Source organism: Allobosea sp. 05L423, from assembly GCF_056397745.1.
This window is the reverse complement of the sequence record NZ_JBFTOA010000026.1, coordinates 1-54,108: the sequence shown is the minus strand read 5'-3', so window position 1 is coordinate 54,108 and position 54,108 is coordinate 1. Positions and strand designations below refer to the sequence as shown.

The window sequence follows — 54,108 nt, the reverse complement described above, 5'->3', positions numbered from 1 at the left end:
GTCTCGTTGATCGCGCCCTTCAGATCGGCGAAGCGCCCGCGATAGGCCGTCTCGACCCGGTTGGTCAGGTCGCCACCCGCGATCGCCGACAGCGTCTGCGCAAACTCCGTCGTCGCAGAATCAACCACCACGTTGATCTCGTTGATGCCCTCGACGAGCTCCTTCAACGGACCCTCCATGCCGCCGACCTTGGCCTGGCCGGAGAAGTTGCCGTTCCGGGCGTCGGCGACGATGGTTGCGACCTCGCCGAGCAGCTTCTGGACATGGGCGGCCTGCTCGGCATCGGCCAGCATAGCGAATTCACGGTCACGCCGGTTCTGTTCGAGCGCCAGCGCGTTCTCTCGGTAGGTTTCGAGCGCGCCGCTGAGCGCGCCGATTTCATCCGGCGAGGGAGCCGGAGGAATAGCCTGCGTGAAATCGCCCTGCTGCATGCCGTCCAGGGCGGATTTCAGCGAGATGAGCGGACGCACGACGCGTCGCTGCACACCGCGCCAGCTCAGGACACAGATGACGAGAAGCGCTGCGAGCAGGGAACCAACAATGCCGAGTTTCACCCAGGCCTGATTGAGCTTCTCGCTCGTCCGCGTGCTCATATCGTCGAGCGACTGGGTTACGGCCGCCACGATCGGCTCGAAGGGGGCGTTGCACTGCTTCGTCCACTCGTCGGCCGCGATGACGGGGGCGGAGCCTTGGCCGAGCTTGCCGATCAGCTCATCCATCTTGCGGTTCGAGGCGTTGACGTCTGCCGTCATGACACCGATCTTCCGGGTGAGTTCGCTGCCCACGCCCGGCCGTGAAGCGAGCTGCTTCAAGGTATCCAGGGAAGCGTTCGAGACGCCGCGCAATTCCCCGAGGCGGCGCAGCTGCGCGGCATCGAGCGCCTTGCCCGAGCCGAAGGCGGGGCGCAGCAGCGAGCATTGCGTGCCGTAATTGGCGCGAACGTCCCATCCTGTGGATTTGAAACCCTGAAGATCGGCCAGGATGGGGTCGGCGAGGCGGGTGGCATTGGAGGTTTCGTCCGATGCCTTGACGATGGCCGTCTCGATGGCGCCGACGCTGTTGTACCAGGGCATGGTAGCAGCGAGGCTGCGCTGGGCCTTCGGCTTGCCGGCCTCGGCATAGAGGTCGGCCATCTTGGCGTCGGAGAGCTTCTGCTCCTGCTGGATGCCGGCGATCAGCCCCTTGCGGTTCGGCAGATCCGTGTCCTGCAGCTGCCTGATCGCCTCGGCGATGCGGACGCGGCTGGCCTCCTCGATCTGCTTCAGGCCAGGGGTCGGGTCATCAGCGACCTGAATGCTGGTCTGCGCCTGGCCGCGGGCGGAGCGGATCATGTTGCCGGCGAGGAGCAAGGCCTTGTCGGCCTCGACCAGCTCCGCCAGCTGCATATTGGTGCGCACCTCCGCGATGGACTGCTCCGCCATGTAGGTCAGCGCGCCGATGCCGGGCACGCACAGGCAGGCCATGGTGGCCACAAGGTAGTTCTGGATCGACGAGGGGAAGAATTTCACGGCGGGACTCGGGAAGCGACGTGCGGCTGGGAAGGCGGTTTACGCAGGCCGAAGAGACGCCTCGGCGCGAGCCGGCGCCTCTTCGCGCCCAGCTACCGCCAATTTGATTAAGATTGCGCTTAGCTTCCGCCGCTGTCTTGCCTTCCTCTTCGTCCGGCGTCACCTAAAGGCGATGCATCGCCGTCTCGTCTTCGAGGAACCGGTTTCGCACGCCGCCATCTGGAGCCGGCGGCTGGCGTGGTTTTCGCTCGCGGTGCTGCTCTTGTCGCTTCTGCTCGTGCGGCTCCGTGAGCCAAGCATCGAAGGGCTCGCGCCTGTCGCCGGTGCCTACATCTTCGTCTTTGCCGCGCTGGGGCTGGCGATCCTGGCCTTCATCCGCATCTGGCAGTCCGGTCATCGCGGGGTCGGCATGGCCGCCTGGGCGATGCTGCTGTCGCTGGTCCTGCTCGTTCCGCTCGGCTTTGTCGCAGTGAAGCTCGTGACGAAGCCTGCTCTGTCCGATGTCTCGACCGATATCGACGATCCGCCTGCCTTCAGCCGCTCGCAGGCTGCGATGACCGCGCGCGGGGGGCGCGTGCCGCCCGACGTGCCGTCCGTGCGCCGGCGCGTGCAGCGTCAGGCTTATCCCAAGGCGGTGCCGATCCTTCTGGAGGTTCCCGCCGAGAGCGCCTTCGATGTCGCGCGCCGTGCTGCGACCGGGCTCGGCTGGCAGGTGCTGGAAACCGTGCGACCGGGCGGGCGCAGCGGGGCGGGGCGGATCGAGGCGGTGGCGCGCGGGCGCATCCTGCATTTCTCGGAGGACATCACCATCCGGGTCAGGCCGCGTGTCGACGGCAGCCGCATCGACATCCGCTCGGCCTCGCGGCTGGGCAGCCACGATCTCGGCGCCAACGCGGCGCGCATCGCCGCCTTCGTCGACGAGGTCGAGCTGCTGATGGACAACCGCTAGCTCGCCGCGCGTCCCATCGCACGCGAAGTGGCGATCTAGCCTTTTAGCATCGGATTTCTCCGAAAAGTGGAAACCACTATTCTGTCCGATGCAGGCGGGACGCTCAGGCCAGGCGGTAGCGGCTGGTCAGGGCGGGAACGGCGTCGCTGGCCTGGACCGCGCCACGCAGCACCAGATCCTCGAGCTGCGCCAGCACCGAGAGCGCAGCCGCGCCATGCAGGGCCGGCGCCAGGCCCTGATAGATTACGGGCACCATCGCGGCGATCGTCTCGTCGCCTTGGCTCAGACGGTTGAGAACCGCCGCCTCGCGCTGCCGGCGATGATGGACGAGCCCGCGCAGGAATCGCTGCGGTTCGGTGACGGGGCCGCCATGGCCCGGCCAGTAGCGTGCATGCTCCAGGCCGCGCAGCTTTTCGATCGAGGCCATATAGGCGGCCATCGAGCCGTCCGGCGGGGCCACGATCGAGGTCGACCAGGCCATGACGTGGTCGCCCGAGAACAGCGTCGCTTCCTCAGCCAGCGTGAAGGCCAGATGATTGGCGGTGTGGCCGGGCGTTTCGACGGCGGCCAGGCTCCAGCCCGGCCCCGAAACCGTGTCGCCGTCCTGCATCAGCCATTCCGGCTCGTAACCCGTGTCGGCGGCGGCATCGAGGACGCGGCCTTCGCCGGGGCCGAGTTCTCGGGAGGGGCGATGCGGCCCGCAGCCGACCACGCGCGCGCCGGTCGCCGCCTTGAGGGCCGGCACGGCCGGTGAGTGGTCGCGATGGGTGTGCGTCACCACGATATGGCTCACCGTCTCGCCGCGAAGCGCGGTCAGCAGGCGTTCGACATGGACGGGATCATCGGGACCGGGATCGATGACCGCGACCGTGCCACGGCCGACGATGTAGGTGCAGGTGCCGGTGAAGGTCATCGGCCCGCCGTTGCCGGCAATGACGCGGCGCACCAGCGGTGACAGTGTCGCGACCTCACCGGCCGGCGTCGTCGCGCTCCTGTCGAATTCGATGTCGTCCGCCATCTTGCCGTGCCTCGTCCGGGCCTGAGCCGATTTCGCCAGACCGGTTGCCCATTCCTGCAAAGCCTGCTCGCTTGTGAGGCCTAGCCGCATTTTCTATAGACGCAATAGCGGCCGCGGCGCGCGGTCTTTTCGGGAAAGGACGACAAGCCCATGGCCGATATGATCCCCATGCAAGCTCCGACGCTCGCCGGCACGCTCTTTCCCGCGGCGGGCAGCCGCACCGCCATGCTGCGCAATGTCGCGCTCGCCTTTGCCGGCAGCCTGCTCCTCGTTGCGGCGGCCAAGATCAAGGTGCCGTTCTGGCCGGTGCCGATGACACTGCAGACGCTGGCCGTGCTTGGCCTCGGCGCCGCCTATGGCGCGCGCCTCGGCGCCGCAACCATGGCGCTCTACATTGCGTACGGGCTGGCCGGGCTGCCTGTGTTCACCAATACGCCGCCGGTCGCCGCTGGCCCGCTCTATCTCGTCGGACCGACGGGCGGCTTCCTGATCGGCTTCGTCGTTGCGGCCGCGATCGCCGGCTGGGCTGCCCAGCGCGGCGCCTCGCTGCTGCGCCTCCTCGGCGGGCTGGTCCTGGCGGATGTTGCGCTCCTGGCCATCGGCTGCCTGTGGCTCGCCTTCGGTGCCCAGATGGCGGGCGGCGCGACGGGCGTCGGTTTCGCCAAGGCCTTTGCCTATGGCGTGCAGCCCTTCCTGCTCGGCGAAGCGCTGAAGGTCGCGCTCACGGCTTGCGTCGCCGGGGCGGGCTGGTCGCTGATCGGCCGGCGCGGCTGAGCCGGTCCTCCCCCGCTCGATAGGAACTCTCAAGACAAAGGCCGGGTCTGCACCCGGCCTTTTTGTTCGTCGGTGATTTGCGGCGCGGCCTAGCTCGTCGACTGGCCGCCACCACAGCTCTTGCCGTCATAGGGGCCGAAGAGCGGGGGGAAGTTCCCGCATTTGTCGCAGCCCGAGAGCGAGAGAGCGAGCCCAAGCAGGCCGGCGAGGAGGATGATGCGCTTCATGGCCCAACCGTTCGTTTCGATCCGGGTGGTAATCTAGAACGGGCCGGCGGTGTGCAACAATGGCCTCGACAGCCGAAGGTCGAGGTTCAGAGGCCGATATCCGCAAGCCAGCCCAGAATGCAGAACGCCGAGACGGCGATCAGGGTGATCATGGCTTTCGCGTCGTTGGGCCAGCGGTGCTGCATGCTTCGACTCCGTTACGGGAGCCGAAGCAATAGTCATACCATTTAACAGGGGGGTGACGGTTTCCCCGGTGCCTGGGAGCCCGGGGAAACCGCCGTCTCGACCGGCGAAGGCGATCTCGCCGGTCGACGTTCCGAAGTCAGGTCTCGCGGAAAGCCCGCGCCATGCTGTCCTTGAGCGGTTGCAGCAAGTACTCGAAGAAGGTCCGCTCGGCCGTCTGAATGTAGACATCAGCCGGCATGCCGGCCGTCGGCTGGAAGCCGGGAACGCTGGCGAGACTCCTGGCGTCGAGCCGGGCACGCACCACGTAGAGATCCGGCACGCCGGGGTAGGCGCGCTGCTTCTCGTCCGGCAGCGCGTCGGCGGAAATATAGATGACGCGGCCGCTGACCATCGGCGTCGTGCGCTGGTTCAGGGCGGTCAGCCGCACCGTGGCGAGCTGGCTGTGCTTGATCTTGTCGATGTCCTGGGGCCGGACACGCGCCTCGATGATGAGTTCGTCCTGCAGCGAGACGATCTCCATGATGTTCTTGCCGGCCTCGATGACGCCGCCGGGCGTGTGATAGCGCAGCTTGACGACCGTCCCCCTGACGGGAGCGGCGATTGTCGAGCGGTCGAGGATGCCCTTCACCGTATGGATGCGCTCGCGGACGTCGTTGAGGTCGGCGCTGATGTCCTGCAACTGGTCGGAGGCGAGCTTCTGGGCGTTCTTGCGCACGCCGTCGATCTGTTCGAGGGAGCGGGCGATCCGCTCGCGGGAATCGCCGATATCGCCGGTGATGCGCCCGGCTTCACCTGTCAGGCTGGCGGCCAGCCGCTGGAGCGAGAGCACTTCCGGCTTGCGGATGTAGCCGCGCTGCAGGAGCGCCTGCTTGCCTTCGAGCTCCTCCTTCAGCAATCGCGACTGCTGTTGGACGCCGGCAAGCTGCACCTTGCTGCCGGTGATCTTCTCCTCCAGCGCGTCGATGCTCTTCTGATGAGCGGCGATCTCGCTGGCCGTGTTGTTCTGCCGGGCTCTGAAAGCGATGAGCTGCGCCGCCATCAACGCGGCGATGTCGGGATCCTCGCGCTTTTCGGTCAGATGCTGGGGAAAGGAGAAGTCGCTGCGGCCGGCGACTTCCGCCCGGAGCCGCGTCTCGATCGCCTCCAGGCGAAAGAGCTTGAGCTCGTGGCGGCGCAACTCGGCGCGCGAGGAGGTGTCGTCGAGCTTGACCAGGGGCTGGCCGCTTTCGACCACATCGCCCTCATGGACGAGGATTTCCCGGATCACCCCGCCTTCGAGATGCTGGATCGTCTTGTTCTGGCCGGTGGTGACGAACACGCCGGTCGCGATGACCGCGCCTGCGATCGGGGCGGTGTTGCCCCAGACACCGAAGCCCATGACCGTCGCGGCGACGATGACGACGCCGCTCAAGGTGGCCATGCGCGTGCTGCGCGGCACGTCCGCATACCAGGGCTGCGAGATCAATTGACTAGCCATTTGCCCCTCCGTCTCCCCGACCCGTGCAGCGACAGCGGTCGCCCGTTCCCGTCAGTGCGGCTTCGGCGTACCGCCGTCGATGCTGCGCCGCCCGACGATCATCGGCAGGATGTCGTCGCGTGCTCCGATCGCCTGCACGGCGCCGTCCTTGATCATCATGATCTTGTCGACGCTGCGCAGCAGGGCAGGGCGCTGCGTGATCGCCACCACCGTCATGCCGCGCGCCTTTGCCCGCTCGAAGGCGCGCGCGAGCGCCACCTCGCCCAGCACGTCGAGATTGGAGTTCGGCTCGTCGAGCACGACGAGGCGCGGATTGCCGAAGAAGGCACGCGCCAGACCGAGCCGCTGCTTCTGCCCGCCGGAGAGCGGCGCGCCATCGATGCCGATCTGCGTCTCGTAGCCATGGGCGAATTGCGCGACCATCTCGTGGATATCGGCGATTTCGGCGGCCTCGAAGACATCGGTGTCGGAAGCGTCCTCGCGCATGCGGGCGATGTTGGCCTTGATGGAGGCCGGGAAGAGCTGAACATCCTGCGGCAGGTAGCCGACATTCTCGCCGAACTGGCGGGGATCCCAGTTGCGCTGTTCCATCCTGTCGAGCCGGACCGTACCGGCGGTCGGCGCGATCGAGCCGACGAGCATGCGCGCCAGGGTCGACTTGCCGCAGCCGGAGGCCCCGACGATGGCCAGCGAATCCCCGGGTTCGAGGCTGAAGCTGATGCCGTTGAGGATGACCTTCTTGGTCGGCGGCGGCACGTAGAGGATGCGCTCGACATCGAGGCGGCCCTTGGGATTGGGCAGCTTCAGGCGGTCGAGATTGAGCGGGGAGGCCTGCAGCAGCGCTTTGACGCGCTGGAAGGCGGCGCGTGCATGGATGAAGCTGCGCCAGCCTTCGATCGTGCCTTCGAGCGGCGCCAGCGCACGGCCGGCGACCACGGAGGAGGCGACCACCATGCCGCCCGTCAGCTGGCCTTCGAGCGAGAGCATCGCCCCCCAACCCAGCATCGCCACCTGCGTCCCGAGGCGAAAGAACTTGGAAGCGCCGGTCATCACGATGTTACGGTCCTGGGCGCTGACCTGAGCCTTCAGGGATTCCGCCGTTTCGCGGCCCCACATCACGACGCCCTCGGGGATCATGCCCATGGCGTTGATGACCTGCGCGTTGCGGGACATCGCCTCCGATTGCAGGTTCGCCCTGGTCGAAAAGGCGCTCGACCGCGCGAAGGGGGCTGCCGTGAACTGCTGGTTGAGATAGGCGATCACGAACAGGACGAACGCCGCAACGGTGACGATGTATCCGAGATGCGGGTGGATCAGAAAGACCGCCAGCAGATAGATCGGCGCCGTCGGCGCATCGAGCATGGTCAGGATGACCGGACCGGTCACGAAGCTGCGGATCTGCTGGAGATCGGCGAGCGTCTGAAATTCGCGGTTCGAGCCTGTCTGGGCCGCCTTGGCGGCTGCGGCGAGCACCGGGCCGCCGAGCCGGCTTTCGACATCGACCGCCACGCGCATCAGGATGAAGCGTCGGACCATGTCGAGCAGCACATGCGCCCCGATCGCCAGCATGACGATGATCGAGAGCATCATGAGCGTGTCGAGGCTGCGACTCGTCAGCACGCGGTCCGACATCTGGAAGAGATAGATCGGCACGGCGAGCACCAGCGTGTTCACCACGATCGAGAACACTGCCACGATCATCATGTTGCGCCGTGCGCCGGCGAGGCCCGCGCCGAGAACCTGCTTGAAGTCGCGATCGCCGAGGCGCTGCTCGATCGGCGTTCCGCCACCCGGGCCTCCTCCTCCGCGGCCCCCTCCACCGCCGCCCCGGCCCCTGCCGCCGTCAGAGGCCTTCCTCGGGGCCTCCGAGTCGGTCCTGGAGCGCAGCGGGACCGGCTCGGGCGCCGGCTGGCCGTCGCCGCGCGCATCCGCGCGGACATCCGCTTCCCTGCGAGGCGGCGGCGCCTCGATCCTCGGTGAAGCGGCCGGGCTGTTGGTGTTGGCGGTGTGGTCGACCGCGATAGCCGACAGCCCGATCGTCGGCGGCAGACCGACCACTCGCATCGGCTTGGCGGCGGCCGAAGGCAGTGCCGCGGACGTTGCTTCGCACTTCTCGGTCATGCCCCTTCCCCGTCTCGTCTTCTTGCTTTCAGACCATGATGTTCGACGTCAGATGATCGTGCTGGGCCGGGTCCGGTGGAGGCGCATGTCGGCAATGCGGCTCAGGCTGCTGCGTGGCGTGCTCGGCGAAGGCCACGAGTTCCGGAACGAGCGTGCTGGTGTCGTGGACCTTCACCGTGTCACTGTCGGTGACGATGTTGACCTGGATCAGCACGGACTCCTCATAGGCGTGGCCGCCGAGATAGTTCGAGGTCGACATCAGCCCGGGATCGACGATGAAGGCTTCGTTGAGAGCGCTGTTGCCGCCCGCGGCGACACCTTGCTCCGTGCCTTCCCTGGCGCTGGCTTGAATGCTCTGGTCGCCATCCACCATGAAATTGACCTGGGTGATGACGTTCGCATCGTAGTAGTCGCCGGCCACGTAGAGGATCTTCAACGTCCCGGAGGCACTGCCGTAAAGATGCCAATCGGCATTGGGCGTGAAAATCGTCTCTCGGGCGGCGAGCTGGTCTATCAGTTCGTGATGGGCGCCGAGCATCGGCCTGAAGGCCGATGCGTCGTAGGTCTCGATCGATGCGTTGTTGGTGAGGCTGTTGAAGCCAGTGGTGACCGTGGCGTCGTCGTCCGCATTGCCGGTGCTGTAGAGCTTGGCATAGTCGGGATCGAGCACGATGTTGTACTGATAGATCCAGTCGGCGCGATGGTAATTTCCGCCGATGACGATGACGTCATAGTCGGCGGCGCCGTGGATCTTCGCCAGGTTGAGCTGCTCGTTCCCGCCGGTGCGGAGATCGAAGTAGGTGCCGGCTTCCGCCTGGACGGTTCTATCATTGTCGTCCAGGCTGTTGAACTGAATGACCGACTTGATGTCGTAGAAGTCGCCCGAGACGACATCGACGCTCCAATGGGGCGTCGCCGCCGCGCCTTTGACGTCGATGGTCGAGTGATGAGTCACGAACTCCGCGATGTTGTGGACTTCGTTGCCGTGAGTTCCAATGACAGGGGAGAGTGAGCCAGCGATGGCGACGTCGACGTGATCGTTGTCGACCAGGATGTTCGTCTGAACGATCCCACGGCTGTAGAAATAGTCGCCGCCGACCATCATCGACCCGACAGCTTCGTTGGCGTCCACGATGGCGGCTGCATTGATCTGGACGTTGAGACCGGTCTCGGCCAGCGTCGCGACGCCGCCTGTCGGGGCCGCCACCTCCAGCTTCGCCTCCGTGACAGGCTGGGCGGGCGAATCCTCGGGCCGCCAGGGGGCGCTGTCGAGGACGGTCGGCACGATGGGATCGGGCGCGCCGACGACGCCGTCGACGATGCGCCCTTCCGGCGCTGCAGGAACGGTGCTGCCCTCCGGATAGGGGCTCCCGGTTTGTGCCCACAAGGCATCGCGCGCCGAAACCATCGCGATGATCTCCTGCGGCCCCGCATGGAGCGCTTCGTTCATATCGGGAATGCCATCCGGCGCGATGTCGTTGGCCTGATGGACGAGGGTCGCGAACTGGCTTTCGAGATGCAGTTCCGGCGGGACCACCGGGGTGCCGTCGGCATTGGTGACGGCATTCGACGTCACGAGATCGCGGTCATCCGCGATGTTGATCTGCTTGAGCTGCAGCAGGGTTTCATCCCCGCCTGCCTGATACTCGGCGACGATCACCCGCGGACCCGCATGCTGCGCAACGCTCACCTCGTAGGCGTCGAAAGGATGCGGCTTCAACGGCGGCGGAAGCGCCGGGAGTGCCTTGTTCGGCAGGCCATGGGGATCCGGCATGGATACCTGTGCGAAACTCGCATGCGGGTCCGAGGTCGGCGGTTCCTTGATCGTGGTCGGGACCGAGGTGAGCTCGTCGAAATCCAGCCCGCGGCGCGGCTCGCGAAGAAGGTCGTCAACGCCAGGAGGGAGGGGCGACGGTGCCTCAGCTTCATAGAAGCTCGATGTCCGCGCGACGGAATCGGACAGGCGGAGATAGCCGATGAACTGCCAGATCGTCTCGGTGAAGCCGCCGGCTTGCATGGCACGATCCTCCGCTGCGTCCAGCTTGCGCCGGGCGGGAAGATTTCAGGCGCATGTCGCGCATGGACATGGAAGAGCCCGGAGCCGAAACCGCGCGGGGAGTTTCGACCCCGCGCGGTCCCATGGTTGCGCCAGCTTTCAGAACGCGTCGTTCGCGTCCCCTCCGACCATCGTCAGGTCGACCGAGTTGAACTGGATGTTGGCACCCATGACGATCGACTGGGTGAAGGCCTCCTGCGTGAGGCTGGCAGCCGCCGAAGCAGCGCCGATCCCGCTGAAGGTGCCGTCGTCGCCGGTGATCGCGCCGACATGGGATTCCGCCTCGCCACCGACGGCCCGCGCGATCATCGTGAAGTCGCCGACGCCACCCGGATCGCTCGAGCTGGGATCCCAGCAGGACGTCTCGGCCAAGCCACCCGACAGGCCGTTCGCACTGTAGCTCACGGACGGATTGTTGAGCGTATCGTTGTCGGCCAGGTTGTTGACCTGATCGAGATTGAAGTTGTTGCCGCTTTCGAGGGTCTGGGTGACCACGTCCGGCATGATGATCGATTCACTGATATCGTGGATCGTGTCGATATCGATCACATCATTGTCCGATGGAGGCAGGAGCGCTCCCGACAGGTCGAGGTCAACGGCCACATCGACATTCACGGCGTTGTCTACGTGATTTTCGACCTGGTTGTCGATGTGATTGACGTTCTCGTTGAAGTTCAGGTTGCCGTTTGCGTTGAGGTTGCCGTTTCCGTTCAGGTTGAGATTGCCGTTTTCGCTCGAATTGCTGGCAGAGTTCCAGACGTCGGTGTCTACCGCCTGAGCCGCATACTGAGCCTGACCCTGCGACTGGCCCTGGCCCTGGCCCTGTCCTTGGCCCTGTCCTTGACCTTGGCCCTGCAACTGAGCCTGCAATTCAGCTTGGCCCTGCAATTGGCCCTGCGTCGGATCGTCGTCGTGATAGTTCCGCTGGTTGTTGGGCTGACCCATGACATGCTCCTACGCGTTCGGGAGACATCGATAAGGTCCGGCAGCGCCTCTCTTCTGCGGTGCGCAGCACGGATTCGGACGATGTCGATTGGAGGTGATTGAGCACTTGAATCTTACGCGTTACATGGAAGATGTGCTCGATCTTGGATTTCGGCGCGGGATAAGGTACAATTATTTCATTCCTTCTCCTTTCATGAGAGGGGCGGGTAAGGATAAATTTTTCGGCAGGGCCTTTTTGCAAGGCTGTTTCGAGATTTTATATCAGGAAATATGGCCGAAATATTCATACAAGTTGTCGTAATATTTGTTATATGTGATGAATGTTATAGTAAAATATAGAAACAAAGAGTTGTTAATGGTCTGAATTGCGAATTAAGGGTGATTTAAACCAGTAATATATTTGAGTTTTTTCTTTCGCAGATTTCGTTTGCTGTATATAAACAGCCATGAAGGGGCTTATGGGTCAATGTGCTGAATTGTTACCCTGCGTTATCGGCTTCATTGAATTTTAATGACCCAGGAGGTGGCCTCGTGGCGCTTGCTGCTTTGTGTGCCGGAGATTGGCTATGCCGAATGCCGTCCGCATGCACGACGAACAGGCTGCTTTCCTCTCGCTCGAGGCATTGGTCTGGCGGGATGGGCCGGTTTGTCCGCATTGCGGGGAGAGCAGTCGGCTCGGCCGGCTGAGCGGGCTGAGCACGCCGATCGGCATGTGGAAGTGCTATGCCTGTCGCAAGCCCTTCACCATCAGGCATGGCACGATCTTTCAGAACAGCCACGTGCCCATGCATGTTTGGCTGCAAGCGCTCTATCTGCTGACGGCGACCGGAGAGCGCATCAGTTCACAGAGACTGGGGCAGATCCTCGGGGTGTCCGTCCGGACCGCCTGGCACCTCAAAACGAAAATCACCACCGGCCTGGACGCTGCAAAGGAGTTGCCGGGTTCATGGCTCAGCGAGAGCGTGGTGAAACGAGTGCTGCGTGAGCCGTTTCCCGATAGCCCCGCGCCGCTCCAGCCCGGGCAGGCCGTCTGCAAGGCGCGCTATGAACGCTTCCTGGCGGTGACTGCGAGCGCAGCACATCACCTCGACGATACTGTTTTCCTCGCGGCTTTGCACAGGCTGCTGCGAGGCTCCGGCACAAGCGCCGATCCCCGGGATGAAGTGTTCGAACAGCAGCTTGAGTTGAGTCTGTTCGATGAGCCAGCCGGCCGAGAGGGCGGCGCCGACGACGAGGGGGGGCGTTGACGACTGCGGCGGAGAAGTCGGCGCGAGGCGCCCTCATCGTCGTTTCGGCGGCGCCGGTTACTGCGGCCGGGGACTGCGGCGGAGGCACTGATCGACATGTTCTTCCCAGAGCCGCTGCAAGGCAGGGTCGAGCGTCATGACGGGGGTGTCGAGTTCGTCAAGCTCGGTCGCGGGGCGCAGCATCTCGAGAAAAGCGACGGCGCCGCGGGCACCCACCGCAAAGGCCGGATCCTCGTGGCTGGTGAGCAGGCAGATTTCCTCTCCGATCAGTTCCGGGCCAATTCCCGTGACGGCGTTCAGGACATGGGCCTGAACCGCGGCGAGCGCATGGGTGCGCATCGGGCCGCAATGGCGCTGGGCAATCAATGTGACGAGCGTCGCGAGGAAGCCGATGATCTGCGGATGAAGCCAGTCGCCGGCCTGCAATATTGCCGCTCCCCCGGGGTCGCGACGCAAGAAGGGGTCGATCGCGGCATGGGCCATGCGGCGCGCCTTGCGAATCTTGAGCAATTCGAACATGGCGCCTCCGCTCTGAGCGAAGCCTAGAGGAAACGTCCGATGCGCAAGCTCTCCCGAGGACAAGCTGCCTTGCCGCCCCGGCCGGATTTCGATGCTCTGGAAGCGGCGGCCGCGCGCCCGTCTTCGAGCCGAAGAGTAGCCTTCATGAACCTCGTAGGCGATCTGAATCTCGCCTGGTCGAACAACGAAAGCCTGTTCATCTATGTGCTGATGTGGCTGCTGGGCAGTGACGAGAAAGCGGCGGCGATCGTCTTCGCCACGCTGAACACCACGCGCGCGCGGCTGGATCTGGTGCAGCGTCTTGCCAAGATCGCGCTGGCCGACAGGGCCGTGCGTAGCGAGCTCGGCGAGGTCGTTGAACGTTTCTCGGCGGCGACGCGGCTGCGCAATGATCTCAGCCACGCGACCTTCGTCCTCGATTCGCAGGGCGAGATCACCCATACCCAGCACATGAAGGTGGAGGAAAGCCGAGGCAATCTGCGTTTTGGTATCCAACGGGCCGTCGATGAGGCCAGGCTGGAGGAGATTTCCCGCACGATCCGCGAGCTTCATGCGCTCAACCGGCGAATCTGGGATCTCATGCCAGTTCTGGAGGCCGCGACGCGGGCTGAGAGATAGCCGTCGCTTCGCTGTCACAGACCGACCCGCGTGGTGAGCAGGCAGGGCTGGCTGCTGCCGTCCGAGACCGTCGCTATCCCCCGTCAGCGGCAAGAAGCGGCCCGAGAGGGCCATTCCTGTAGCCGGCTGAATTATCTCCGGAATTTTGGTCCGAGCGGCAGGATTTGAATCTGCGCGTCCCCGCTCGTCCCGAACGTCCCCCGGCAAAAATCGGGTATCCAGGTTTCGTTGGTTTCTTTGGGGGCTCGGCGGCGAACGCTCGGCGTCTATTCTGTCAGGCGACGCCCTTCTGCTCGAACTTTAGAATATCGCCAATCTATGGCACATGGGTGTGCTTGCCTCGAAACGCAGCAAGTGATCGCAAATGCGCCATACGCCGACATCGCTACTTCCAGCAGCAGACCAGCCGATCCTGTCCGACCGCTTCGTTGCGCCGCTGGCGAAGGACGGCTCGCTGATGCTTCGAAATGTCAGGCTGCAGTATCTGCGCGCTGCCGCCGCGCTGTCCGTCCTGCTTTACCATGCCTCCGTCATCGTCGAGCGGATCAGCGGCAACGCCAGCTTTCTGACGGTCTTCGGCGGGTTCTGGGGCGCCTATGGCGTGGCGGTGTTCTTCGCCCTCTCGGGCTATCTGATGGGAGAACTCATCCAGCGCGACGATCCTGCCCGCTTCATGGTGAACCGACTGGTCAGGATCTATCCGCCGATGCTGCTCGCGGTGGCGATCTTCTGGGTCGCGTTCTTCGCCGCCGGCTTCCTGCGCAGCATCGATGTCGTCGGCCTCCTGCTCGCGCCGGCAGGCCCCCGAGACTATTTCCTCGCCGTCGAATGGACGCTCGTCTACGAGATGAGCTACTACGTCGTTCTCGCTCTTCTGGGTTTTGCCGGCCTGCGCCAGTTTGCAGCCTGGCTGGCGGCGTGCTGGATCGCCCTCATTCTCGTCGCGCTCGCGAAAGACGGTCTCGTGCGGGACGACACTCTCCCGCTCCTCAGCGCACTGCCGCTCCAGGCGATCAATCTGCCGTTTCTGGTCGGCTTCCTGCTTCCAGGCCTGGCCCGGCGTCGCTGGCTGCCACCGGGCCTCTGGCTTGTCGCGATAGCCGCGACGGTGGCGGCCGCCTATCTCATCCCGGGCGATCCGCGAATGAAGTCGGTCATCCCTGCGATCCTCATCGTCGCGGCAGCCGTCCGCGTTCCGAAGCCGGCGCCCGAAACAGTGTTCGGCATCATCGGTGAGCGTCTGGGTGACGCGAGCTACATGCTGTATCTCTGCCATATGCCGCTGATGACGCTCTTCGGCGGCTTCGCGCCGGCTTTCGCGCCCGGCCTTGCGCTCTGGCTCGGCGGAATCGGGGCCTCCATCGCATTCGCGCTGGCGCTCGCACCGGCGGATCTCGGCATGCACCGCTGGTTCAAGACCAGGATCGCTGCAGCTCCCATATCCCGTCTTCGCGCGCTCGCGTTCAGCTTCATCGCGATCTTCGTCGGCATCGCCGCCTATGCCGAGTTCGATGCCCGGGAAAAGCGGGCGGCCTACGCTCATGCGACGGCGATCATCACCGACGGCAAGCCAGCCGTTTCGGCGACGATTCGCGCGGAAGTCGACTCCGTCGACCGGCTGCCGGACGACACATTGGTCATACGCGGATATGCCATCGACCTCGACAAGCCTCAGCTCGTGACCCACGCCGCCGTCCTTCGAAACGGAAGCATCGTCGTCATGGAGCGATCGCGGCGGATGCGGGCAGACAAGGCACGTTCATGGTCGCGGCCCGATCTTGCCGGGGCCCGGTTCGGCTTCGTGCTGATGGTGCCGAAGCGAGTTGCCTGCTCGGCTGGCGATTTCGACGTGCGCGTCGCATTCGACGACGGCCGGCTCATCGTCCCCGTGATCGCACCGTCGGTCCGATTGTGTGCGTAGCCTCGCCGGGGATGGGCTGGTTTGCCTCAATCAGGCAAATCCCGCGCCGCTCTGCTCGGTATCGGCGACACAGCCGGCATCTTCAAGGCCCGCTCTCGCGTTTGGGGCGCTGGCGGCAGTGGGGGGCGCTAATTTCGGCCGGGGGATCCGGCTGTGGCGGCAACGGTGGTGGCTATTGGGAAGGCGTCTTCGACGTCATGCGGGGCGAAGTCATCACTATCGTTATGGGCGCTGGAGGCACCAAGGGTACTTCGGCCGGTGCCGGCGCCAACACCCAAGCTGAAGGATCTTCTTCGTTCGGAACGGGTAACTCTGCGACCGGTTGTGGTGGCTCCGGCTACGCCGCGACGCCGTCCGACGTCGTCGGCGCTGGTTCGAGCGGCCAGATCAACCAACTCGGCCAGCAGGCGGCGAACAGCTACCTCATTTGCCTCCGCCTATATCGCCTCGGCAGGCGGAGGCGCCTTTAATACTCCCGGCACTCCGATCACTGTCGGCAGCAGCTCGAAGGCCATGCAGCCCGGCGGAGGTTCCTCGGGCGTGGCGGCAACGACCGCTGACGGCCAGAACGGCGCTGACGGCATGGTCCTCCTGGAGTTTTGATGAGGTCCGCAATGCAGAAGTATGCGCGCGTTGTCGACGGTCACGTTGTCGAAGTCTTCAGCCGCCCGCAGGCGTTGGGATTGGAGATTGCTTCCACCCATCGATCGCGAGCCAGTTCATCCCGTGCCCTGGCGAGGTCCAGCCTGGCTGGACCTGTGGGCGGAGGTTTTCCGCACCGCCTCTGATCGGAACGGCGGAAGGCCGAGCCCTTCGGCTGATAGCCCATTCGCCGCCCCCGAGGCGCTCCATGCGCGGAGCATCGATATGAATGTCGCCAAGGTGCAGGCAGCGCTTCGCTAGACGCCGAAGGTCGAAGGAGGCCGGGCTGAAGACGAGCGCGGCTGTCCAACACTCCCGCGCGCGGGCGCAATCTGACTGGCGGCCACTGCGAAAGCCCGTACCCTGACGCCAGTGGAGACCGTCAGGCCGGAGTTGGCGAGTGTCGCAGAGTCATGCGCCGCGCGAATTGCTGGGCTGGGACTTCAATTGCCAGATAGGTGCAAGACGATACGCCCAGCGTGAGACAAAGCGCCAAAACGGCCTGCAGCGGTGTCAGAGCGTTGAATTCACCCACAACGCCCATCATAAGCGGGTGGAACAGATAGATCGAGAAGCTGACGGCTCCCACGAGAGTGAGCGGCCTCCACCGCAACCATGCGACAAGGGGGCTGCCGTAATGGGCTGCTGCAATCGTGCATGCCGCAGCCAGTGAAACGGCCGAGACGCTGAATCCGTGATCATGCTTGTCAATTGCGACGACGCTCAGGCCAACGGCGACCGCAAACAGAGCCGATCCAAGCACCGGTCGTCTCTGGGCATCGGCCCAAACAAGCCTGAAGACCAGCATTCCGATTAAGAACGAGTGGAAGTGCCAAAAGATCGTGAAGTTGGGTTCGACGATCCCGAGATTGTCTGTAATAGCCTTGCATACGGGGGGCCACATCAGGACAGCCGTGACCGCTACCATGCTCAAAGGCGCCTCAATGAGCCACGCGAGCACGAAGGGGAACATGAAGTAGAACAGAAATTCGACGAAAACTGACCATTCGATGCCAATAAGGGCGTTTCGCGTAGTCGGGTCAACCATTGTGATCAGTGAAAAATGTTTGGTGAGAACCCCGGCGACATAATCTGCAGGCATCCCGCCCCAGATCTTTACCACAGCCGTCACCGCGCAGGCCGCGTAGAACAGTGGCATGATCCGAAAGTACCGGCGAATGAAGAACCTACGCCAATCAACAGGCTCACCTTCGACCGCGGTTGCGATGCTGAGGCAAAGGCAAAACGCAGAGACGACGAAGAATAGCGTCACACCGAACTTGCCGTGATCGACGATCGCGTTCCCGAGATCGCCGAAACCTCGCAAACCAAACCCACCGGAGTGGATGAAGTAGACAGCGAGCGCGGCAATCCCGCGCAGGCCATCTAGCTCAAGAATGCGCGGCTTCATTTAAATAGCCTAGCACATCGCTCGCTTGGCAACCACCGGCCGCCTCTGGCGGGCCTTTCACACCGGGAGAATTCCATGGACACGACCGCAATTCAGCAGGTGCTGGTCGCGCTTGGCGATTCACTGGTCGTGGACTGCGTGATGGGGCCGAAGACGAAGGCGGCGGTTCAGGCGCTCCAGGCTGCACACGGCTGAGTGCCGACGGAATTGTCGGTCCGAGGATCGAGGCGGCGCGGAAGTCCGCAGTTTCCGACAAGCCCCAGCCCCGTCACGTCGCAACTGTCGACCGCGTAAAGCTCTTTGCCTTTATGCGATCGGGCGAGGCTCCGACCGGGCCGCCGCCTAACTCAGGGAAACTCGCCCGGCGGCGGCAAGCGCCATGAACAGCGATGCAACGTTGAGCGACTCTGGCAACAGCCCGTCCTTCAGCCCCGACACCATCTCTCGGACCGGCATCAAATGAACCGTCATGCCGTCTTCGGCGGCGTCCAGCTTGCGAACGCCCGTCGGCATGGCGTTTAGGGCAAGGTACGTGTGGACACGGTTCGTCTGATTGCCAGGGTTGGCATAAAGCGACGTCACGAATCGATAATCCGCAGCCCGATATCCGGTTTCTTCTTCCAGCTCACGAGAAGCAGCCTGGGTGGGATCCGTATCAGTCGCATCGACGGTGCCAGCCGGGAGCTCGAGAAAGAAGTCCGAGGCGCCATGCCGATACTGGCGTACCAGGACTAGCTCGTCGGACGGCGTGATTGCCACGACATGCACCCAATCGGGATAATCGAGAACGTAGAACGGCGCGACCTCATGACCTGAGGGGGTGAAGCAGTCATCCGCGCGCAGATTGATCCAGCGATCCTTGATCACGGTTCGCGACGCTTGCGTGGTCCATTTCTTGTCCATGCGTTGGGGATTAGCCACTGCAGGCCGAATAGCCAAGCTTGTGCCCCTTCCCGCCTGCCTCGCGCGGTTTTCGCATTCGGAGCATTTCATGGATACGACCGCCATCCCGCGGGCGCTGGTCGCGCTCGGCAATTCGCTTGTTGTTGGCAGCGTGGCCGGGCCGAAGACCAAAGCAGCTGTTAAGGCGTTCCAGACTGCACATGGCCTGAGTGCCGACGGAACGTCGGTCCGAGGGCCGAGGCAGCGCTGAGGTCCGCTATCGCCGCCGGGTCCTAGCCCCGTCACGCCGCAAACATCCATCGCGCAAAGCTCTTCGCTTATCCTCGCGATGGAGGACGACGTCTCTGCCGCTCGCGAGATGGCGGACGCGGTCTGCTCGCTCCTCGAAGCTGGCGCGAGCCATCGCCTCGACCCCCGCGGCGTTGCCGCCATCCTGAGGTGCGTCTCGCACTTGCAGGATCACGTCGGTTCGACCGTGCGCGACTGGGAGGAGGCCGTCCGGGCTAGCCGGGCGGCATAGGGCAGGCACAACTGACCAACAAGGCTGGCTCGGATCGGGGCCGGCTTTTTGCTGCGTGGGCGGGAGTTTCTGTCCGGAAACGAAAAAGGGCCTTTCGGCCCATTCTCAACTACTTGATATGTCTCGGGAAATTTTGGTCGGAGTGGCAGGATTTGAACCTGCGACCCCCTCGTCCCGAACGAGGTGCTCTACCAGGCTGAGCCACACTCCGATCAACTGGTGGCCGGCTTATAGCCAGCACGCGGGCGCGGCGCAACAGCTCGTTTGCAGGTTGGGGATGATTTCTTGCGAAGGCCCCGAATGGACGTCGCGAGGCGGTTGCGCAGGACGGCGACGCGTTCTAGAAGGCGCGACGCATTGGGGCGTCGCCAAGTGGTAAGGCAGCGGTTTTTGGTACCGCCATTCCCAGGTTCGAATCCTGGCGCCCCAGCCAGTTTCTCATAAGGCGCTGGGTTACGGGCTGTTCTTCTGCCCTCGCCGCCAGCCATTTGTAGCTCGCCGCGATCTTGTGGACATGGCTCTGAGGCCGTCGCGATCTCCAAGGCATGCGGCTCTGGTGCGCCGGATAGGGGGCGATGGCGCCTCTCATTCCGCTACCGCCGGCTGGACGGTGCTTCGTGAACTCAAGGCCGCGGCCAGAAGTCGACCCACAACGACAATGAACAGCTCGGGATGTTCAGGATATTCCTGCGGGTCGAATGCCAAGCCCAACACCACAGGCTGCTGATTGGGGGCTTTGATCGGCCAGAAGTCGAAGCGCGAGGTGTCGAAAGGATATACTCCAGCTCGCGCGAGATGGCCTTGGTCGAGCGATGACTGCGCGGCAGCCAGCTCGCTTGCGCTGGCGGTGATCGGTCCAAGAGACGATATGATTTCAAGCCGCCCGTCAGCGGGCGTCATCACTGCGACCGAGACATGGAACATCTCTTCCAGCGCCGCAGCGGCCCTGTTCGCCATGTCACGGGGTTGCCTCGCTACGGAGACGGCAGAGCTGAAGGACTGCAAGGCTTGTTCCTGGCGGAGCCGCAATTTGATCGCCCCTTGCCGCCGGGCCGCCAACGATGCCAGGCCACTCGCCATCCCGCCCACGACGAGAAGCAATCCGATTGCCCAGATGTTCGCGGGATCCTCGACCTGGAACGAGAAGCGCGGCGCGGTGAAGAAGAAATTGTAGGCCGACGCGCCCGCCACGGCGGCGAGCATCGAGGGGCCAAATCCAAATACAATGGCAGCCATGATGACTGGCAGGACGTAGATAAGCGAAAGGTTTGGAACTGCTGCCACGCTCTCCAGGGCGGACGCGATCACCGTCGCCAAGGCCGTCAAAACCAGGGCGGCCAGATACCCGGCCGCTACCGGAAAATCGGGTCGCTCCCGATACGCTGCACCGGCGATTGGATCGACCGGGAGCCCATTTGCGTCCTGGATGCTTTCCGAGTTCGCCATCGCAAGCCTCCCTCGATTGCCGGCTGCCGCTGACGGCCGTCAGCGAGCCGGCGCTCCCGGATTTATGAGGGGAGGCATAGGGTTTCCATGTGGGAAAACGCGCCCGGAAATAGGAATAAAGTGGGGCATGCCCGGTGACAGCCGGCGGCGGCGGGATTGCCGAGACCGAATGTCAGGCAAGCCTCAGGCCGTTGCCGGGCAGGTTCGGGACATCCGAATTCCACCCAGCTCTCGGGCGCATCAGCTCCCGCCGAGATCGTCGGCACCACCGACAGGTGCAACTCCGGGTCGATTGACTCCGTCACCTGATATGTTCTTCTAATGTTCTCATTTCCGAGGATGGGAACAATGACAGCCGAGCCGCTTGAAGAGCCGCCGGAAGCGGACGAACTCGAATGGGAGATCGTCGAGCTTGTCGACGAGTATGGAACTGAACGGGCCGCTTTGCGCGCGACGTACCAGACGTTGAAAGCAGTCCTCGCCGATGCCGATCGCGCGGTTTCCCGAGGCTTCGTGCGCGGCCTGTTCTCTCAAGGGGCACGGCCCGTCCGCGCTCCGGGATGACCAGGCGAAAAAGCGTGGGAACGGATGAGGACCGCGACCGGACCCGCTCCCCTTCGGGTTGAAATCCCGATCCCGGTCGGCGGGGCCGAGCAGTGGCCTATTGTCCCTAGGGACAGGTGTCGGTCCTCGGGGATGGTAGTAATCGTCTGGTTGGAGAGAATCTGTCGGAGATGAAGATTGAAGGTCATGGTCCTCGAAGGCCAGGACACCATTCTAGACGGGCGCGTGGCCGCAAACATGCGCATGGCCCAGGAAGAAGTTCAGACTTTTCGGCGGCAGGGGCCGATCAGGTCGCTGGTCGAACGCCGCCGATAGGCAAACGAGCGTCACTGCGGTGCGAAACCCCAGATGGCGTTTCGGAGCTGTTGCGAGGTCATGCCATGCATCTGCGAATTGTGTTCGCCTCTGTCGTCGTCAGTGGGCTCGCTTCTCAGGCGCTCGCGCAGACGGTTGCGCCACCTCCACAGCCGCAAGCGCCAGCCGCAGCGCAGGCGGAGCAGGGCGAGCAGGTTCTCTCCGCCGCCCAGCTCGATGCGCTGGTCGCGCCGATCGCGCTCTATCCGGACGACTTGCTGGCGCAAGTGCTGATGGCCTCGACCTATCCGCTCGAGGTGGTGCAGGCGGATCGATGGGTTGCAGCCAACAAGAAGCTCAAGGGCGACCAGCTCAAGGCGGCTGCCGAGAAGCAGTCCTGGGATGCGAGCGTAAAGTCGCTGGTCGCGACGCCCTCCGTGCTGGAGATGATGAGCAAGAATCTCGATTGGACACAAAAGCTCGGCGACGCGGTGCTTGCCCAGCAGCCGGATATCATGGACGGCGTCCAGCGCATGCGGACGCGGGCCTACGACGCCAAAAAGCTGTCGTCCGGCTCCCAGCAGAAGGTGACGGTCCAGCAGACTAGCGGCAAGCAGACGATCCTGATCGAGCCGACCAACCCGGGCACGGTTTATGTGCCCTATTACGACCCGGGCGTGGTCTACGGCACCTGGCCCTATCCCGCATACCCGCCCTATTATTTCCCCGAGCCGGGCTATATCGCCACCGGCGTTCTTGCGACGGGTCTCGCCTTCGGCTCCGCTTATGCGCTGGGGCGCTGGGCCTCTGGCGGGTATTGGGGCGGAAACGTCAACTGGGCCGGAGGGAACATCAATATCGACCGCAATCGCGTGACGCATTGGGAGCATAACCCCCAGCATCGCCAAGGCGTTCAATATCGTAACGACGCGGTCAGGCAGAAATTCTCCGACAACAGCATCCGTGCCGGAGCCGAAGGCCGGATGGACTTCCGCGGACGCAGCGGCGAGCAGGTTCTGCGCCCCGATGGTGATCGCGGCGGAGCGGGGGCAGGCGCACGACCGGATCAGAGGCCGGGGGATCGTCCTGGAGCCGGTGCCAGACCCGACCGTCCGGGCGGGGATCGTGCTGCGGCTGCCGGCAACAGGCCGGGCGGGGATCGGGCAGGGCGTCCCGGTGGCGAGCGTCCAGGCGCCGACCGTGGCCGGGGCTCAGCGCAGCCGCGGGCAAACGCTCAGCCCCGTCGCCCTCAATCCGGAGCAAGCCGTCCGGGGCCGGCACGCGACAACGCTTTCGGCAATATGCAGCCGGGCCGAGCCGCGAGCCTTCAATCGCAACGGGGGCAGGCCAGCATGGCTCGCATGCCGTCGGGCGGTGGCGGGCGCGCGATGCATGCTGGTGGCGGTGCACGCATGGGCGGTGGAGGATATGGCGGGCGCGTTGGCGGCGGCGGTGGCGGGCGAATGGGAGGCGGCGGTGGCCGCGGAGGTGGCGGCGGGCGCCGTTCCGACATCCAGCTCAAGAACCACGTCGTGCTGCTGGGGGTGACGGAGAACGGGCTTGGCTTCTACCGCTTCGCCTATAATGGCGCCCACACAACCTATGTCGGGGTGATCGCGCAGGAGGTGCAGGAGGTTGCGCCCGAGGCGGTGCACCGCGGCGCGGATGGCTATCTGCGGGTCGACTACCGCCAGATCGGCGTTCCCTTCCAGACCTTCGACCACTGGAAGGCTTCGGGCTCGCGCATTCCCGCCGGGAAGCTCTGAACTGAAACGGCGTCGCCATCTGCTGGAGCGTTTCGCAACTGAGGGTGCAGTTCCATGATCATGACATGGCCAGCGGCGCATCTGCTCGTTCGCCTGCTTTGCGCGATTGCCGCGGGCTTCTGTGCCGCTTCGACGGCCGCTCGCGCACAGGAGCTGTTCCAATCGCCGGAACAGGCGGCCGCGGCACTTGCCGCCGCGGTGCGCGATGGCGATTCCATGCGCTTGTATTCCGTTTTCGGCATGTCCGGGCGGGACATCATCTTCTCGGGTGACGAGATTCGCGACGCCGACAATCGCAAGCGCTTCATCGCGGCCTATGATGCCCGGCATTCGATCGTCGAAACCGGCCGGACCGCCACGCTGCTGGTCGGGGAGGACGCATTTCCGTTTCCGATCCCGATCGTCCGTTCGCGCGGCGGCTGGAAATTCCTGGTCGAGGCCGGGCGCCGGGAACTCCTCGCCCGCCGGATCGGCAAGAACGAGCTGGATGCCATCCAGGCGAGCCTCGCGATCCTCGATGCGCAATTCGAGTACGCCTCGAAAGGCCATGACGGCCGGAACACAGGCATCTTCGCGCAGAGAATCATCAGCCAACCGGACAAGCATGACGGTCTCTACTGGCCGACCGGGCCGGGCGAGGAACCGAGCCCGCTTGGTGAATTCGCTGCCCAGGCTGCAACTGAAGGCTACAAGGCTAGCGGGACGCCGCAGCCATATCACGGCTACTACTTCAAGATCCTGAAAAAACAGGGGCCCTCAGCCGCGGGCGGGGCAACCGACTACATCGCGGGCGGCAACATGATCGGGGGATTCGCCATTCTCGCCTATCCTGCAACCTATGCGAGATCGGGGATCACGAGCTTCCTGGTCAATCACGCGGGCACTGTCTATCAGAAGGATCTGGGCCCGAATACGCGTCTCATCGCGTCGCGCATGAACAGCTTCAACCCCGATCATGGTTGGGAGAAAGTCGTACCGCAGAAGGCGCAATAGCGGAGCGGGCGGCCCACTGCCGGGCGGGGCCGAACCGCGGTTCCGCAGGCGCTGACGACAGCTCGGGATGGTGGCGTCGATGAAGCGCTGGTTGCCGATCGCGGAAGGGCTGCTTCCCTACAGGTGGGAATGGCTGCGCTTCGATGTCACCGCGGGGCTGGCGATCGCCGCCGTCGCCATTCCGAGCGCGGTTGCCTATCCCGCCATCGCGGGGCTTCCGGTTGAGGTCGGGTTCTACGCCAGCATCTTGTCTCTCGTCGGCTATGCGCTTCTCGGCCCCTCGCGCAAGCTGATCGTCGGGCCGGACGCCGCGACGATGACGGTTCTCGCGGCCACGCTCACCGCCTTGCCTCTCGACGATCCCGCGAGTCGCGTCGCCGCGGCTGCCGCGCTCGCCCTGATGGTCGGGACATTCTGCATCCTCGCAAGCGTGCTCAAGCTCGGCGTCGTCGCTTCCTTTCTGTCCCGGCCGATCCTGATCGGCTTCATCAGCGGAATCTCGATATCGATCCTCGTCGGGCAGATCGGGCGGCTGACAGGCGTGCGCATCGAGTCCGACGGGCTGGTGCTGCCGCTGCTCGAGATCATCCGGAAGGCCTCGCAGATCCATTGGCTCACGGTCTGGTTCGGCGCAGCCATGTTCGGGCTGCTCGTCGTGTTGGCTCGCCTCCGCTTCCCGATCCCCGGGCCGCTGGTCGTGGTCGTCGTGGCGGTGCTGGCGTCTGCGGTCTTCGACTTCGAAGGCCGGGGCATGAAAGTCATCGGCAGCCTTCCGGGCGGCCTGCCGAAATGGGCGCTGCCGAACGTCGCCCATTTGCCGATCCCGGACCTCGTGCTTGGCGGCGCGGCGATCTGGCTGGTCAGTGTCAGCTCTGGCCTCGTCGGGGCACGCAGCTTCGGTGCAAAAGACGGCTTCAAGGTCGATGCCGACCGGGAGTTGACGGGGCTCGGAGCGGCCAACATCTGTTCCGGCCTGTTCACCGGCTTCCCCGTTACGGTCTCGGATTCGCGAACCGCGATCAATCTGGCCGCAGGCGGCCGTTCGCAGCTGGCAGGCCTGATCTCTGCCGCCGCACTGGCGGTTCTGCTGATCTATCTGAACGATGTGCTGCGAGTCCTGCCCCATGCTGCGCTTGGGGCGATCCTCGCCTTTGCGGCGCTGAGCCTGATCGATCTCCAGGGGCTGCAGGAAACCTGGCGGATCAGCCGCATGGAGTTCGGCTTTGCCCTCATCAGCATGTGGGGCGCCATCAGTCTGGGCGTGCTCAGCGGCGTCGTCATCGCCATTGCCGGCACGCTGCTCTATGTCCTGCTGAAGGAAATGCGGCCGCGCGATGCCTTGCTCGGGCTCGTTGCCGGCAGGCCGGGCTTCTACAAGATGCACCGGATGGAGAGCGCCGCGCCACCGCCGGGGATGGTGCTCTTCATGATCCAGGGCAGCATTCTGTTCTTCAACGCCGACTACGTCCGCTCCCGGCTCGAAAGCGTCGCGAAGGAGGCCCCGCCCGGCACATCCTGGTTCGTGCTGGATGCGAGCGCCGTCGCGCAGATCGACATGACCGCGGCCACCATGCTCCTGCGGTGGCGGACCGACCTGGCGGCGATGGGGCTGACATTCGCCATCGCGGAACTGCACAAGGAGCCGCGGGAGATTCTGGAGAGGGCAGGTCTCTTCGAAGGCCCGGATGCGACGATCGCTTTCGACGATCTCGAAGACGCGGTCCGGATGCTCGGGGAGAAGATGTCCCGATAGCCCGGTATTGCGCTTAACCGGGACGGTCGGCGCGCCGGTATTCGCGAACCAGGATGTCGCAGCTGACGATCAGCACCCAGATCGGAAAGACGAGGAAGGTCCAGTCGACGAGGTGACTGCCGAAGAGAATGACCGCTGCAGCCGCATAGCCGGTGAACGCCGTCCATCGTCCCGTGATCCCGGTGCGGAGCACGATGGTCGAGGCGGTAATCAGGAAAACGCTCGAAACCTTCATCGCGTAGATGCTGGCGAGATTGTAGGCGAAGGATCGCGCCAGAGTGAACGTTACCGAGCCGATGAGCTCGCCCGGCCGGGCAGCGTGAGTGAGGAGGATCGCGCCGATGGCCGAGGCCGCGACGAAGAGCATGCCGATGAAGAGAAACCCGCTGCCGAGAAATACCGTTGCGAACAGCCTGTTCTCCTGAGCTCCCAATCGATCACGCAGCACGCCCATGAACCAAAGGAAGGCGATACCGGCGAAGGGGATCAGGTTCAGTGCGAGCGCAACCTTCCAGGATTGGGGCCCCACCCAATCTCCAGGATCCTGGGGGTTGAGGCGCAAAGTCTGCAGCACCAACACCAGCGAGGACAGGAGAAGAGCCGAAAAGAGAATGCCGGCGACGGCGGCTGCCTTCGGCGTCTTGAGCCCATCCGGCGCATGGTGAGGAGGCGGCACGTTGCGACCCTCGTTTCAGAGGCCTGCGCATAAATTTCCGAGCCAAGCATGCCGATAAGCGGCAGGCCTCAGCCTCATCCCTCAGGGGTTGTCGGGCGGAGCAGACCGAGCCGCTCGGCGCAGGTCACGAGCTCGACGACGGAGCGGACCTGCAGCTTCTCCATGACTTTGTGACGATGGGCCTTGATGGTGCGTTCGGTCGTTCCGAGCTCGAAGGCAATCTGCTTGTTCATCTTGCCGCGAACGACCAGATCGAAAACCTCCCGCTCACGTTTGGTCAGCCGCCCCAGCCGTGCCAAGCCGACGCGAACCCAGCTTTCGTGTTCACTGACAAGACGATGGCGGGAGATCGCGCGGCCGATAGCGTCGATGAACTCGTCGGGCTCGACAGGCTTCATGAACAAGTCTTCAGCCCCGGCCTTGATCGCCCGGATGCCAACCCGAATGTCCCCCTGGTCGGTCACGAAGATCACGGGCAGGTTCAGGCCGGCCCTGCTGAACAAGCTCACGACGTCCGGGATCGACTTATCCGGCGCCTGCGTATCGATGACGATGCAGCTCGCGCTTGCGATATCCGGCCGATGATTCAAGATTTCGTCGGCGCTGACATAAGCCTTGGTCTCATATCCGCAAGCTCGAAGCATCCGATCGATGTCGGCCTGGGATACCGCGTCGCCATCGACGATGTGGACAAGAGCTGACATGGCCAATCCTCGGTCTCTCGTAGACAGCCGGGCTTCCGGCAATCGCCGTGCGGTGTCCGGGCCTAAGGCATCTTCAGCGCCTCCGGAGTGCAGCGCCGATATCTGATCGCAGTGCCCCCCTCGGGCGCGCTGTAGCGATAGAGGCCGCCATCCTGACCCAGCGCGAGCACGGCCCGCGCGGTATCGGTCGCTATCGTCGTCGTGCAGCTGAGATGCAGGATCTGCCGCTCGCCCTGCGGGTTGACGCGACCGATCCTGCAGGTCGCGAGCGGAGTGGACAGCCGCTGGCCCTGAATGACGAACGCCGCCGTAAAGGCGTTGGCCGGTCGCTTGAAGCCGAGCGTCTTACCCGCCGCGGAGAAGACATTGGCGCAGATCTGCCCTTCTTCGAGCCAGGCTCCTTGGAAGTCCGTCGTCTGCGCCCATGCGCCCTGTATCGCGAGCGCTGCAAAGGCGAGGGTGAGCAAGCACGGTCGGCAAGCCATGGCGATCATCGAGCCTCCGGTTGAGAACCTGCCTGATCGAGACAAAAACGGCGCAAGGCGCGACGTTTCTGTCGGGGCATCAAAGCTGGAGGTGCTCGATGGCGGCCGCCGGGGAGACTGCGTCGGGCCATCATGTCCACCGGGCGCTTTGCTTCCCTGTTGCGATAGAGAGAAAGCTGCGAATGAAACCCGGGGTAGTAGGTTACGGTTGGCTACGCGCCGAGCCGGTTTCCCCTGATCCCGAATTCGAAAGAGCGCCGGATCTCCGCTCCGTCTCAGCGGCGAAACGGGTGGGCACGGGGAAGCCGGCCTCGATGGCGCCGCGGATCAGAATGGAGCGATCTCTCGCGTTGAAGTTGCGGCTGTTGAGTTCGTCGTCGAATTTGTCGAAGAATCCCGGCCTCAGCCGCAGGAACTCGGCGCGGGATTGCGCTGCTTCAGCGTGCAATCCCTGCCGCGCGAATATCAGCGCGGCGACGAAATGGTAGATTGAAAACCGACGCAGGTTTGCGCGGCGGATGAGGTCGGTGGCGCGTGCGTTGTCGCCTTGCATATAGGCGGCCAAAGCCAGGAGCCCGGTATAGTAGTCCGAGTTGCCCGGGTTCTTTGCCATCGCCTCTTCGAGCAAGGAAGCTCCTCGCTGCCAGTCTCCGGCCTGCGCCACCCGGCTGCCGAACTCGCTGAGCAGTTCGGTGTCGTTCGGATTGAGCGCGAGCGCCTGAGAGCCGACCCGCAGCGCCTCGGTGGCTTCTCTGCTGAAATACAGGACGGTCATCAGCGCCTGAAGGGCGCGGATGTTCTCCGGATCGAGGTGAACTGCGCGCTCGGCTGCCGTCCTCGCCCGCTCCAGCGGCGGCGGCGAACCTAGCCGCTTGTTCAACTGGAAACGGTCCTCGTCGAGATAGAGGTAGGACAGCATCGCCCAACCGGTCGAAAAGTCCGGGTAGCGTGCCGTGACGTTCTCGAGGCACGCGCGCGTCGCCGCATGCTCGGTTTGATCGAGCACCGCGCGGTAGCGATAGAACCGATAGGTGCATTGATAGGTTTCGAGATTTTGGACGCCCCCCGATTGCGTCGGCCGTGGTGGGGCGCTGAAAATGATTCCATAGGGCTGGGCGATCGCCGTCGCGACCTTCGAGGCTATCATCGTTTCAACGCCGACGATGTCGGCGGCGCGCGGGTCGGCGTCATAGGTTCCCGACCAGATTATGGCGGAACTCTCCCAATCCAGGACGCGGATCGTCACCCGCAGCTTGCCGTCGGAAAGACGGATGCCACCCTCAAGAATGTAACGGTTGCCGAACTGGCTTGTGAGCTCCGAGGCCGAGACGCGGGGCGATACGGCGGCGGAGTTTTCCCCCCCGAAAACCGTCAGCTCCTTGAAGCGGGAGAGCTGCGTCAGCAGCTCCTCTCCGAGACCGGCGATATAGACGTTGACCTCCGGCTGCCCCGACAAGTTCGAGAGCGGCCTGACGATCAGGGAAGGGCCTTGCGGTCGCGGCGGCTCCCTGGCGGGGGGCGCCGGCGCCGGCAGGATGGCTAACCACAAAAGCGGGAGGGCAAGGCACAGCGCTGCCATAACGATAGCCCAGGCGAACCGCCGGCTTCCCCACCACGCGTCGCCTGTTCCCGCCAAATCCTGCTTCTCCGGAGCAGGGATAAGCGCGGGACTTTCGATGTGGGTCGGCGGAGCCTCTCGCCGCTGGAAGCGCGGCACGTAGCCGCCCTTGGGGATCTCGATCAGGATCGGGTCCGAGCTCCCGGCCAGCAGATAGTAGCGCTCGAGCGCGCGCCGGAGGCGGCCGGCTTCGATCCGAACGACCGGATCGTTCTGAATGTCAAAATTCGCATCGCGACCGAAGACTTCAACCGCGACGGAATAAGCTTTGATCCGGTCCGCGTGACCCGAGAGGGTCTGGTTGATCACATAGATCAAGAACTGCCGCACGCGCTCGGGCACGTTGAACTCGGTGCTGGCGATGACCTTGTCCAATTGAGCGCGAATTTCACCGTCCTGAAGCTCGGCTTCCGGATGGTTTTCAACATTTCTGTGCTCGAAAAGCCGATAATTCTCCATGGAATCGGCCCCCCGCAAGCCAGAAAACCACGCGAAAACTTCAAGGCAAGGGCGTGCTCTCAGTGTAATCTACCGTTATTTACTCCCAATCCGGTCGGGCGACCACATAATTATTCAGTTTCGCAGGGGGCGCGCTCCAATGGACCCGGGCGTTCTGGCTGCCATTCGGCTGCTGCCGAAGCATAAGAAGGCGATCGAGGCGCTGGTGCTGGGGAGTCAGAGCTTCCGGTCACTGTGCGCGGACCTCGCCGACGCAGAGCAGGCCCTCCGGCGTTGGGAGGCTTCCGACGCTCCCGCCAGGGCTGCGCGATGCATCGAATATCGGCATCTGATCGACGGCCTCGAGTCCGAGCTTCGGCAGTCGATAGGCGAGTGGCAGGTCCGGTCCGAAGGGGCGATCAAGGAATAACAAGCGGTGACTTCAACTCAGGGTGGAGAGTGACGATGTCAAAGCATGCATACTGGGCTCTGGCGATCTCGTTGGCCTTGGGCGCCGCCGCTTGCGCGCCCACGGTCACCAGCACGACCATCGTCGTGGCCGGTGTCGGGCCCGTGGAGATCGAGCGGATCAATGTCGAAGTCGCCGGAGTCGACCCGGCCGCGCGCATCGTCTCCGTACGGCAAGGTCGTTTCGTCTGGGACGTCGCAGTTCCGGAGGTGTTTGGCGACCTGCAGGGCATTCGCGTTGGCGACAGGCTGGAGATCCAGCGCGCCGAAGGGGTGATCCTAGGCGCCAGGCGCGCAAGGAAGGGGGCCCGGCCGGGCATCGTCTATACCGATACCGTCGGCGCGCCGTCCTTCAACAACCTGCCCGACAAATTCGTCACGCGGTCGCTGACGATCACCGCGCGTTTCGAGAGGTTCGATCCGGCCACGGGTGTCGTGGACTTCGTCGGGCCGGCCGGGCCGCGCAGCCTTACGGTGGCCGACCCCGGGATCAAGGACGATCTCCGGCGCATGCGGCGCGGCGACATGATCGACCTGACCTTCGCCGAGGCCGTCTACATCCAGAAATATTGAATTCGCCGGCTCGACCCCGCGTCGAGGACGCTGGTTGCGATCGTTGAAGGAGATGCGAACGATGTCGCCCGCAAGTCAAAGTCCGAACGCAGGCACGCTCGCCGACGAGAGCTTCATGTCGGCCGACGATCTTCGGTCCTACATGGCCGATCTCGAAATGGCGAGGGCGTCCAAGCTGGCGGGCGCCATGAGCAAGGCTGAGGAAGCGCAGAGCAAGCTTGCTGCCACTCTGCGCGAGGAAATTGCCGTCACCCCGGAGAAGATCGAGGAAATCAAGCAAAGTCTCGCGGCAAAGACCCGCGCGGCGGCCGGCCGGGGTGAGACCGAGGTCCTCGTCATGCGCTTCCCGAGCCAGCTCTGCACGGATCGGGGCAGGGCCATCAACAACGCTGAAGCCGACTGGCCGACCACGCTCACCGGCCGGCCGCGGCAAGCCTATGAATTCTGGAAGGAGCATCTCCAGCCGGCCAAGTACAAGCTTCGCGCCTTGATCATCGACTGGCCGAGCGGGCTGCCCGGCGACGTCGCGTTCTTCTTGAGCTGGTCCTAGGGGGAGGGCGCCGACGATGAAAGCCAAGGGTAGCGAGCCTCTGAAACGAAAGCCCTACGAGCGGAAGCTGCGCGATCTTCACGCGGAGCTGGTCAATCTCCAGGAATGGGCGAAGCATGCGGGCGCAAAGGTCTGCATCGTCTTCGAAGGGCGGGATGGCGCCGGCAAGGGCGGCGTCATCAAGGCGATCACGGAGCGCGTCAGTCCCCGGATCTTCCGGGTGGTGGCGCTGCCGCCGCCGACGGAGCGCGAGAAATCGCAAATGTATGTGCAGCGTTATCTGCCGCATCTTCCCGCGGCTGGCGAGATCGTGATCTTCGATCGTAGCTGGTACAATCGGGCCGGCGTCGAGCGGGTCATGGGCTTCTGCACCGAGGAGCAGGCCAAAGGGTTCCTGCAGGTCGTCCCGGGCGTCGAGAAGGCGATAGTCGATTCCGGCGCCATCCTTCTGAAATACTGGCTGGAAGTCGGCCAGGACGAACAGACGCGGCGGATGGAGGAGCGCATCAACGATCCGCGAAAGATCTGGAAGCTTTCTCCCATGGATCTGAAATCATACTCGCGCTGGTACGATTACTCGCGGGCCCGCGACGAGATGTTTCGCGCCAGCGATACGACTTGGGCGCCATGGTATGCGGTACGCTCCGACGACAAGCGCCAGGCCCGGCTCAACATCATCTCCCACATCCTCAGCTCCGTCCCTTACAAGGCGCCGTCACGGGAAAAGATCAAGTTGCCCAAACGGCAGAAGCCTGATGACTATGAGGAAGCCGATTTCGCACGGAATTGGATCGGCTGATTCGAGACTGGAGTGCGTTTATGGCAGCCGAACTTCACCCGCTCGCACCGCACTCCCTGCCGGCCTTCATCACTGCGCCGGGAGAGACAGACGTTCTCATGGTCGTATCGGCCGTGATCCTGTTTCTGGCGGTGCTGAGCGTCGGTTTGATCTTCCTTCGGCTGCACACCCTGCCGGAGCGCATGGCGCATAAATCCCAGAAGCTCCAGTTCGAGATCGTTGCGGTCCTCGGGCTGCTCGCGCTGTTCACCCATGTGCATTTGTTCTGGGTCGCCGGGCTACTGCTCGCTTTGATCGATATCCCCGATTTCTCGGGGCTGTTCGGCAGAATGGCACATGCGCTCGAACGCATTGCCGGGATAGCGCCGAGGCGGCCGACAAGAGCTGACGACGCGGCGGCAGCGGAGCCGGTGGCGGGATCTGGCGCGGGCGATCCCAACGCACTCCAGAAGGTGGAGGGCGGTCATGCTTGAGCTTCTGTTCTGCTCCATGCTGACGCTCCTGCCCGACTACCTTTACCGGCGGTACGGGCAGGGCAAGCGGCTCGGCAAGGAAATCACCTTCTATTCGGTGTGGTTTGAGCTGCGCTGGGGCATCATCTCCTGCCTCATGCTGACGATCGGCCTGATCACGGTGATCTTCTACAATCACCCGGCGACGACGAACGCGAACGTGATGTTCCGTACCGTCCCGATCATTTCGGAGGGCACCGGACGCGTCGCGCAGGTTTATCTCGGCTTCAGCGGTCCCGTCACAAAGGGTAGCCCGATCTTTCGCCTCGACAGCTCCAGGGAGGAGGCGGCGGTCGAAACGGCGCGGCGCAAGATCGCGGAAACGGAGGCCGCCATCGCTGTTGCCAAGGCCGAACTCCTCACCGACGAGAGCCGCATTCTCGAGGCCGCGAGCGCCCATAAGCAAGCCCTCGACGAATTGGAGACGAAGCAGGAGCTGCGGCGCCGCAACGACGATGTCGTCGCCCGGCGCGAGATCGAACGGCTCGAGAATCTGACGGCCGGGCGCGAGGCTGCTCTAGCGGCTGTCGTGGCTGCGAAGTCCACCGCGGAGATCCGCATTTCGACCTTGCTGCCGGCCGAGAAGGCCAGCGCGGAGGCCGCCCTCGCACAAGCGCAGGCCGATCTCGACAAGACCGTTGTGCGCGCCGGCGTGAACGGCCGCGTCGAGCAGTTCACGCTGCGCGTCGGCGACATCGTCACGCCCATCATGCGGCCGGCCGGTGTCCTGATCCCGGAGGAGGCGGGGCGGAATTATCTTCAGGCCGGCTTCTCGCAGGTCGAGGGACAGGTGATGAAGGTCGGCATGGTCGCCGAGGTAACTTGTATGTCGAAGCCCTGGGTGATCATCCCGATGGTGGTGACGGGCGTTCAGGACTTCATCGCCACAGGCCAGGTGCGGGCTGGGGATCAATTGGTCGACGTCCAGCAGGTTGCAAAGCCGGGGACACTGCTGGCCTACCTTGAGCCTCTCTATCCCGACGGGCTTGATGGAGTGACGCCGGGCAGCAGCTGCATCGCCAACGCCTATTCGAGCAACCACGACCTGATTGTATCGGGCAAGCTCTCGACCGGGCGAAAGTTCGTTCTCCATGCCGTCGACGCAGTGGCCCTGGTGCATGCCCTGCTGCTGCGGATCCAGGCGGTGGTGCTCCCGATCCAGGCGCTGGTCTTCAGCGGGCATTGAGCGCGAGCCGCACCTGCAACCAGGCGCTCCAAGCGTCGATCATGGGCCGCCCTGGTCCGGTTCATGGCTTGCCGGTGGAGAAGGTCGAACCTGTCCGCATCGGGGGAACGTTGCATTCGAACAGCGGTCCATCGCGCCGCTCGGGCAGCCCCGGCACCGGCCGTCTCACCGCCTTTGTGCTTCGGATCGCCGCTCGGCTGGCGGCATTCGATCAAGGCGCGCTCCGGCGTCTATCGTGGCAGAGGATGAACCGGCACGGAACTTGCCGCGACAGACGGACATTAGTCCGGGTGTTTCGACATGGATCAGAACGAGTTCCGATGCGAAACATGTGGCTCTCCGCATGTTTCAGCTCCGCGCGTTCTCAAGTCTGAGAGCGAAGTCCTCTGCGGCCGATGCGGCGCGTTCATCGCGACGTGGGCAAACTATTGCGGCGCGATCGCCCTGGCTCTGGCCAATGACAATCAGCGTGGGCCGCCCCCTGCCGACCCGCTCCGTCCTGCCGAATGACCGCTTTCAGTGCCCCGTTCGCAAGAGGGACGTATTCCCCAGCATAAGCGTCGGCGTTGGTAACTCGATCTCCAAAATCACGTCGGCCAGTGGTTTCGGTTGCGCATACAGGCCGTTTTGGCGCCGAGCCCGAACCCGACAGGCACTCCCATTTCGACCTGGGCGCGAGCACGCATCGGTGCTCTCCCTGCCCGGATCGTTGTGCGGCCCCGATCGAGTGGCCAGCTTCAATCCAATGCATGGCCGGCCCTAACTGCGCCGGTAGATATCTTCTATCCGAATAATGTCGTCCTCACCCAGATACGACCCGACCTGGACCTCGATCAGCTCGAGCGGAATCTTGCCAGGATTGGCCATTCGGTGGACGCAGCCGATCGGCAGATAGATTGATTCGGTCTCGTGCACGACGATGGTCTCGTGGTTGCGCGTCACCTCGGCGGTGCCGCGCACGACGACCCAGTGTTCGGCACGGTGATAGTGCTTCTGCAGGGAAAGAACGCCGCCCGGCTTCACGGTGATGCGCTTCACCTGATAGCGGGAGCCGATGTCGACCGAGAGATATTTGCCCCAAGGGCGCTGAATCTCGCGATGGGCTCCGGCTTCCGACTCGCCCCTGGCGGCGATGAGCGCGACCATCTCCTTGACCTTGTCGGCCTTGGCCTTCGGCGCCACGAGCACGGCGTCGCGCGTCGAGATCACCGCGACATCGTCGAGGCCGATCACCGCCACGAGCGCATCTTCGGACCGGACAAGATTGTTCGAGCCGTCGAGCACATAGCCACGGCCCTCGATGACGTTGCCGCTGGCGTCCTTCTCCGCAAGGTCCCAGACCGCCGACCAGCCGCCGACATCCGACCAGCCGAAATTGCCGGCGACGACAGCCGCCTTCTTCGTCCGCTCCATCACGGCGTAATCGATCGAGATCGTCCTGGCCTGCCCGAAGGCCTCGGCATCGAGCAGCAGGAAGTCCAGATCGGGCTTGGCCTTGGCGACAGCCGCGATCACGGGCTCAAGGACCTGCGGCTCGAAGGCCTCCAACTCGCCGCGCATCGTCGCGGCGTCGAATATAAAGTTGCCGGAGTTCCAGAGATAGCCGTCCAGCAGGTATCGCGCGGCGCGCTGCGCGTCAGGCTTTTCGACGAAGGCCGCGACCTGTCGGGCGCCGCCGGCAATCTCCTCGCCGGGATGGATATAGCCGTAGCCGGTCGCAGGATGGCTCGGCGGGATGCCGATCGTCACGATCCGGCCCTGTGCCGCAACGGCGCCGGCCTTGCGGCAGGTCTCGACGAAAAGCGCGCCATCCTGAACGATATGGTCGGCGGCAAAGACGCCGACCACGGCCTGCTCGTCGCGCGCCAAAGCCAGTTCGGTCGCCACAGCCACTGCAGCAGCGGAGTCACGGCGCATCGGCTCCAGCACGATCTGCGCGGACAACCCGACGGCCTGCAACTGTTCGAGAACAGTGAAGCGGTAGGCCTCGTTGGTGATCACGATCGGCTCGGCGAAGACGGCCTGATCGGACAGCAGCTGCATCGCCCGCTGAAAGGTCGATCCCTGCCCCAGCAGCGGGATGAACTGCTTCGGCATCGTGTCCCGCGAGACTGGCCAAAGACGCGTTCCCGCACCGCCACACATCACGACCGGGATTATCTTCAAGACCATCTGTGGCGCACTCCTCGTTATAGATCGTCTATGGCGTCGGCCAAAATGGCACAAGCTTCTCGATGTCCGAGCCGATGCTGCGCGGGGTGAAAATCAACCTCGGCGGTGGGGCGCCATCTCCCTGCTAGCCAGGAAACATCAGGGAATTCCGTGATGAAAAGTGCCTCGTTGACCTTCCAGAATTCGGAAAACGCGAAGATCTTCAAGACACGCCGGGCGATGAAGACCCCTGAATCAGCAGGAATTTCAACTGATCGCAAGCAGGGAACTGCTTTTGAGGTAGCTGGGAACAACCGGTGGTGGGAAGGGAGACACCCGCGCGCGCGGACGCGTCAGCGTCGCACCGGCGTTGGTGACAACCCGCCTTTGACCGGGCGATAGCGCAACTAGCGCTGCGGATCGTCGAACGTGAGTTGTCCGAGCTGTCGCCGCGCAACGCACATACGCATGCGCTTAAACAGATCCACCTGATCGCGGAGAGCATCGAGGCGTTTGGTTTCGTGGCGCCCATCATGGTCGACAAGGCCGGCGAGATCGTCGCCGGTCACGATCGGTACGAGGCGGCCGGGCTGCTGGGTATCAGCAAAGTGCCTGTCGTTTGCCCGGGCCATCTCGGGCCGACTGGACAGGTGCACATTGCAGGCGAAGGTGGATCCGGCCGATGCGCTGCCGGAGCTGGCGGCCACTGCTGTCAGCCGTCGTGGCGATCTGTGGCTGCTCGGCGAACACCGTATCCTGTGCGGGGACGCCCGCAACCGGGCGGCTTACGTCGTCGTGATGCGCGGTGAGCAGGTCCAGATGGTGTTCACTGGGGATTGCATCTCGCGTTCTTCGTTTCATTGGTTAGGCAGTTACGCGATCCATCTGGTTCGGGCAGGGATGATAGCTACAGTCGCGAAATTGCTGGCGCCGCTAGCGCTCCGCGGCCGCTCAGGCTCACGCTAACTGCTTCTTCCGCCGTAGCTGTTCGGATTGTGCTGCATATCGCTTTCGAGCGACCGATAATGCGCTGGCGCAAACAGCTCGGGCTGGGAATGCAGCCGCTTCGACGCTTGTTGTTTCCCCACTAAGTCTCCTATTTGATGGCTTTCCACCACGCGTTCGCGTTTGCATCAACGCTCAAAAGTCTTCCGGCTCGGAGCGCATCAAACGGCCCTCTTTGAGACGAGCCCTCAGTCGCTCTACCCCAGCTCGGACGGCAGTGGTCGTGGCTCGGTCATGGATTATCCGGTCTATTACCCTTCCAGAGTGCCGAGCAAGCTTGGCAGATCCCGTGGGATGCTGGAGCCGAGTATTTGAGCCGTGTGCTTTGAGTGCGGGATCCTGTACAAGGCGAGAGAGCCGCCTCATCGCGTGAAGTGTTATTGTCGGTGATGCCAGTGCGATCAGCGCAACAGGCGGGGCGGGGCTGCGTCTCCATGCGGGCTAGAAACGCGCGCGGATTTGCACTACCAGCTTCATCGCGAACGTGCGAAATTTCACAGGATGATCGGTTAATGGCGTATCTTATTGCCGAACAGGGCAAATCGGCGCCCGATGGCAATCAAGCAGTGATCGAGATTACGGCCGACGCGCAGAATCCGAACTATTGGCGCGACGTTTGGCAACACCGTGAACTTTTTCAATTGCTGGTATGGCGCGATCTCGTCGTTCGATACAAGCAGACGCTTATTGGTTTCAGCTGGTCCGTCATTCGCCCGCTGACGATGATGATTGTGTTCACGATCGTCTTCGGCGGGTTCGCGAAGCTGCCGTCCAATGACTCACCCTACGCACTCCTCGTTTTCACGGGCCTCCTCCCCTGGATGTTTTTCGCGACGACCTTTTCCGAGGCGGGCAATAGCGTCATTGCGAACACGCCGATCGTATCAAAAGTTTATTTTCCTAAGATTATATTGCCAGTCAGTTGCATATTTGTTGGTGTTGTTGATTTCGTAATATCTTTCTTTATCTATTTTTTGCTGGCGATCTATTTTAGGCATCCTCCTGGAATTAATGTTTTATTCTTGCCAGTCTGTATATTGTTGTTGTGTTTGTTCGTCATGGCCTGCGGCACCTGGGTCGCGGCGCTTAATGTCCGTTACCGCGATTTCAGGTATCTTCTGCCGGTCGTTCTGCAGCTGGGCGCCTACATGTCCCCTGTCGGTTACGCCAGCAGCGTTGTGCCCGGCAAGTGGGGTATGGTCTTCGCGCTCAACCCGATGGTCGGCATCATCGATGGGTTTCGCTGGTCGTTGTTGGACGCCGGAACACCGTTTCCGACATTCAGCTTCAGCGTAGCGGTCGTCTTTACCGTAGTTTGCCTGATTCCGGGCGTGCGGTTCTTCATGAAATCGGAAAGTCGTTTCTGCGACGACCTATAAAAACGATGAAAAAAGCCATTATTGCCGAAGGCCTATCGAAGCGTTTCCGGATCGGCCGAGCCAGCGACTCCGAGAGTGGGAGCTTGCGCGACACGGTCGGTCGCATGCTCCATTCGTTGCGCCCTTCAGGCGAGGACGACGAGAGTACCGATTTTTGGGCCCTGCGGGATATCAGCTTCGAGGTCGAGCCCGGCGAACGCATGGCGGTCATTGGCCGAAACGGTTCCGGGAAATCGACGCTGCTAAAGGTGCTGTCGCGCGTCATGGCGCCGACCAGCGGCAAGGTCAGTGTGCGTGGGCGGCTCAGCAGCTTGCTCGAGGTCGGCACCGGGTTTCATCCGGAGTTGACCGGGCGGGAGAATATCTTTCTTAGCGGCGCCGTTCTCGGCATGAAGCAGGCCGAGGTGAAGCGACGGTTCGATGAGATCGTCGATTTCTCCGAAATCGCCAAGTTTCTGGATACGCCCGTCAAGCGCTATTCGAGCGGCATGTATGTCCGTCTCGCTTTCGGCGTCGCCGCGCATCTGGAGCCGGATATTCTCATCCTCGACGAGGTCATGGCGGTGGGCGACTCGGGCTTCCAGGCCAAGTCTCAGAAGAAGCTTGACGCCTTGGCCCATGAAGGGCGGACGGTCCTGTTCGTTAGCCATTCCATGGCTGCGGTGCGGGGCGTGTGCGATACTGCCCTTCTGCTCGAGGCCGGCAGGGCCGGCCCGAAGCAGGCCGTCGAAAGCGCCGTCCGGAAATACCTGAACAGTACCATAACGAGACGGACGGCGTCCTTGCCGATCATCACGGACGATATCATTCTCGTCGATATGAACGTCCGTCAGGATACGCGGAACCTGATGGATTTCGTCGGGGAAGAGCAGATTGCGGTTTCGATCGAAGTCGAGATTCTGACGCCGATCGACGACCTTCGGCTCGGATTCTATGTCAAGACCATCGACGGTCATGTGATCGCACGGGCGCTTTTCGACGACTGGGATGCTGAAAAGTCGCGGTTCCCGATCGGGCATTTTGTCCTGGAGGGCGTCATCCCCGCTAACCTTCTTGTTCACGGCGAATATATTTTTGAGGTACACGCCAGCCGTTTCGGGATCTGCGATTATTTCGGCGAGGCGGGGCAACTCTCGTTCCGAGTCGCGGAAGCCAAGGACTACAACGTCCAACACAAGGGCGAGCAGCCCTTCGGCTATGTCCATATCGATCCCCAGTGGCAGATGCAGCGCATATGACACGGTTGGTCCGGCTAGATACTTGTGCGCCGCGGTGGCCTTGGTTGCGCCAGACACCAGGGCGCTCGGGCCGTTGGGGAAGCTTTCGGTTCAGTGTCGACGAGGCGCTCAAGCATTGCGAGGCGTGGGCCGTCTTCGAGTCGCTCGAGACGCGAGCCGATGTTTTCTGTCCGCCGGATCGCACAGTGTTCATCACCGGAGAGCCAAGTGACATTGGCCGGTATCATCCTGAGTTTCTCGCTCAGTTCGGCTATGTCATCAGTGGCCGCAACGATCTGTCTCACCCCCGCCAGATCTACCTTCAGCCCGCTCATCCCTGGTTTGTGGAGCGCGATCTCGACGAACTGCTGGTGATGCCCCCGCCAGCCAAAAGCCGGGACATCTGCGTCCTGATATCCGACAAAGCCTTTACCGAAGGGCACAGGCGGCGACTCGATTTCCTCGAACGTTTGCGGCAAGTGCATCCTGCGATCGATATCTTCGGGCGAGGAATTCGACCTTTTGAAAGCAAGTGGGACACCCTGTTGCCCTACCGATATACGCTCGTTCTGGAAAACAGCGACGAGCGGGATTTCGTTACCGAGAAGATGCCCGATGCGTGGCTAGCCTTTTGTCATCCGATTTACTCCGGCAGCGTCAATGCGGAGAGATATGCGTCGCCCGACGCGTTCACGCGCATCGATATCGCAGAGCCGGAAGCGGCGATCGCTCGGATTGGTAGCTTGCTCGCAGACGAGACCGGCTACGGTACTTGCCTTCCGGCCGTGGTGGCGGCGCGGCAGGACTATCTGACACGCTGGCAGTTCTTCGGAAACCTGGCGGGCGCACTGGAGATCATCGTCGGATTGAGCCGGAAGCCGCCCGAGATGATCACGATACGGCCCAATAGCGAGTTCCTCGCCGAAGAGGCCGCGCGCAGCCAAGCGGTTGCCCCCGCTCCGGAGGCGAGCTTGCCCGAATCTGCGACTGACAGGCCATCGACGGCTGAAGCCGAAGGTCCTCGGGCTGATCCGCGAGGTGGTCTCCTGTCTGCGTTACGTGACGCCTTGTCGTCGATCGGCGGAAAGCAACGATAGCATGATAACGACCCGCATCATCGGCGGCCTCGGAAACCAGATGTTCCAGTATGCAGCTGGTCGCGCGCTGGCATTGAGGAACCGTGACAGCCTAGCAATCGATCGCCAAGCATTCGCCGACTACAATGTGCATGCCTATGCGCTGGATTTTTTCGTTTTGGAAGTCCCCGATGCGCCGGCCGGCCTGGCAGTGCCCCTCGGAGCGGACAGCCGCTGGACCCGCTTGCTTCCTTGGCGCCGTCCTGTCCGGCACGTCGTGGAGAAAGGGCTGCGCTTCGATCCAGCGGTGGCTTCGCAATCTGGCAATGTCTATCTTGATGGATATTGGCAGAGCGAGCGGTACTTTGCCGACTTCGCGGATGCATTGAGAAGGGATTTTCAGTTTCGCCATGCTCCGTCTCCGGCGAATGCGGAGTTCGTGAAGCGGGCGGCGGCGGACAACACCGTTTCGATCCATATCCGGCGCGGGGACTACGTAAGCAACCCGAACGCGCTCGCGGTGCACGGCACCTGCTCTCCGGCCTATTACGAGAAGGCGATCGCAACGCTGATGGAGGAGTGCGGCTCCGACATGGTCGGTTTCGTCTTTTCGGACGATCACGCGTGGACGCGCGAGAACATCCGCCTGCCGATCGAGATGGTGCATGTCGAGGGCAATGCCGCCGACAAGGCCTACGAAGACATGCGGATCATGGCCGCATGTCGGCACCATGTGATCGCCAACAGCACGTTCAGCTGGTGGGGCGCCTGGCTCGACCCGCGCCCGGACGCGAGGGTGATTGCACCCGCTCGGTGGTTCGCCGATCCCGGAATGGACGCCACCGACCTCATTCCAGCGCGCTGGAACAGGCTGCAGGTCGAGCTTGGCCACAGCGCCGTAACGTGCTGATGTTGGATCTCGTCAGGTATTGATCGCACATGGACTCTCATCCGCAGGCTTCCCCGCTCGTGTCTGTGCTCGTGCCGGTACACAACGCGGAGCGCTATCTTGAGCAGACTTTGATATCGGTGCTCGCTCAGACCTTCGCCGACTTCGAGCTTCTGGTGGTGGACGACCTGTCTACTGACGAATCTCCCACGATCCTGCGCCGTTTCGCGGCGACGGATTCGCGCGTCAGGGTGCTGCGGCGCAGTGGAGGCGCTCCTGGACTGTCGCATGCGCTCAATCTCGGCCTCGGCGAGGCGCGCGGCACGCTGATAGCGCGCCTGGATGCGGACGATATCGCATTGCCGCACCGGCTCGCGCGGCAGGTCGAGTGGCTGTCTGCTCATCCTGATCACGCGATTCTCGGCTCGTTCATCGAGATGATGGATCAAGAGGGCAATCCAACCGGCTTGCATCGCGAACCTCTCGGCGCTGCAGCGGTCGCCCTGCATTCCATGGTCGGGACGCCTTTCGCCCACCCGGCGGTGATGATGCGCCGGGACTTTCTGGACGCTCACCAGCTTCGCTATCATGAAATGCCTGCGCAGGATTACGACCTGTGGGCCAGGATGCTCAATTGCGGCGCGAAAGGAGATAACATTCCCGAGGCGCTGGTGCGTTATCGCGTTCATCCGAGTTCGGACAGCAATGTTCGCGCGGCTGCCCATGAACGCGTCGCACGCTCGACCGCACTGCGTCAGCTCGCACACTATACGGCTGGAACACAAAAGCTGGGGCCGTGGCTGGAGCCGCGCTTTCAACAGGTCGCGCACGCCGTCATCACGGGAAATGCCCTGCCCGCAAGGCCAGGGGATGGCATGGAGGTCCAGAAGCTCGAGGATTTGCTGGCGGTGGCGGAGCCGCGGCTCGGAGTGTCGGGCACCGAGATCGCCGACCTTCGTGGTCGGATCGCAGAATATGGAAAAGTCTTCCGGAGCGGCAGCCAGGGTCTCGACAGGGCTCTGAACAAGGCCGTCTCGTCGTTGCGCCCGCTGATGCGCCGCGAAGGCAACGCACGATCGATCCCGGCAGATGCCGGGGCGGCGCCGGCGAACGAGGCTGCCGCCTTCGTCAGGTCGGTGCCGGTCTTCATCAATACCCGCGATCGGGTGGCTTGCCTGCGGCGCCTCGTGGAGTGGCTGGAGCGCGCCGGCCACGAGAACATCACGATCATCGACAACGCCTCGACCTATCCGCCGCTCCTGGCCTATCTGGAGGCCACCAGGCATCGTGTCATCCGCTCTCCCCATAATCTCGGGCACACTTCGCTCTGGAAGCTTCCCGAACTTCACCCCGTGATCATGTCGGAGTGGTTCGTCTATACCGACCCGGACGTGATTCCCTCCGAGGAGGTGCCGCTCGACGCCGTTTTCCGATTCAGGCGGCTCATGCAGTCCTATCCGCATATCCTCAAGGCGGGCTTCGGACTGCGCATCGACGACCTGCCTGATCACTACCATCTCAAGAACCGCGTCGTATCCTGGGAAAGCGGCCTGTACGGCCGCCAGGTCGAGCCCGATGTGTTCGAGGCTGACATCGACACCACCTTCGCGCTCTACCGGCCGGGCGTGCCCTATTGCTACGGGCCCGCCCTGCGAACGATGGGGCGTTATCAGGCGCGCCATCTACCCTGGTACACCAACAGCGCCGTCGTCGACGAGGAGGAGGCCTATTACCGGGCGCATGCGCTTTCCGCCGTTACAACCTGGAACGTGGAAGGCGACGCGAAGGAATTGCCGGCGCCAGGCGCCGGCGGAGTCGCTGCTCGCGAGACTTTCGCCGGACATGTCCGCCAAGCGCTCAAGCGACGCATCAAGAGCCTGATCGCGAAGTAAGGGAATGGGAGCGAGGCGCTGATTACTAAGCTGAAAATCGTGGTCAAGAAAAAGATTGAGAGAAAGCTTGCCGGTATTCTGTCAAGGCTGATGAGCCGTGAATTTGTAGTGAAGACTATCGACGATAGTATCTTTTCCGAATTGGTAGAGCGTCATTTTTTCGAGCGTGGCGATCATTCTGCTGTCCTCTCGCGAGTGAAGGCGGAGATGATAATGGGGGAATTTGCCGCGAAGGTCGTCAGGGAGGGGCTTACCGGAGACCTATTGCGGGAGAAGATGGAGAATAACTACAACAAAGAAATGGTCGATTTGCTGAGATTTGGATTCAGGACGGTTGAATTTGGGATAAGAGATTCCATCGGCGATCTTTATTTGGAAATGTTGAATTCAAAGATAACGTCGATGCCTTTGGGTCGTTCGATAATCTCATCTGAGTTTGAAAGTAAAATTTTCGAAGGAAAACATGTCGAGGCCATGAAAAACTCTATCATCTCCGATGAGAGTTTTGTGGGCGATTATAGCTATATCGGGTATAATTGCCTGATATCGAATGCGACTGTGGGGCGCTACTGCTCGATAGCAAACAACGTATCCATCGGCCCCGGCGAGCATGCGCTGGGCGCTGTCTCGACGAATTCTATCTTCATGAATGACGTGTATCGTGAGTTGACGGCTGCACCTTGCACTGTCGGGCACGACGTCTGGATCGGCGCAAATTCGGTTATTCGCCGCGGTGTAAAGATCGGGAACGGCGCCGTTGTCGGCGCAAATTCCTTTGTCAATGCGGATGTTCCGGATTTCGCGATTGTGGTCGGAGCGCCCGCGCGACTGATCAAGTTTCGCTTCGACGCCGAAACGCAGGACATCATCCGCCGGTCGAAATGGTGGGAACAGGATTTCGATCAGGCGAAAGAGGTGATCGCGGAGATCGGAAAATCAATCCGGATGCCCTCCGAGGTTCCGCTTGAAGTTGCGCCAGGTATCTCTGAAGCCGGGGGGTAAGGAGAAATAGACGCGCGAGGCGGTCCTAATCGCGGTATTTCGCGTCATCCGCAACACATGGCGGCCATAGCGGATCGAAGCGAAAAGGCTTCGGCTTGCCCTGTGTGGCAATATGTTTCTGGCGGCATCGACAAGGGCCGAACTGACGGGGCGGAGGCGCGGTGTCCGGTAGAGTTCCTTGAAATAGCTCTGCATTGCTACGGATACGCGCCCGAAACGAGCGAGGTCGTCTGCAGAGCGGATCTTGTACTTCCTCAGCAGCCTGATCCAGATTTCCTGAGCGTCGGGCGTGGTGTTGAGACGATCGAGGCACTTTTCAAACAGCATCAGCGCCTCGCCGATATCGACGGCGGCATCGTCGCGCACCAGTTCCGTCACCTGGTGGGCGGCGCTGGTCGGTGTTGTGATGAGCGGGTCCGGCGTGTAGGCGAAGATGGCGCAGACCCGCAAGGCGCGAATGTAGTAATCGAGGTCGACCAGCCATTTCATGCGCGTATCGTACGCGATGCCGAGCGACCGCCTCACGATCGTCGCGGAGGGCGCGCCGATCACGTTGCCCATGAACAGCTGCTCCGGGAACAGCGCGAGCGAGCGCGCCTGAGCGTCGGTTATGTGATGGTGGCGCTTGGAGCCGTCCCCGACGTGCTCTACGGTCGTGCCCGAAAACGCGAAGAGCGCCTGCGGATTCTCATCCAGAAGCGCGACGAACCGCCCCAGCGCGTCGGGGTGGGAGAAGTGATCGTCGTGATGCAGGATCTTGAGGTATTCGCCCTGTGCGTGAGCCAGGGCGGCATTCCAGTTGCGTGGTGAACCGAGCGCTTCGCTATTCCGCACGTACCGAAGCCGCCCGCCGAAGTCGAACTCGCCGATCAGCCTTTCGACCTCGTCGTTCGGAGAGTCGTCGGAAACGATTATCTCGTAGCCTTGGAAGTGCTGCTCGGCGATCGAAGCAAGCGTGGCCCTCAGGAATTCAACCTGCTTGTACGCTGGAATACAAATGGAAACTTTGGTCATTGTCTCGGCTTTGCCAGAAATGCGCGAGGCGTCGAAACGATCGTCGCCCCGGCGCACCATCAACGTCCCAGAAGCTTCCCGAGGAGGCTCGGGCGAGGAAAAGGCCGCCCGTCGCCCTCGGGAATAATAGCGGCGTCGGGAATCTGGGCCATGATATCGGCTTCGCTGGCGCCGTATTCCTCATACTGCGGAGCAACGTCGCTGCGAGCCGACACCATGAAGAGATGCTGGTAGGTCCGTGCCTCCTGGTCTGCGGCTAGTCGCCGGAGAACCGACTCTTCGGCGGCGATCGTCTTCCGGTCGAATTCTACGTTGAAGAAGCTGCGCTGCAGCCGCACGACCTTCTCGACCCCCCAGCCGAGGTCCGAGAAGAGCTGGAGCAGCGTCTTCAGTGTCAGGAAGCGCAGATGCGTCTTCTCCAGCAGGCCGGAATCGACGTAATCGAAATAGCCGTTCAGCAGCGAAAGCCGCACCGCGCCGAAGGAGACGTTGGGCACTGACAGCAGCACGCGCGTTCCGCGCTGGACGAGTGGAGCGATGCCGCTCAGGAAGTCGAACGGATTCGGCACGTGCTCGATCACGTCCGCGAGGATGAGAAAGTCGTAGTCGCCCAAAGTGCCGTCAGCGATGAGTTCGGCGATGCCGCTCTCGTAGACTTGCCGGTAGTGCTCACGTGCGAGATTTGCGGCGAATCCGTTGGGCTCGACCCCATCTATGGCGGCCGTCCGGCCCGCGCGCTTCAGCACTCGGCCCAGGTTACCGTTGCCGCAGCCGACGTCGAGGACGCTCGCTTCAGGTGGGATGATCTTCGCGATGCGCGCAAGAGGCTGCGCCGGATCCGCGAGAATGCCGCCGATCACCTCGTCGGGAACGACGTAATTCGCTGTGGGCCGCTCGAAGAGCGCGCAACTGCGGGGGGCTTTGTCCGGGGCGGTCGTCATGCTGCGTGCCTCAGCGCGAAATCGCGGACCAGATCGGCGATGGCCTCGATCTTGTCCCCTGTTTCATAGTGGTGGTTGCCGATGAAAAAGCCGTTGGCGTCGATCTCCTCGGCGACCGGCAGCGGGCCGGCGATCGTGTGGTCGAGATGTGCGAGCACGGGATTGGCCGTGAAGTTCCCCGCGACGATGGGGCGGCACTCCACGCCTTCCTGCTGGAGCCTCTGCACCAGCTCGCCACGCTTGCCGGCGAGCTTTCCCTCCAGGATGATGGCGAATCCGAACCAGGAGCTTTCGCCCGTCTCCTGCTGGATGCGGACGCCCGGCAGGTTGCCAAAAGCGTTTGTGAAACGCGCGGCATTGGCGCGCCGCTCCGCGACGAAACCCGGAAGCTTACGCAATTGGGTCTGGCCCAGCGCGCCCTCCATTTCGAGTGGGCGCAGGTTGTAGCCAGGCAGAACGAACCGGAACAGGCGTTTGAATTCATCCGTGTCGCCGGCGAGATGGCTGTCCTGCGGCTGTTCTCGCATCCATCCGTGAGCGCGTATGCTGAGCATGGTATGGTAAAGTTTGCGGTCGTCCGTGACGACGACCCCCCCTTCCATTGTGCAGATATGATGGGAGAAAAAGGTTGAGAACGTCCCGAATAAGCCCAGAGTGCCCGCCTGTCGCTTGTCGAAGAGGGCCCCCATCGATTCGCAGTTGTCTTCGAACAGAAGGAGCGAGTGTCGTTCCGCGATCTCCCGGAGCCTGGCGAAGTCGCAGGCATTGCCCAGGAGGTTGACGGCGAAAATGGCCTTGGTGCGCGGTGTGATCGCAGCTTCGACGAGATCGGGGTCGAGGTTCAGCGTCCTGCGATCGACGTCGACAAATCGAAGCGACAGGCGGCACTGGTGCACTGGATAGTAGGTCGTGCTCCAGGAGACGGCGGGCACGATGACTTCGTCGCCGGGCTGCAACCCGAGGTCCGGATGATAGAACGCGGCCGCGAGGCCCAGGAGGTTGGCGGACGAGCCCGAATTGACCATCACGGCATATTTGCTGCCGAAGAACGTGGCGAACTGCTCCTCGAAGGTCCGCACTTCCTGGCCCATGGTAAAGCGGCCGCTGTCGATGACGCGTTGCAGTGCTGCGCGCTCTTCGTCGTCCCAGGTCGTCGATGCGAGGGGAAAGGAAACGCTCATATCTGTCATACCTTCCTTGAGACCTGCCCGTCTTGGCGTAGCATGCCCAGATAGGCCTTCCGCATGCCCTCGCTCAGGGCTGTTGTGGCCTGCCAGCCGAGGCTGTTAGACATGCCCACGTCCATGAGCTTCCGGCGCATGCCGGCCGGCAGCGCGGTGTTGTGTGCGAAGCTGCCTGCGTAGCCCACCACATCGGCGGCAATCCGGTAGTAGTCGTTGACACTATGGTCGTGGCCGATACCGACGTTGATCATCTGGGGCAATTCCCCGAGACGCGGCAGCCAATCAATCACGAAGCGCGCGAGATCGTCGACGAACATGAACTCCCGCCGCGCCGTCCCGTCGCCCCATATCTCTACCGACGGCAGCGCCTCGTCCCTTGCCGTCGTGATCTTGCGCAGGGCCGATGCGATGAGGTGCCCCTTTTCCAGGTCAAAATGGTCATCCGGGCCATACAGGTTGCACGGAATGATGGTCCGGTAGTTCAGTCCGAACTCGCTTGAAATGGCGCTGCAATGGCGCGCGCTGAGGATCTTCGCCAAGGCATAGCCTTCATTGGTCGGCTCCAGCGGAGCCGTGAGGATGTCTGTCTCCTCAAGCTTCTTGTCCAGATCCTTGGGGTACATGCACGAGCTTCCGACGAACAGAAGATTTGCGATGCCCTGAGAGCGCGCCGCCTCGATGACGAGCGTGTTGATGAGCGCGTTTTCGGCGAGGAACGCCGTCGGGTAGGTTATGTTCGCCTTGATCCCGCCAACACGGGCTGCCGCGTGGATGACAGCGTCATATCTGTGGGCGCCGAACCAGTCCGCTACAGCCGCTTGGCTGCCGAAGTCAATCTCGTTGCGCGAGGGCGCCTCCAACTCCCAATCAAGCTGCAGCTCTGCGGCGACACGCCTGATGGCCTTTCCGACGAGGCCATTGCCTCCCGTGAGCAGGACCTTCACGGCATGTCGCCAAGCTGCTTCGCCTTCCGAGCCTGGGCGAGGTCGGCCAGCGTCATTTCCTCCACGAGTTGCTCGAAGCTTGTCGTCGGCTTCCAGCCGAGCCGCTGACGGGCCTTCGATGCGTCGCCGATGAGAAGATCGACCTCCGTCGGCCTGAAGTAATGCTCATCGACACGCACGACCGTCTTCCCGGTCTTGGTATCGACGCCGACTTCGTCAACGCCTTCGCCGCGCCACGCGATCGTAAACCCGGCATGGGCAAAGGATTTCTCGACGAACTCCCGCACCGATTTCGTTTCCCCGGTCGCCAGCACGTAATCGTCGGGTTCGTCCTGCTGCAGAATGCGCCACATGCCCTCGACGTAATCCCGGGCATGGCCCCAGTCGCGCTTTGCATCAAGGTTGCCCAAGAACAACGTTTCCTGCTGGCCGAGCGCGATCGCGGCGACTGCTCGCGTGATCTTGCGAGTCACAAACGTTTCGCCTCGGATGGGGCTCTCGTGATTGAACAGGATCCCGTTCGAGGCATGCATTCCATAAGCCTCGCGATAATTGACCGTGATCCAGTAGGCATAGAGCTTCGCAGCGGCATAAGGGGACCGGGGATAAAAAGGGGTACTCTCGCGCTGCGGGATCTCCTGGACCTTTCCATACAGCTCGGATGTAGATGCTTGATAAAAGCGGCATCGCCGCTCGATGCCGAGTATTCGGATGGCTTCCAGGATACGCAGCGGCCCGATAGCGTCCGCATTGGCCGTATACTCGGGCGTATCGAAGCTGACATGGACGTGACTTTGAGCTGCGAGATTATAAATCTCGTCAGGTTTGCATTGTTGAATTATTCTAATGATATTAGTTGAATCTGTCATGTCTCCGTAATGGAGATAAAAATTGCTGTCCGTCTCGTGAGGGTCGCGAAAAATATGATCGATACGGGCAGTATTAAAGAGCGATGCGCGCCGCTTTATGCCGTGAACAGTGTAGCCCTTTGCAAGGAGCAGTTCAGCAAGATAGGCGCCATCCTGTCCCGTTATTCCCGTAATCAACGCTACTCTATTCGAGCTGCTCATTTTACATACCTCATGCGACCGTGCGGCAGTCCGTGCAGTCTCGTTCGTCACAGGCGAAATCTGCCTTCTATAGTCACGAGGCATTTAATTCATGCGGCGTAGGATGGCCAGCCCGAACAGACTGCGCTCAACGAATACCTTGAAAGAGACTTCGTGCATTCCGCCGCGAGTGGGTTCGATCAGTTAGCTCGGCGCGTGAGCCAGGGTACGGCCTCAGCTTGGGTCGTTGAAACGCCCTATATGAGAGGGCGCCGAACCATCTTCACTTGAGTTGGCGACACGGGGCAGGCGAGCGCCTCGTCTGCAAATTGCCAGGCCCGAGTTGATTTTGTGATGAGAATCGGCGGATCAATGATGGCCATCATGTACCGCGTGATACGTAGGGTCTGAACGCGGTAAATGCCTTGGAATTCTCCAAAAACATGCTTATTGAGCACGCATGCACGCCCTTCGACGAAGTTGCGCCTTATTCGGAATGAGGCTCGTGTTATGGCCTTGCCCGCGCGCTTGACCGCGATCGGCCGTCTCGGGTTTCGCTCTCGCGCCTATGCCCGCCACGTCTATCAGAAGATTGCAGCGCTCACGATCGGCGCGGCTTTCGTGTCGCCGGCTGGGCGACGCCTACGACGATTGGCGGCGCGTTTCAGAACGCCCACGCCCCAGCCAGATGTGAGAGCGGCGCTCGTCGCGCATCTGTTCTATCTCGACCTTTTGCCCGAGGTTCTCGATTGTCGCGCGATGCTCCCCAATGGCGCGAAACTGCACCTCACTGTTCCAACCGACCGAGTCGAGCAGGTGCGGCGGCTGGTATGGGACATTCCCGACGTGATCATCCACCCGTGCGAAAATCGGGGCCGCGACATCGCTCCTTTCATTGCGCTGCTCAATGCCGGGGTGTTTGACGCCTACGATGCTGTCCTGAAGCTTCACACCAAGCGCAGCCCGCACCTGCTGGACGGTGAGATCCGGCGTAAGCTCCTTTTCACGATGCTGGCGGGAGAGCGTAACGCGACGTGGAGGACGCTTGTCACGTTCGAAAAGCCCGACACGGGCATCGTCGGTTGGAGGGACTGCTATCGTGAAGCACCACCATACTGGATGGGCAACGAGGCGCGCGTCAGGATGATCACGGCACAAATGTGTGCGCCAAAGGAAGCGGTTCGTCTGGGTTTCTTCGAGGGGTCGATGTTCTGGTTCCGCCCGGCCGCGCTCGCACGCCTGCGGCAGCTCCGGCTGTCGATCGAGGACTTCGAGCCCGAGGAGCGGCAGCTCGACGGCACCCTCCATCATGCGATCGAACGCTGCTTTACAATTGCCGCACGGGCCGACGATTTCCTTGTCCGCGACCTAGACGGGCGTGTCCTTGAATAAGGGCCCTACCCAGGAAGCGCAGGGACGCAGGCCCACGCCTCACTTCTGGGGGGAACCGTCGGCCAAACGTTAGCTGGGCGTTCGAGATCCATCCCTGGCGATAGGCGATCTCTTCGGGGCAGGCGATGCGCAGGCCTTGCCTGGCTTCGAGGGTGCGGACGAACTCGCCGGCCTCGAGCATGCTGTCGGGGGTGCCGGTGTCGAGCCAGGCGAAGCCGCGGCCCATGCATTCGACCGAAAGCTCKCCGCGTTCGAGATAGATGCGGTTGACGTCGGTGATCTCGAGCTCGCCGCGCGGYGAGGGCTTCAGGGTCTTCACGATCTCGACGACCTCGGCATCGTAGAAATACARCCCCGTCACGGCCCAGTTCGATTTCGGAASCTGCGGCTTCTCCTCGATCGAGATCGCCTTGCCGGTCGCGTCGAACGCGACCACGCCGTAGCGCTCGGGATCGCGCACATGATAGGCGAACACGCTCGCGCCCCTGGTTCGGGCCGCTGCCGAGGCCATCATCTCCGGCAGCGAGTGGCCGTAGTAGAGATTGTCGCCGAGGATCAGCACSGAGGGYTCGCCYGCGACGAARTCGGCGCCGATCAGATAGGCCTGCGCGAGGCCGCCGGGATGGGGYTGCTCGGCATAGGAGAGGCTCATGCCCCAGTCCGAGCCATCGCCGAGCAGGCGCCGGAAGTTCGGCAGGTCGTGCGGGGTCGAGATGATCAGCACCTCGCGGATGCCGGCGAGCATCAGCGTCGAGAGCGGATAATAGATCATCGGCTTGTCGTAGACCGGCAGAAGCTGCTTCGACATCGCCAGCGTCATCGGATGCAGCCGCGTGCCGGAGCCGCCGGCGAGGATGAKGCCCTTCATCGTCTATTCCTGATCTGCGAGGAGCCGTTTGACGCAGGCCGAAAGCGAGTCCTGCCATTGCGGCAGGCTGACGCCATGCGTCGCTGCCAGTTTCGTCGAGTCGAGCCGCGAATTCGCCGGCCGGCGCGCCGGCGTCGGATAATCCGTGGTGGCGATGCGCTTCACCGCGACCGGCTTGCCGCCAAGGCGCGCCTGTTCGGCGAAGATCGCCTCGGCAACATCGGCCCAGACGGCCTCGCCCCGGGCTGCCATATGGAAGATGCCGCGCAGGGAAGCCTCGCCCGGCCGCTCGGCGAGATTGCGCGCCACAGTGAAGATCGCGTCGGCAATGTCGAGCGCGCTGGTTGGACAGCCCTGCTGATCGGCGACGACGCCGACCTCGTCGCGCGTCTCGGCCAGGCGCAGCATGGTCTTGACGAAATTCTTGCCAAAGGGGCTGTAGATCCAGGCGGTGCGCAGGACGGCATGGTTCGCCGTCGCCGCCGCGACGGCCTGCTCGCCGGCGAGCTTGCTCGCGCCATAGGCCGAGATCGGACCGGTCGCATCGTCCTCGCGATAGGGCCGGCCGAGCGTCCCGTCGAAGACGTAGTCGGTCGAGAGCTGGATGACGGGGATGCCGAGGGCGGCGGCCACGCGCGCCGCTTCGCCGGCCGCCTGGCCGTTGACGCGCATGGCGAGGTCGGGCTCGCTCTCGGCCTGATCCACAGCCGTGTAGGCCGCGGCATTGACGATGACGTCGGGCCTGGCCCCACGAAGAGCCGGCGCGATCGTCCGGTGATCGGCGAGATCGAGCTCCGGGCGGCGGATCGCGACGACCTCGGCACCCACCGGCACGCGTTCCAGCATGGCGCGGACAACCTGGCCGGTCCAACCGGTGACGGCGATGCGCAGGCCCATCAGTCGAAATAACCCAGCATCTCGGCCAGGCGCGGATGCTTGCGGTCCTTGTCGGAGAGGGTCAGCGAGGCCAGCGGCAGACCCCAGTCGATGCCCAGCGCCGGGTCGTCGAAGGCGAGCCCGTGGTCGTTCTCCGGGGCGTAGGGCGCCGTGACCTTGTAGAGCACCTCGGTGTCCGGCTCGAGCGTGACGAAACCATGCGCGAAACCCACCGGAACCAGGAGCTGCCTCCAGTTCTCGGCGGAGAGCTCGACCGCAACATGCCTGCCGAAGCTCGGGGACGACGCCCGGATGTCGACGGCGACGTCGAGGATGCGTCCGCGCGTCACCCGCACCAGCTTGTCCTGCGCGAAGGGCGGGGACTGGAAATGCAGCCCGCGCAGCGTGCCGACCGCTGCCGAGAGCGACTGGTTGTCCTGGACGAAATCGAGATCGAGCCCGGCCTCGGCAAAGGCCTTGCGGCTCCAGGTCTCGGAGAAGAAGCCGCGGTGGTCGCCGAACTTCTTCGGCGAGATGATCTTGACGGCAGGGATCGCCGTTTCCTCGACGCTCAGCATCGCTTCCGTCTCCCGCTCAGGCCGCGCCGAGGCGTTCGCCGCGATAGCTGCCGGAGCGGATATCGCCCCACCAGCCGGGATTGGCGAGATACCACTCGACCGTGCGGCGCAGGCCCGTCTCGAAGGTCTGCTTCGGCGTCCAGCCGAGCTCGCGGCCGATCTTGCCGGCATCGATCGCGTAGCGGGCGTCATGGCCCGGCCGGTCTGTGACATAGGAGATCAGGCGCTCGTGCGGTCCCGCCGGATCGGGCCTGAGCTCGTCGAGGATGGTGCAGATCGCCTTCACCACCTCGAGGTTCGTCTTCTCGTTGTGACCGCCGATATTGTAGCTCTCGCCGAGCTTCCCCGCCGTGGCCACGGTGAGCAGGGCGTCGGCGTGATCGTCGACATAGAGCCAGTCGCGCACATTGAGGCCGTTGCCGTAGACCGGCAGCTTCTTGCCCTCGAGCGCGTTGATGATCATCAGCGGGATCAGCTTCTCGGGGAAGTGATAGGGCCCGTAATTGTTCGAGCAGTTGGTCATCACCACCGGCAGGGCGTAGGTGTGGTGCCAGGCCCGCACGAGATGGTYCGAGGCCGCCTTGGAGGCCGAATAGGGCGAGTTCGGCTGATAGGCGGTATCCTCGCGGAAGAAGCCTTCCGCGCCCAGCGAGCCGAAGACCTCGTCGGTCGAGATGTGGTGGAAGCGGAAGCCTTGCTTTCGAGCCTCCGGCAGCGCCCGGTAATGCCGCAGCGCCTCCTGCAGCAGCGTGAAAGTGCCGACGACATTCGTCTCGATGAAGGC

At 63.0% G+C, this 54,108-nt stretch carries 50 protein-coding genes and 2 tRNA genes; 26 read left to right on the top strand and 26 right to left on the bottom strand.

What is annotated here, in order from left to right; all coding sequences use genetic code 11:
- A partial coding sequence (locus AC1DNE_RS28365) for a HAMP domain-containing protein (RefSeq protein ID WP_476767078.1) occupies positions 1-1,508 on the bottom strand: 1,508 nt, incomplete at its 3' end.
- Positions 1,509-1,680: 172 nt separating this feature from the next.
- Between AC1DNE_RS28365 and AC1DNE_RS28360 the strand changes: the two genes are divergently transcribed.
- Positions 1,681-2,457, top strand: coding sequence for a DUF1499 domain-containing protein (locus tag AC1DNE_RS28360; protein ID WP_441473653.1), 777 nt, complete (start codon positions 1,681-1,683; stop codon positions 2,455-2,457).
- Between the two features lie 103 nt (positions 2,458-2,560).
- Here the strand turns inward: AC1DNE_RS28360 and AC1DNE_RS28355 are convergent, their stop codons facing one another.
- Positions 2,561-3,475, bottom strand: coding sequence for an MBL fold metallo-hydrolase (locus AC1DNE_RS28355; protein ID WP_476767077.1), 915 nt, complete (start codon positions 3,473-3,475; stop codon positions 2,561-2,563).
- A 150-nt stretch (positions 3,476-3,625) separates the two neighbouring features.
- On the opposite strand from AC1DNE_RS28355, the gene AC1DNE_RS28350 reads away from it, so the two are divergent.
- Positions 3,626-4,249 (top strand): biotin transporter BioY, encoded by a 624-nt coding sequence (locus AC1DNE_RS28350; RefSeq protein ID WP_441473651.1) that lies wholly within the window; start codon positions 3,626-3,628, stop codon positions 4,247-4,249.
- An 89-nt stretch (positions 4,250-4,338) separates the two neighbouring features.
- Here AC1DNE_RS28350 and AC1DNE_RS28345 read toward each other — a convergent pair whose 3' ends face one another.
- The 5 genes from AC1DNE_RS28345 to AC1DNE_RS28325 form a co-directional block, all read right to left on the bottom strand.
- Entirely contained in the window at positions 4,339-4,476 is a 138-nt protein-coding gene (locus tag AC1DNE_RS28345) for a hypothetical protein (protein ID WP_441473650.1), read from the bottom strand.
- A 322-nt stretch (positions 4,477-4,798) separates the two neighbouring features.
- Entirely contained in the window at positions 4,799-6,139 is a 1,341-nt protein-coding gene (locus AC1DNE_RS28340; RefSeq protein ID WP_441473649.1) for an HlyD family type I secretion periplasmic adaptor subunit, read from the bottom strand.
- A gap of 51 nt (positions 6,140-6,190) precedes the next feature.
- On the bottom strand, positions 6,191-8,260 hold the full coding sequence (locus tag AC1DNE_RS28335; RefSeq protein WP_476767076.1) for a type I secretion system permease/ATPase: 2,070 nt from the start codon (positions 8,258-8,260) through the stop codon (positions 6,191-6,193).
- Positions 8,261-8,288: 28 nt separating this feature from the next.
- Entirely contained in the window at positions 8,289-10,277 is a 1,989-nt protein-coding gene (locus AC1DNE_RS28330; RefSeq protein ID WP_441473647.1) for a hypothetical protein, read from the bottom strand.
- 138 nt (positions 10,278-10,415) lie between these two features.
- Positions 10,416-11,261: a hypothetical protein gene (locus AC1DNE_RS28325; protein ID WP_441473646.1), complete on the bottom strand. Its 846-nt coding sequence runs from the start codon at positions 11,259-11,261 to the stop codon at positions 10,416-10,418.
- A gap of 566 nt (positions 11,262-11,827) precedes the next feature.
- On the opposite strand from AC1DNE_RS28325, the gene AC1DNE_RS28320 reads away from it, so the two are divergent.
- Complete coding sequence (locus AC1DNE_RS28320; RefSeq protein ID WP_441473645.1) at positions 11,828-12,508, top strand: transposase; 681 nt, start codon at positions 11,828-11,830, stop codon at positions 12,506-12,508.
- Positions 12,509-12,565: 57 nt separating this feature from the next.
- Here the strand turns inward: AC1DNE_RS28320 and AC1DNE_RS28315 are convergent, their stop codons facing one another.
- A complete protein-coding gene (locus AC1DNE_RS28315; protein WP_441473644.1) occupies positions 12,566-13,027 on the bottom strand; it encodes a hypothetical protein in 462 nt (153 codons plus the stop codon).
- 144 nt (positions 13,028-13,171) lie between these two features.
- Between AC1DNE_RS28315 and AC1DNE_RS28310 the strand changes: the two genes are divergently transcribed.
- Together AC1DNE_RS28310 and AC1DNE_RS28305 are read left to right on the top strand one after the other, a co-directional pair.
- Entirely contained in the window at positions 13,172-13,645 is a 474-nt protein-coding gene (locus tag AC1DNE_RS28310) for a hypothetical protein (protein ID WP_441473643.1), read from the top strand.
- Positions 13,646-14,009: 364 nt separating this feature from the next.
- Positions 14,010-15,566, top strand: coding sequence for an acyltransferase family protein (locus tag AC1DNE_RS28305; RefSeq protein WP_441473642.1), 1,557 nt, complete (start codon positions 14,010-14,012; stop codon positions 15,564-15,566).
- 1,024 nt (positions 15,567-16,590) lie between these two features.
- On the opposite strand, the gene AC1DNE_RS28300 is transcribed toward AC1DNE_RS28305, so the two are convergent.
- A complete protein-coding gene (locus AC1DNE_RS28300; RefSeq protein ID WP_441473641.1) occupies positions 16,591-17,619 on the bottom strand; it encodes an acyltransferase family protein in 1,029 nt (342 codons plus the stop codon).
- Positions 17,620-17,694: 75 nt separating this feature from the next.
- Here AC1DNE_RS28300 and AC1DNE_RS28295 point away from each other — a divergent pair, with 75 nt between their 5' ends.
- Complete coding sequence (locus AC1DNE_RS28295) at positions 17,695-17,814, top strand: peptidoglycan-binding domain-containing protein (protein ID WP_441473640.1); 120 nt, start codon at positions 17,695-17,697, stop codon at positions 17,812-17,814.
- Positions 17,815-17,961: 147 nt separating this feature from the next.
- On the opposite strand, the gene AC1DNE_RS28290 is transcribed toward AC1DNE_RS28295, so the two are convergent.
- Positions 17,962-18,522: an NUDIX hydrolase gene (locus tag AC1DNE_RS28290; RefSeq protein WP_441473639.1), complete on the bottom strand. Its 561-nt coding sequence runs from the start codon at positions 18,520-18,522 to the stop codon at positions 17,962-17,964.
- A gap of 88 nt (positions 18,523-18,610) precedes the next feature.
- Here AC1DNE_RS28290 and AC1DNE_RS28285 point away from each other — a divergent pair, with 88 nt between their 5' ends.
- Entirely contained in the window at positions 18,611-18,772 is a 162-nt protein-coding gene (locus AC1DNE_RS28285; RefSeq protein ID WP_441473638.1) for a peptidoglycan-binding domain-containing protein, read from the top strand.
- A 404-nt stretch (positions 18,773-19,176) separates the two neighbouring features.
- Here AC1DNE_RS28285 and AC1DNE_RS28280 read toward each other — a convergent pair.
- Positions 19,177-19,253 (bottom strand) — tRNA-Pro (locus AC1DNE_RS28280).
- A 147-nt stretch (positions 19,254-19,400) separates the two neighbouring features.
- On the opposite strand from AC1DNE_RS28280, the gene AC1DNE_RS28275 reads away from it, so the two are divergent.
- Positions 19,401-19,475 (top strand) — tRNA-Gln (locus AC1DNE_RS28275).
- A 152-nt stretch (positions 19,476-19,627) separates the two neighbouring features.
- Here AC1DNE_RS28275 and AC1DNE_RS28270 read toward each other — a convergent pair.
- Entirely contained in the window at positions 19,628-20,488 is an 861-nt protein-coding gene (locus AC1DNE_RS28270; protein WP_441473637.1) for a DUF4118 domain-containing protein, read from the bottom strand.
- Positions 20,489-20,836: 348 nt separating this feature from the next.
- Here AC1DNE_RS28270 and AC1DNE_RS28265 point away from each other — a divergent pair, with 348 nt between their 5' ends.
- From AC1DNE_RS28265 to AC1DNE_RS28250, 4 genes are all read left to right on the top strand, one after another.
- Positions 20,837-21,052: a hypothetical protein gene (locus tag AC1DNE_RS28265; protein ID WP_441473636.1), complete on the top strand. Its 216-nt coding sequence runs from the start codon at positions 20,837-20,839 to the stop codon at positions 21,050-21,052.
- 380 nt (positions 21,053-21,432) lie between these two features.
- Entirely contained in the window at positions 21,433-23,112 is a 1,680-nt protein-coding gene (locus AC1DNE_RS28260; RefSeq protein ID WP_441473635.1) for a DUF3300 domain-containing protein, read from the top strand.
- Between the two features lie 54 nt (positions 23,113-23,166).
- The gene (locus tag AC1DNE_RS28255) at positions 23,167-24,105 is read left to right on the top strand and encodes a DUF2950 domain-containing protein (protein WP_441473634.1); all 939 of its coding nucleotides are present in this window, start codon (positions 23,167-23,169) and stop codon (positions 24,103-24,105) included.
- Positions 24,106-24,184: 79 nt separating this feature from the next.
- Positions 24,185-25,858: a SulP family inorganic anion transporter gene (locus AC1DNE_RS28250; RefSeq protein ID WP_476767074.1), complete on the top strand. Its 1,674-nt coding sequence runs from the start codon at positions 24,185-24,187 to the stop codon at positions 25,856-25,858.
- A gap of 13 nt (positions 25,859-25,871) precedes the next feature.
- On the opposite strand, the gene AC1DNE_RS28245 is transcribed toward AC1DNE_RS28250, so the two are convergent.
- From AC1DNE_RS28245 to AC1DNE_RS28230, 4 genes are all read right to left on the bottom strand, one after another.
- Positions 25,872-26,534 carry a hypothetical protein gene (locus tag AC1DNE_RS28245; RefSeq protein ID WP_476767073.1) on the bottom strand — a complete coding sequence of 221 codons (663 nt, stop codon included), beginning with the start codon at positions 26,532-26,534 and terminating at the stop codon, positions 25,872-25,874.
- A gap of 74 nt (positions 26,535-26,608) precedes the next feature.
- On the bottom strand, positions 26,609-27,280 hold the full coding sequence (locus AC1DNE_RS28240) for a response regulator transcription factor (RefSeq protein WP_476767072.1): 672 nt from the start codon (positions 27,278-27,280) through the stop codon (positions 26,609-26,611).
- Between the two features lie 20 nt (positions 27,281-27,300).
- Entirely contained in the window at positions 27,301-27,723 is a 423-nt protein-coding gene (locus AC1DNE_RS28235) for a hypothetical protein (RefSeq protein ID WP_476804151.1), read from the bottom strand.
- Positions 27,724-27,925: 202 nt separating this feature from the next.
- The gene (locus tag AC1DNE_RS28230; RefSeq protein WP_476767070.1) at positions 27,926-29,800 is read right to left on the bottom strand and encodes an adenylate cyclase; all 1,875 of its coding nucleotides are present in this window, start codon (positions 29,798-29,800) and stop codon (positions 27,926-27,928) included.
- 139 nt (positions 29,801-29,939) lie between these two features.
- Here AC1DNE_RS28230 and AC1DNE_RS28225 point away from each other — a divergent pair, with 139 nt between their 5' ends.
- The 6 genes from AC1DNE_RS28225 (at position 29,940) to AC1DNE_RS28200 (ending at position 33,867) form a co-directional block, all read left to right on the top strand.
- On the top strand, positions 29,940-30,209 hold the full coding sequence (locus AC1DNE_RS28225) for a hypothetical protein (protein ID WP_476767069.1): 270 nt from the start codon (positions 29,940-29,942) through the stop codon (positions 30,207-30,209).
- Between the two features lie 35 nt (positions 30,210-30,244).
- Positions 30,245-30,820: a hypothetical protein gene (locus tag AC1DNE_RS28220; protein WP_476811880.1), complete on the top strand. Its 576-nt coding sequence runs from the start codon at positions 30,245-30,247 to the stop codon at positions 30,818-30,820.
- A 61-nt stretch (positions 30,821-30,881) separates the two neighbouring features.
- On the top strand, positions 30,882-31,370 hold the full coding sequence (locus AC1DNE_RS28215; RefSeq protein ID WP_476767067.1) for a hypothetical protein: 489 nt from the start codon (positions 30,882-30,884) through the stop codon (positions 31,368-31,370).
- 16 nt (positions 31,371-31,386) lie between these two features.
- Positions 31,387-32,169 carry a polyphosphate kinase 2 gene (ppk2, locus tag AC1DNE_RS28210; protein WP_441473626.1) on the top strand — a complete coding sequence of 261 codons (783 nt, stop codon included), beginning with the start codon at positions 31,387-31,389 and terminating at the stop codon, positions 32,167-32,169.
- Between the two features lie 20 nt (positions 32,170-32,189).
- Positions 32,190-32,642 (top strand): hypothetical protein, encoded by a 453-nt coding sequence (locus AC1DNE_RS28205; protein WP_441473625.1) that lies wholly within the window; start codon positions 32,190-32,192, stop codon positions 32,640-32,642.
- Positions 32,635-33,867, top strand: coding sequence for an HlyD family secretion protein (locus AC1DNE_RS28200; protein ID WP_441473624.1), 1,233 nt, complete (start codon positions 32,635-32,637; stop codon positions 33,865-33,867). The genes AC1DNE_RS28205 and AC1DNE_RS28200 overlap by 8 nt, the downstream gene beginning before the upstream one ends.
- Positions 33,868-34,626: 759 nt before the next feature.
- Here AC1DNE_RS28200 and AC1DNE_RS28195 read toward each other — a convergent pair.
- Positions 34,627-36,039, bottom strand: a complete 1,413-nt coding sequence (locus AC1DNE_RS28195) for a mannose-1-phosphate guanylyltransferase/mannose-6-phosphate isomerase (RefSeq protein ID WP_441473623.1) — start codon at positions 36,037-36,039, stop codon at positions 34,627-34,629.
- 413 nt (positions 36,040-36,452) lie between these two features.
- Here AC1DNE_RS28195 and AC1DNE_RS28190 point away from each other — a divergent pair, with 413 nt between their 5' ends.
- From AC1DNE_RS28190 to AC1DNE_RS28160, 7 genes are all read left to right on the top strand, one after another.
- A complete protein-coding gene (locus tag AC1DNE_RS28190) occupies positions 36,453-36,827 on the top strand; it encodes a ParB N-terminal domain-containing protein (protein ID WP_441473622.1) in 375 nt (124 codons plus the stop codon).
- Positions 36,828-37,535: 708 nt separating this feature from the next.
- Positions 37,536-38,402 (top strand): ABC transporter permease, encoded by an 867-nt coding sequence (locus tag AC1DNE_RS28185; RefSeq protein WP_476767066.1) that lies wholly within the window; start codon positions 37,536-37,538, stop codon positions 38,400-38,402.
- 5 nt (positions 38,403-38,407) lie between these two features.
- A complete protein-coding gene (locus AC1DNE_RS28180; RefSeq protein WP_441473620.1) occupies positions 38,408-39,640 on the top strand; it encodes an ABC transporter ATP-binding protein in 1,233 nt (410 codons plus the stop codon).
- 44 nt (positions 39,641-39,684) lie between these two features.
- Positions 39,685-40,716: a glycosyltransferase family 10 domain-containing protein gene (locus tag AC1DNE_RS28175; protein WP_441473619.1), complete on the top strand. Its 1,032-nt coding sequence runs from the start codon at positions 39,685-39,687 to the stop codon at positions 40,714-40,716.
- A 1-nt stretch (position 40,717) separates the two neighbouring features.
- The gene (locus tag AC1DNE_RS28170) at positions 40,718-41,605 is read left to right on the top strand and encodes an alpha-1,2-fucosyltransferase (RefSeq protein WP_441473618.1); all 888 of its coding nucleotides are present in this window, start codon (positions 40,718-40,720) and stop codon (positions 41,603-41,605) included.
- A 59-nt stretch (positions 41,606-41,664) separates the two neighbouring features.
- Complete coding sequence (locus AC1DNE_RS28165) at positions 41,665-43,476, top strand: glycosyltransferase family 2 protein (protein WP_441473617.1); 1,812 nt, start codon at positions 41,665-41,667, stop codon at positions 43,474-43,476.
- Between the two features lie 39 nt (positions 43,477-43,515).
- The gene (locus AC1DNE_RS28160; protein ID WP_441473616.1) at positions 43,516-44,478 is read left to right on the top strand and encodes a CatB-related O-acetyltransferase; all 963 of its coding nucleotides are present in this window, start codon (positions 43,516-43,518) and stop codon (positions 44,476-44,478) included.
- Here the strand turns inward: AC1DNE_RS28160 and AC1DNE_RS28155 are convergent.
- The 5 genes from AC1DNE_RS28155 to gmd all read right to left on the bottom strand — a co-directional run bounded on the left by AC1DNE_RS28155 (position 44,413) and on the right by gmd (position 49,631).
- Complete coding sequence (locus AC1DNE_RS28155) at positions 44,413-45,552, bottom strand: glycosyltransferase family 2 protein (RefSeq protein ID WP_441473615.1); 1,140 nt, start codon at positions 45,550-45,552, stop codon at positions 44,413-44,415. The two genes, AC1DNE_RS28160 and AC1DNE_RS28155, sit on opposite strands and share 66 nt — an antisense overlap.
- Complete coding sequence (locus AC1DNE_RS28150; RefSeq protein ID WP_476767064.1) at positions 45,552-46,352, bottom strand: class I SAM-dependent methyltransferase; 801 nt, start codon at positions 46,350-46,352, stop codon at positions 45,552-45,554. The genes AC1DNE_RS28155 and AC1DNE_RS28150 overlap by 1 nt, the downstream gene beginning before the upstream one ends.
- A 77-nt stretch (positions 46,353-46,429) precedes the next feature.
- The gene (locus tag AC1DNE_RS28145) at positions 46,430-47,614 is read right to left on the bottom strand and encodes a DegT/DnrJ/EryC1/StrS family aminotransferase (RefSeq protein WP_441473613.1); all 1,185 of its coding nucleotides are present in this window, start codon (positions 47,612-47,614) and stop codon (positions 46,430-46,432) included.
- Positions 47,615-47,619: 5 nt separating this feature from the next.
- The gene (locus tag AC1DNE_RS28140; RefSeq protein WP_476767062.1) at positions 47,620-48,561 is read right to left on the bottom strand and encodes an NAD-dependent epimerase/dehydratase family protein; all 942 of its coding nucleotides are present in this window, start codon (positions 48,559-48,561) and stop codon (positions 47,620-47,622) included.
- Positions 48,558-49,631 carry a GDP-mannose 4,6-dehydratase gene (gmd, locus tag AC1DNE_RS28135; RefSeq protein ID WP_441473611.1) on the bottom strand — a complete coding sequence of 358 codons (1,074 nt, stop codon included), beginning with the start codon at positions 49,629-49,631 and terminating at the stop codon, positions 48,558-48,560. Before gmd ends, AC1DNE_RS28140 begins: the two co-directional genes overlap by 4 nt.
- Before the next feature lie 489 nt (positions 49,632-50,120).
- Here gmd and AC1DNE_RS28130 point away from each other — a divergent pair, with 489 nt between their 5' ends.
- The gene (locus AC1DNE_RS28130; RefSeq protein WP_441473610.1) at positions 50,121-51,002 is read left to right on the top strand and encodes a rhamnan synthesis F family protein; all 882 of its coding nucleotides are present in this window, start codon (positions 50,121-50,123) and stop codon (positions 51,000-51,002) included.
- On the opposite strand, the gene rfbA is transcribed toward AC1DNE_RS28130, so the two are convergent.
- The 4 genes from rfbA to AC1DNE_RS28110 form a co-directional block, all read right to left on the bottom strand.
- The gene (rfbA, locus tag AC1DNE_RS28125; protein WP_476841327.1) at positions 50,938-51,870 is read right to left on the bottom strand and encodes a glucose-1-phosphate thymidylyltransferase RfbA; all 933 of its coding nucleotides are present in this window, start codon (positions 51,868-51,870) and stop codon (positions 50,938-50,940) included. The genes AC1DNE_RS28130 and rfbA overlap by 65 nt on opposite strands.
- Positions 51,871-51,873: 3 nt before the next feature.
- Complete coding sequence (gene rfbD / locus AC1DNE_RS28120; RefSeq protein WP_476841326.1) at positions 51,874-52,767, bottom strand: dTDP-4-dehydrorhamnose reductase; 894 nt, start codon at positions 52,765-52,767, stop codon at positions 51,874-51,876.
- On the bottom strand, positions 52,767-53,324 hold the full coding sequence (rfbC, locus tag AC1DNE_RS28115; protein ID WP_441470020.1) for a dTDP-4-dehydrorhamnose 3,5-epimerase: 558 nt from the start codon (positions 53,322-53,324) through the stop codon (positions 52,767-52,769). The genes rfbD and rfbC overlap by 1 nt, the downstream gene beginning before the upstream one ends.
- Before the next feature lie 16 nt (positions 53,325-53,340).
- Positions 53,341-54,108 (bottom strand): dTDP-glucose 4,6-dehydratase (locus AC1DNE_RS28110; protein WP_476841325.1); only part of this gene is annotated, 768 nt, incomplete at its 5' end.

What these genes read in the sequence shown, in the direction of transcription:
- AC1DNE_RS28360 (WP_441473653.1), top strand. Translation starts at nt 1,681, where the DNA reads ATGCATCGCCGTCTCGTCTTCGAGGAACCGGTTTCGCACGCCGCCATC.
- AC1DNE_RS28355 (WP_476767077.1), bottom strand. Translation starts at nt 3,475, where the DNA reads ATGGCGGACGACATCGAATTCGACAGGAGCGCGACGACGCCGGCCGGT.
- AC1DNE_RS28350 (WP_441473651.1), top strand. Translation starts at nt 3,626, where the DNA reads ATGGCCGATATGATCCCCATGCAAGCTCCGACGCTCGCCGGCACGCTC.
- AC1DNE_RS28345 (WP_441473650.1), bottom strand. Translation starts at nt 4,476, where the DNA reads ATGAAGCGCATCATCCTCCTCGCCGGCCTGCTTGGGCTCGCTCTCTCG.
- AC1DNE_RS28340 (WP_441473649.1), bottom strand. Translation starts at nt 6,139, where the DNA reads ATGGCTAGTCAATTGATCTCGCAGCCCTGGTATGCGGACGTGCCGCGC.
- AC1DNE_RS28335 (WP_476767076.1), bottom strand. Translation starts at nt 8,260, where the DNA reads ATGACCGAGAAGTGCGAAGCAACGTCCGCGGCACTGCCTTCGGCCGCC.
- AC1DNE_RS28330 (WP_441473647.1), bottom strand. Translation starts at nt 10,277, where the DNA reads ATGCAAGCCGGCGGCTTCACCGAGACGATCTGGCAGTTCATCGGCTAT.
- AC1DNE_RS28325 (WP_441473646.1), bottom strand. Translation starts at nt 11,261, where the DNA reads ATGGGTCAGCCCAACAACCAGCGGAACTATCACGACGACGATCCGACG.
- AC1DNE_RS28320 (WP_441473645.1), top strand. Translation starts at nt 11,828, where the DNA reads ATGCCGAATGCCGTCCGCATGCACGACGAACAGGCTGCTTTCCTCTCG.
- AC1DNE_RS28315 (WP_441473644.1), bottom strand. Translation starts at nt 13,027, where the DNA reads ATGTTCGAATTGCTCAAGATTCGCAAGGCGCGCCGCATGGCCCATGCC.
- AC1DNE_RS28310 (WP_441473643.1), top strand. Translation starts at nt 13,172, where the DNA reads ATGAACCTCGTAGGCGATCTGAATCTCGCCTGGTCGAACAACGAAAGC.
- AC1DNE_RS28305 (WP_441473642.1), top strand. Translation starts at nt 14,010, where the DNA reads ATGCGCCATACGCCGACATCGCTACTTCCAGCAGCAGACCAGCCGATC.
- AC1DNE_RS28300 (WP_441473641.1), bottom strand. Translation starts at nt 17,619, where the DNA reads ATGAAGCCGCGCATTCTTGAGCTAGATGGCCTGCGCGGGATTGCCGCG.
- AC1DNE_RS28295 (WP_441473640.1), top strand. Translation starts at nt 17,695, where the DNA reads ATGGACACGACCGCAATTCAGCAGGTGCTGGTCGCGCTTGGCGATTCA.
- AC1DNE_RS28290 (WP_441473639.1), bottom strand. Translation starts at nt 18,522, where the DNA reads ATGGACAAGAAATGGACCACGCAAGCGTCGCGAACCGTGATCAAGGAT.
- AC1DNE_RS28285 (WP_441473638.1), top strand. Translation starts at nt 18,611, where the DNA reads ATGGATACGACCGCCATCCCGCGGGCGCTGGTCGCGCTCGGCAATTCG.
- AC1DNE_RS28270 (WP_441473637.1), bottom strand. Translation starts at nt 20,488, where the DNA reads ATGGCGAACTCGGAAAGCATCCAGGACGCAAATGGGCTCCCGGTCGAT.
- AC1DNE_RS28265 (WP_441473636.1), top strand. Translation starts at nt 20,837, where the DNA reads ATGACAGCCGAGCCGCTTGAAGAGCCGCCGGAAGCGGACGAACTCGAA.
- AC1DNE_RS28260 (WP_441473635.1), top strand. Translation starts at nt 21,433, where the DNA reads ATGCATCTGCGAATTGTGTTCGCCTCTGTCGTCGTCAGTGGGCTCGCT.
- AC1DNE_RS28255 (WP_441473634.1), top strand. Translation starts at nt 23,167, where the DNA reads ATGATCATGACATGGCCAGCGGCGCATCTGCTCGTTCGCCTGCTTTGC.
- AC1DNE_RS28250 (WP_476767074.1), top strand. Translation starts at nt 24,185, where the DNA reads ATGAAGCGCTGGTTGCCGATCGCGGAAGGGCTGCTTCCCTACAGGTGG.
- AC1DNE_RS28235 (WP_476804151.1), bottom strand. Translation starts at nt 27,723, where the DNA reads ATGGCTTGCCGACCGTGCTTGCTCACCCTCGCCTTTGCAGCGCTCGCG.
- AC1DNE_RS28230 (WP_476767070.1), bottom strand. Translation starts at nt 29,800, where the DNA reads ATGGAGAATTATCGGCTTTTCGAGCACAGAAATGTTGAAAACCATCCG.
- AC1DNE_RS28225 (WP_476767069.1), top strand. Translation starts at nt 29,940, where the DNA reads ATGGACCCGGGCGTTCTGGCTGCCATTCGGCTGCTGCCGAAGCATAAG.
- AC1DNE_RS28220 (WP_476811880.1), top strand. Translation starts at nt 30,245, where the DNA reads ATGTCAAAGCATGCATACTGGGCTCTGGCGATCTCGTTGGCCTTGGGC.
- AC1DNE_RS28215 (WP_476767067.1), top strand. Translation starts at nt 30,882, where the DNA reads ATGTCGCCCGCAAGTCAAAGTCCGAACGCAGGCACGCTCGCCGACGAG.
- ppk2 (WP_441473626.1), top strand. Translation starts at nt 31,387, where the DNA reads ATGAAAGCCAAGGGTAGCGAGCCTCTGAAACGAAAGCCCTACGAGCGG.
- AC1DNE_RS28205 (WP_441473625.1), top strand. Translation starts at nt 32,190, where the DNA reads ATGGCAGCCGAACTTCACCCGCTCGCACCGCACTCCCTGCCGGCCTTC.
- AC1DNE_RS28200 (WP_441473624.1), top strand. Translation starts at nt 32,635, where the DNA reads ATGCTTGAGCTTCTGTTCTGCTCCATGCTGACGCTCCTGCCCGACTAC.
- AC1DNE_RS28195 (WP_441473623.1), bottom strand. Translation starts at nt 36,039, where the DNA reads ATGGTCTTGAAGATAATCCCGGTCGTGATGTGTGGCGGTGCGGGAACG.
- AC1DNE_RS28185 (WP_476767066.1), top strand. Translation starts at nt 37,536, where the DNA reads ATGGCGTATCTTATTGCCGAACAGGGCAAATCGGCGCCCGATGGCAAT.
- AC1DNE_RS28180 (WP_441473620.1), top strand. Translation starts at nt 38,408, where the DNA reads ATGAAAAAAGCCATTATTGCCGAAGGCCTATCGAAGCGTTTCCGGATC.
- AC1DNE_RS28170 (WP_441473618.1), top strand. Translation starts at nt 40,718, where the DNA reads ATGATAACGACCCGCATCATCGGCGGCCTCGGAAACCAGATGTTCCAG.
- AC1DNE_RS28155 (WP_441473615.1), bottom strand. Translation starts at nt 45,552, where the DNA reads ATGGTGCGCCGGGGCGACGATCGTTTCGACGCCTCGCGCATTTCTGGC.
- AC1DNE_RS28145 (WP_441473613.1), bottom strand. Translation starts at nt 47,614, where the DNA reads ATGAGCGTTTCCTTTCCCCTCGCATCGACGACCTGGGACGACGAAGAG.
- gmd (WP_441473611.1), bottom strand. Translation starts at nt 49,631, where the DNA reads ATGAGCAGCTCGAATAGAGTAGCGTTGATTACGGGAATAACGGGACAG.
- AC1DNE_RS28130 (WP_441473610.1), top strand. Translation starts at nt 50,121, where the DNA reads ATGGCCTTGCCCGCGCGCTTGACCGCGATCGGCCGTCTCGGGTTTCGC.
- rfbD (WP_476841326.1), bottom strand. Translation starts at nt 52,767, where the DNA reads ATGGGCCTGCGCATCGCCGTCACCGGTTGGACCGGCCAGGTTGTCCGC.
- rfbC (WP_441470020.1), bottom strand. Translation starts at nt 53,324, where the DNA reads ATGCTGAGCGTCGAGGAAACGGCGATCCCTGCCGTCAAGATCATCTCG.